A 57,671-nucleotide genomic window follows, 5' to 3' on the forward strand; every position below is an offset into this window, starting at 1 on the left:
GAAACCGGTACCGTCGAGACGGATAAAGAGCTGCTGCGTAACCTGGTCGCCTACTACTGCGTCCTGGAAGGCATCTTCTTCTATTGCGGCTTCACCCAGATCCTGTCCATGGGCCGTCGCAACAAAATGACCGGCGTGGCCGAGCAGTTCCAGTACATCCTACGTGACGAGTCGATGCACCTGAACTTCGGTATCGATGTGATCAACCAGATCAAAATCGAAAACCCGCATTTGTGGGATGCCGAGATGAAGGAAGAAGCGACCCAGATGATTCTGCAAGGGACGCAGCTGGAGATTGAATATGCGCGCGATACCATGCCGCGCGGCGTGTTGGGGATGAATGCGGCGATGATGGAAGATTACTTGAAGTTCATCGCTAACCGTCGCCTGTCGCAGATTGGCTTGAAGGAAGAGTATCCAGGCACCACCAACCCGTTCCCGTGGATGAGCGAGATCATGGACTTGAAGAAAGAGAAAAACTTCTTCGAGACCCGCGTGATCGAATACCAGACCGGCGGCGCGTTGAGCTGGGACTGATCCACGGACGAGGCCCCAAAATGCGGGAGGGGGGTTGCCCCCGATGATGTTCGTTCAGTTCAAGCTTCAGTGACTGATGCACCGCGATCGGGGGCAAGCCCCATCCCACAGGGGTTGCGGTGCACTATAGATCTTTGCAAATTGCCTCTTATGCCCAATCAAACCATCAAGACACCTTGCGTCGGCCTGTGCTCCACCGTTTACGGGGACCTGGTCTGCCGGGGCTGCAAGCGTTATCACCATGAAGTGATCCAGTGGAATGGCTACAACGCCGAGGAAAAACAAGCGGTGTGGCTGCGCCTGGAGCAATTGCTGGTGCAGGTGATGGCCAGCAAACTCGAGGTGTTTGATGCGCACCTGCTGCGCCAGCAACTGGAAAATCGCAAGATCCGTTTTGTGCCGCACCAATCGCCGTATTGCTGGGCGTACCAACTGATTGCCCGGGGTGCGCGGGTGATTTCCAAGCTGGATGCGTATGGGCTGGCGTTGCTGCCGGAATTTCGTGAGCGCAGCCTGGCGGATTTGCGCGATGCGATTGACCGGGAATTTTTCCTGCTGTCCGAAGCGCATTACGAGCGGTATATCGCGCCGGGCTTTCTCAAGGAAGCGTTTGGGCCGGCCCTGATCGCCACGTTCTAGACAACACCCCATTTGGAGTTGCATCGCTCAGCAGGTCAAGGACCTGCCGCGCCCGCGCGGGGCCGGCGTTGGCCACCAGCGAAGCCAGGGCATCGCGCCATTCATCCAGCCCCCTCGCACCGGCAATTGTGTTTAAAATGCCGCCCGCTCAACGAACGACGTTTAACGATGAACCCAGACGCACTCGCCACCCTGCACGCCCACTTGCTCACAGCCCTGGCCACCCCACCGGCGGAAACCCGGCGCCTGTTCCACGGCCGTGGCCGCTGCTGGCCGGGCCTGGAGCAATTGACCGTAGACTGGTTGCAAGGCGTGCTGCTGGTGGCGTTGTTCAAGGCGCCGGAAGCTGCGCAGTTGCAAGCCTTGAAGCAACTGCTGCAAACCCGATTCGGCACTTACACCGTCGCCCTGCAACACCGCTACCTGCCGCAAAGCACCACCGAATGGCTGGTGGGCGGCCCCGTCGACGAGCTGACCATCACCGAAGGCGGGCTGCGCTACCTGATCGACCTGGGTAAAAAACAGAACAGCGGGCTGTTCCTCGACATGCGCTACGGGCGCAATTGGGTGCGCGAACAGGCCAAAGGCCAGCGGGTGCTCAACCTGTTCGCCTACACGTGCGGGTTTTCGGTGGCGGCCATCGAAGGTGGCGCCGACCACGTAGTGAACCTGGACATGGCCCGTGGCGCCCTGAGCCGTGGCCGCGACAACCATCGCCTCAATGGTCATGACCTGAGCAAGGTCAGCTTCCTGGGCCACGACCTGTTCAAGTCCTGGGCCAAGGTCACGCATGGCGGCCCCTACGACCTGGTGATCATCGACCCACCGTCGTTCCAGAAAGGCAGCTTCCTGCTGACCAAGGACTACCAGCGCGTCCTGCGTCGCCTGCCGGATCTGCTCACGCCACAGGGCACGGTACTGGCCTGCATGAACGACCCGGCCTTTGGCGAAGACTTCCTGATCGACGGCGTGACACGCGAGGCCCCTGGGCTGCGCTTTGTCGAACGGCTGCAAAACCCGCCGGAATTTCCTGATATTGACGCGCAAAGTGGCTTAAAGGCACTGGTGTTCCGCCAAGGCTGATGCCGAAACTGCCTACGCTTGCTACGCTAAGTGATACGCCGGGTGGTGAACCTTCTTACCCCCTTCCCGGTCGATACCTGCATCCCCCGGCCAGACTCGACGGCGTCACGTCGTCGGCTGCCCTGTTTCACCTTTTGGAGATCCGCCCGTGATATCGACCCTGCATGTAGCCAGACTCAAAGCCTGGGGCGCCCACGGCTTCACCGCCACCGGTGTGGTATTGGCCTTCCTGGCCACCCTGGCGCTGCTGGAAAACTCACCCAAGGCCTGCCTGCTCTGGCTGGGCCTGGCGTTGGTGGTAGACGGTGTCGACGGCTCACTGGCGCGACGGGTGAATGTCAGCACGGTACTGCCCAGTTTCGACGGCTCGGTGCTCGACCTGGTGATCGATTACCTCACCTACGTGTTTATTCCGGCACTGTTTATCTACCGCTATATCGACCTGCCGGAATTTACCCACCTGCTGACGGTGTCGGTGATCCTGGTGTCGTCGCTGTTCTGCTTCTGCAACGTGAACATGAAGAGCAAAGACAACTACTTCGTCGGCTTCCCCGCCGCGTGGAACGTGGTTGCGCTGTGCGTCTATATCATCCAGCCGGAAGCCTGGGTGACTTTGCTCACCGTGATTGGCCTGGCGCTGCTGACGGTGACGCCGATGAAGTTCCTGCACCCGTTCCGCGTCAAGCGGTTCATGCCGATCAATATCGCCGTGACCACGATCTGGTTGCTGTGCAGCTTCTTGATGGTGGTGGACTATCCCAACACCAACCCGTGGACGTTTGGGTTGTGGTCGCTGATGTCGGCGTATTTCCTCGGGATTTGTATCTGGCGCACGGCCCTGGAGTGGCTGGGAACACACAAATGACCCGGTGAACACTCTGTAAATGTGGAGGGGGCTTGCCCCCGATAGCGGTGGGCCAGCTAAAGATGAGTGAGCTGGAGCACCGCCATCGGGGGCAAGCCCCCTCCCACATTTGGATTTGCAGACTCCCCGCGAGTAAGATGGCGGCCTTTCGCTTAGCGCCCTGCCAATAATAAGCCCTGACCATGCCCTTCGAACTCAGCGTAGACCTCACCACCCTCGCCATCCTGGCGGCGGTCGCCTTTATCGCCGGTTTCATCGATGCCATCGCCGGCGGCGGGGGCTTGCTCACCACGCCCGCCCTGCTCACCGCCGGCATGCCGCCGCACTTGGTACTGGGCACCAACAAGCTCAGCTCCACCTTCGGCTCGGCCACCGCCAGCTTCACCTTTTACCGCCGCAAGCTGTTCCACCCGCGCCAGTGGGTGCACGCCATTGTCGGCACGCTGATTGGCGCCCTCGCTGGCGCGGTAGTGGCCCACTACCTGCCGGCTGAAACCCTGAACAAGATGCTGCCGGTGATCGTGTTCGGCTGTGGCCTTTACCTGTTGTTCGGCGGCACGCCCAAGGCGCCGCTGGATGCCGACGCGCCGATCAAGAAGAAGTGGCAATCCACCCAGGGCTTCGGCCTGGGCTTCTACGATGGCGTGGCGGGTCCGGGCACCGGCGCGTTCTGGACCGTCAGCACGATGCTGTTGCACCCCATCGACTTGGTGAAGGCCAGCGGCGTGGCGCGCAGCATGAACTTCGTCAGCAACGCGGCGGCACTGTCGGTGTTTATCTTCAACGGCTCGGTGGACTGGATCGTCGGCCTGGCCATGGGCGTATCGGTGATGTGTGGCGCGTTCTTTGGCGCACGCAGCGCGATCAGCGGCGGCGCCAAATTCATTCGCCCGGTGTTCATCACCGTGGTCCTCGGCCTGACGGTGCGCCTAGCCTGGCAGCACTGGTTCAGCGTGGCCTAGGCGACGGGCCAGGTAGAGGTCGATCAGGTAACGCGCAATCGAGCGTGACGCCGGCAGCGGCGGCAGGTTGTGGATGTTGAACCACTGCGCGTCCTCGATCTCGTCAGCCTGGGGCACGATGTCGCCACCGGCGTACTCGGCATGGAAGCCGAGCATCATCGAATGCGGGAACGGCCAGCACTGGCTGCCCATGTACTGGATATTCTTGACCTCCACCTGCACTTCCTCGCGTACCTCGCGGATCAGGCAGTCTTCGGCCGACTCACCCGGCTCGGCAAACCCCGCCAACGTGCTGTACACCCCCGTGACAAAGCGTGGCGAACGCGCCAGCAGGATCTCGTCGCCACGGGTCACCAGCACGATCATGCTCGGCGAAATCCGCGGGTAGCTGCGCAGGTCACAGGCCTGGCAATACATCGCACGCTCGCGCGGCACCTGGACCATGGGCTGGCCGCAACTGCCGCAAAACCGATGCTCGCGCGCCCACGTACCGATCTGCGCGGCGTAACCCAGCACTTTGTACAAGGTGTGGTCGCCTTGCAGCATGAAGCCGCGCAGGCCTTGCCAACTGCAGCCCGGCACTTCACCGGCGCTATTGAGTTCCAGCAGGTACACCGGCTCACCGTCGAGGTGGCCGATGCCGTGTTCGGCGAACACCGACAGGTCCTGGCGCTTGAGCCATTCCCGGGGGAACAAGGGGCCATTGGTGTCATGCAAAAAGCCGTCGCGGCTGCGGGCAACGGCCCAGCCGCCGGGGGTGTCGTTGTCCAGCAGCGTTGTGGTAATCCAGCCTGGGGTCATGTCAGTCAATCCACGAATTCGGGTTTCTGCTTACTCATATGGGCCGCGATGGCCACGCGCAGGTCGTTGGATTGCAACATAGCCGAGTTCCAGGTGGCAACGTATTCCAAGCCGTCATTGACCGTATGGTCACGCATGTAGCTGATCATGGCCTTGGTGCCGGTGACCGCAATCGGCGATTTGGCGGCAATTTCATGGGCGATTTCCATCACCCCGGCCAACAGGCTGTCCTGATCGGGATAAACGCGATTGACCAGGCCGATGCTGCGCGCCTCCTCGGCGCCGAACTGGCGGCCGGTATAGGCCAACTCGCGCAGCATGCCGTCACCGATGATGCGCGGCAGGCGCTGCAGGGTGCCGACGTCGGCCGCCATGCCGATGTCGATTTCCTTGATCGAGAACTGCGCGCCGTCAGCCGCGTAGCGCATGTCGCAGGCGCTGATCAGGTCAATGGCACCGCCGATGCAATAGCCCTGGATCGCCGCCAGCACCGGCTTGCGGCAGTTGTCGACGGCATTGAACGAGGCTTGCAGTTCGAGGATTTTGCGGCGCAAAAGGCGCGCGTTGCGGCCCACGTCCTTGCCGAACTCGTTGGCCACCGAGGCCAGCATCATCAGGTCGATGCCGGAGGAGAAATGCTTGCCGGCCCCGCTGAGCACCACGGCGCGTACGGCGTCGGTGTCTTCGACCCATTGGAAGATGTCGATGATTTCGGTCCAGAACGCCGCGTTCATCGCGTTGATCTTTTCCGGACGGTTGATCTGCACATGGGCAACGTTGCCGGCGAGTTCGACGACGAAAGCTTGGTATTCGGACATGGCAGTGATCCCTGACTGGCGAGTGATGAGGCCCGAACTATAACAAGGGTGCACCACGACGCATCAGCCAAAAACAGGACGGGCAAACGTAATGAAATGTTGTGGGCGCACCGTTATCAACCTGGCCAATGGCGCACTGCTGGCGATCATCCTCGCTGTGGTCGGTTCGGTCTGCGTGAGCAAGCTGTGCCAGCCGCGCAGGTAAAACACTGCAAAGCGCTGGATAAAACCCTGCACACACGCCATCCTTCGCGCTTTAAGCCGCCTCACCTGCGGCGCTCGACGTTTAAAGGATATGCCCATGCACGCCCACCCCCTCACCGCCGCCGACTTCGAATTCATCGAAGACACCCTGCTCAAGTACGGCGACGACCATTCGGTCCTGAACCTGGCCGAACTCCACGGCTACTTCACCGCGCTGGTCTCCAGCCCGGTCCAAGTGGATGTGGCAGAGTGGTTCCCGGCGATCTGGGGCGGGCAAAACCCCGACTGGAACAACATGGACGAAGCGCAAAGCTTCCTCGAACTGTGCGTGCGCCACATCAACACCCTGGCCAGCCAACTGGCCACCGACGCGCAAGGCTTCAAGGCCCGCTTCGACGAAACCGAACACCAGGGCCAGAACGTCACCCTCGCCGAAGAATGGTGCTTTGGCTACATCCGCGGCGCCGCCATCGGCAACTGGCCGGAACTGCCGGCAGAACAGGCCGCCCTGCTGGAAAAAATCTCCTGGTGCGCCGAACAAGACAACTTCGAACTGCCCGCCGACCTGGACGTACAAGCACACCAGCAACGCGTCAGCGAAATCGAACCGGCAGCGCGGGCGTTGCATGATTATTGGTTGGCAAAGCGATACGTGCTGTAGATCTTGATCTCAAGCGCCCCGTCAAACACGCTGGCCGGGATTCGACAGGGATTTGGGGGCGGCCCCCCCAAATAACGGATAGGCACACCGCACCACCGCCATCGCAAGCTCGACAAGCACCACACCTATACCCGATCATTCAAATCCGCCCGTCGGCCACTCCATCCCACCTTGCCTTGAATCAGGAGCCTTGTACCTTGAGTTCGCAGAAAACCGTGACCGTTACACCGCCCAACGCCCCCCTCAACGGCAAGGTCGCCCCCCCCGGCTCCAAATCCATCACCAACCGCGCCCTGCTGCTGGCCGCCCTGGCCAAGGGCACCAGCCGCCTCAGCGGCACCCTCAAGAGCGACGACACCCGCCACATGTCAGTGGCCCTGCGCCAAATGGGCGTCACCATCGACGAACCCGACGACACCACCTTCGTCGTCACCGGCCAAGGCAAACTGCAACTGCCGCCGCAGCCACTGTTCCTCGGCAACGCCGGCACCGCCATGCGCTTCCTCACCGCCGCCGTGGCCACCGTTGAAGGCACCGTGGTGCTCGACGGCGATGACTACATGCAAAAACGCCCAATCGGCCCGCTGCTGGAGACCCTCGGCCAGAACGGTATCCAGGTCGACAGCCCCACCGGTTGCCCACCGGTCACCGTGCACGGCGTGGGCAAGATCAAAGCCAAGCGCTTCGAGATCGACGGCGGTCTGTCCAGCCAATACGTATCGGCCCTGCTGATGCTCGCAGCCTGCGGCGAAGCGCCGATTGAAGTGGCACTGACCGGCAAGGACATCGGCGCCCGTGGCTACGTGGACCTGACCCTGGACTGCATGCGTGCCTTCGGTGCCCAGGTTGAAGCCGTCAACGACACCACCTGGCGCGTCGCCCCTGGCGGCTACACCGCTCATGATTACCTGATCGAACCTGACGCCTCCGCCGCCACTTACCTGTGGGCCGCAGAAGTGCTGACCGGTGGCCGTATCGACATCGGCGTGGCCGCGCAGGATTTCACCCAGCCGGACGCCAAGGCCCAGGCCGTGATCGCGCAGTTCCCGAACATGCAAGCCACGGTGGTTGGCTCGCAGATGCAGGACGCTATCCCGACCCTGGCGGTGCTGGCTGCGTTCAACAACACCCCGGTGCGCTTCACTGAGCTGGCCAACTTGCGCGTCAAGGAATGTGACCGCGTCCAGGCGCTGCATGATGGCCTGAACGAAATCCGTCCGGGCCTGGCAACCATCGAGGGCGATGACCTGCTGGTGGCCAGCGACCCGGCCCTGGCCGGCACTTCCTGCAACGCGCTGATCGACACCCACGCCGACCACCGCATCGCCATGTGCTTTGCGCTGGCGGGCTTGAAAGTGTCAGGAATCAAGATCCAGGACCCCGACTGCGTGGGCAAGACCTATCCTGAATACTGGAATGCCCTGGGTAGCCTGGGCGTTCAACTGACCTACTAAACTGTCGGCAACGGTGTGGGGAGGGAGTGATCATGACAATTCGCCAACCCTGCCCACCTGCGTTATGTGACTGCGAGCGCGAACAACTGCTTGGCACCCCCTCGGCAGACCAACGCATCCTGCGACTGACCCGCCAGGAAGAGAAGAAGCTGCTGGAGCGCCTGGAAAACCTTCAAAGCCTGGAAGACCTGGAACACATGCAGCGCTTGATGTACCTGCAACTGGGTATCCGCGTACATGTCGCACCCGGCCACACTGAAGTCAAAAGCATGCGTGGGATTCAGATTGTGATCGACAAACTGCCAGGCTTGTGTCGCAAGACTCGGTTGTCGATTCCGGCCGCAATCCGTAAAGGTATGGAAAAACGGCCGGAGGTTGCTTATCGGTTGCTTGATGCACATGACCTGTTTGGACAGTAGTCAGCCCTTTAAACGCGTCAGCACCCAGTTGCCGCAGGCACAGCGTCTGTCGTAGCTAAACCCGTTACCAGACGAAACCGTTGGCAAACTCCATCCCATGCCCACCCCTCACGTCTTGATAGCTCATATCGGGATATTTGTTGAGCCTCTGCAGTTGCTCGCTGTTCAAGGTCTGCAGTTGTTCAGGCGAGACGTTCGGAAAGGGATGGTTTTTTTTCGCATCGTTTTGTTGATCTTGCCTCACTTGATCTTGCGTGGGCTTTCCGTAAGACGTATCGATGGTGGGGGGCAATGAACGCGGTTCCAGGTGCAGAAGAAATTGACGTCATTAACTTTATCTCAAGTGTTTGTGAACACCATGATTGATCGTCCAATCGTTCCAAGTTCCATGCCCGCCACAACATCTTCACCGCCCGTCTGCTGGATTCGCGAAGGTTGAATCAACCGGCGACTGTCTCGACGTCGAACAAACCCTGCCCCACGGCCCACGCCTTCTCCAAATGCGCCTGCGCCCCGCCGCTTTCCGAGTCGAGCAACAGCGCCGAGGTCAGCACCTGCGCGCCACAGTAATCGAAGATCCCGTAGTCGATCTGCGTGCGCATCGCCTGGGCATAGCCGTGTCGATCAAACGCATCGTCATCCGCTGCGCCCAAGGCCAGCAAATGCACGTTCAGGTGCCGCAGCTTTTTCACCACCGGCGTATCGGGGCCGTATTCGATGGCCCAGCCGTTGATGAATACGCGGTCGATCCAGCCTTTGAGCAGTCCCGGCAATGACCACCAGTAAATCGGGAACGCCAGCACCAGGGCGTCGGCACGGTCGATGCGGGCCTGTTCGGCCCGCACATCGGCGGGTGGCGTGGCCCGGGTTCGGTGAACCGCATGGTCGGCGGCGGTGTAGCGCGGGTCAAAACCTTCGGCGGCAAGGTCGGCGATTTCAACAGTGTGGCCAGCGGCAGTGAGCCCGGCGGCTACCTGCGCAGCCACGCTGTGGGTGAGGGATTGTGGGTCGTGATGTGCAACAACGATAAGTGCGTGCATGACAGGGACTCCCTTTGGGGTTACGCTGGGCTTAAGTTACGATTAGTAAGTTACTTTTGGTATATAAGCATGTCAAGCAGCGAATCCCCTGCCCCACGTCGGCGCCTGTCCCGTGAAGAACGCCTGCGTCAATTACTCGATGTGGCCTGGCAACTGGTGCGCGATGAAGGCACTGAAGCACTGACGCTCGGTCGCCTGGCGGAACTGGCGGGCGTGACCAAACCGGTGGTCTACGACCATTTCGTCACCCGTGCGGGGTTGCTGGTCGCGTTGTATGAGGATTTCGATGCGCGCCAGAACCAAGTGTTTGTCGACGCCATACAGGCCAGCAGCGCCACCCTTGAGGATCGCGCCGGGGTGATCGCCGCGTCCTATGTGGAGTGCGTGTTGTTGCAGGGCCGGGAAATCCCGGGGGTGATTGCGGCCTTGAGCAGCTCGCCGGAGCTGGAAACCCTCAAGCGCCATTACGAGGCGATCTTCCTCGATAAGTGTCGCGACGCGCTGTCGCCCTTCGGCCACGTGTCCAAGGCTGGCTTAAGGGCGATGCTGGGCGCTGCGGAAGCGCTATCCCAGGCGGCGTTCAGTGGCGAGATCAGCCGTGAAGAAGCGCAGCAGGAATTGCTGGCGACTATCCTGGCGATGGTCAATCGCGGCCGTGTTCACCACGAGCAATAAATGCCTGGACCTTACGTGCCAGTTGATCCAGGTGGCGGTCACGCTGCTTCTCGGCATCCACCATCGCGCGCTTGCCGTGCTTTTGCAGCAGGTAGGTATGAATCTGCCGCACCTCCAGCGAGCTATAGATCGCCGCCACATCCAGCACGCCCATCAGGCCGTCGGTACCGTAGTCCCGCGTGTTCATCAGCACTTGAGTCTCACGTGCGCCACGTACCCGAAAGCCCATGCTTTCAAACGCTGGCACCTTCTCTATGGAGCAGGCCAGTTCCGCATGGGGATGACGGCTCAGCACGTCGCGCATCATCCCGCGAGCCACGCCCTGGCGCCGATAGCCGACTTGCACCGCCATGAAAGCGATTCCGCAGGCCTCGGGAGCCTCCTTCACCGGCAGGTACAGCACAAAGCCCATCACCTTCTGCGGGTCTTGCGGATCGGTGGCCACGACCAACTCGACGGCAATGCCCTTTGAACCGTCCAGCGCTTCCAAGTACAGATGCACCTCAAAGCCAATCGCGTACTGGTAGATGTTGTACAGCAGGTTACTCGGCGGCAGCGCCACGCTGCTGATGTCGGTGAGGTTGTCCACCACCATCTGCAGGATCTGAGCATTGATAGGCTCCGGGCATGGTGTGGTGTAGCGGGTAAGGCTGAACATGCAGATTCCTGGGGTTAAGCATCAAGGCAACGCGGATTGTACCTGCTCGGCACATACCTCGCGCAAACACCCGCGCAACCAGCGATGGGCCAGGTCGGCATCGAGCCTGGGGTGCCACAGCATCGCGACGGTGAAGGTCGGCAGCGCCACCGGCAGCTCAAAGTGATGCAGGCCTTCCCGTTGATGGAGGGTGTAGCGTTCAGGCACGCTGGCGATCAGGTCGGTGTCGCGGGCCAGGGCAATGGCGGTGGCGAACCCGGCGACGATGGTGCTGATCTGGCGCGTCAGGCCCTGGGCCTCAAGCGCGTCGTCGATCTGGCCACGGTCCTGGCCACGGCGTGATACGTAGACGTGCTGGCCCTCGGCATAACGCCGGGCGCTGACGTCGCCCTGGCTGAGCGCATGGCCGCTGCGTACCACCCCAACCAAACGGTCACGGAACAGCGCCTGGGTCAGCACTTCGGGGCTGGCCGCAGGGTCGACCACGCCGGTTTCCAGGTCGACGCTGCCGTCACGCAGCAGCGCACTGTCCTTGTCGGTTTTATGGATAAAGCGCAGGCGCACACCGGGTGCTTCCCGTGCCGTACGTGCCAACAACGCCGCACCGACATTTTCGACGAATTCTTCGCTGGTACGCAGGGTAAAGGTGCGCTCGACCTGAGCCATGTCCAGCGTGTGCACGGGCCGCAACACGGCGCTGGCTTCCTGCACCAGGCGGCTGACCTGTTCGCGCAGTTCCACCGCCCTCGGCGTAGGCACCAGGCCGCGACCGGCGCGCACCAGCAACGGGTCGCCGGTGGTTTCGCGTAAACGCGCCAAAGCGCGGCTCATCGCCGAGGGGCTCAGGCGCAAGCGTCTGGCCGCGCCGGCCACACTGCCTTCGGCGAGCAATACATCCAGGGTGACCAGCAAATTTAAATCGGCCATCGGTGCTCCTTATCAGGCGTCAGATGCAGGTATTAACTGCAACCCATGCGTCTTCCGCCATGGTAGGCCACGCCGTAGATTTGTGACAGTTGCCTTCACTCAAGGATTACCCATGCCCCCCTCTTCTCGCGGCAGCCTCGTCAGCCTGTCCCTGTCCATGTTGCTGGCCTCCCTCGGCACCAGCATCGCCAATGTCGGCCTGCCCAGCCTGGCGCAGGCGTTTGATGCGTCGTTTCACGCGGTGCAGTGGGTGGTGCTGGCCTATCTGCTGGCAATCACGGCAGTGATCGTCAGCGCCGGGCGCCTGGGTGACCGCTGGGGCCGTCGACGCGTATTGCTCGCCGGCTTGCTGCTGTTCGCCGTGGCGTGCGGGCTGTGCGGGCTGGCCCCCTCGCTGGAGGGTCTGATTGCCGCGCGCGTCCTGCAAGGCCTCGGCGCAGCAGTGATGATGGCCATGGCCCTGGCAATGGTGGGCGATACCGTCACCCGGGAACGTACCGGCCGGGTCATGGGATGGCTGGGCACGATGTCCGCCGTCGGCACTGCCATGGGTCCCAGCCTGGGCGGGGTATTGCTGAGCCTGTGGGGTTGGCGCGCGATTTTCCTGGTCGGGGTGCCGTTGGGGCTGCTGGCCGCCGCCCTCGCTTATCGCAGTTTGCCGGTTGATCGTGCGCAGGTACCCGCCGGTGCGGCCTCTGGTGTCTGGTCTTTACTGAAGGACGCGTCATTGCGCAGCAGCCTGACCATGAGTGCCTTGGTGGCCGCAGTGATCATGGCCACCTTTGTGGTCGGGCCCTTTTATTTGTCCAGGGGCCTGGGGCTGGCCCCGGAGTGGATGGGCCTGGCCATGGCCGTCGGCCCCTGTGTGGCGGCCGTCACCGGTATCCCGGCCGGCCGCCTGACCGACCGCCTCGGCAGCCAGCGCATGACACTCGCCGGGCTGGGCGTGCTGGGGTGTGGGGCGCTGCTGCTGTCGCTGGCGTCTGGATTGATCGCCTATCTGGCCGCGCTGGTTATTCTGACGACGGGCTACAGCCTGTTCCAGGCTGCCAACAACACGGCGGTGATGAGCGATATAGAGGCGGCGCATCGCGGCACCGTGTCGGGCCTGCTGAACCTGTCACGCAATCTAGGCCTGATCCTCGGTGCTTCAGCGCTGGGGGCGGTGTTCGCGTGGGCCAGTCCGGATGTCACCCGTGCGCTCCCGCAATCCGTGACCCATGGCCTGCATGTGACCTTCAGCGTGGCGCTGGGCTTGATCCTGCTGGCCGGTGTGATGGCATTGCGCCGCGCCAGCGCCTTTAATACCGCCAAGAACACCCATTGAGGCAAAAAAACAAAAAAGGCGTTGCACCAGACCGGGTTACATCGCGCATCATGGGCACTTTCAAGCTCAAGGGTAACGTCCATGCGCGTTCTGTCATTGATGATGGGTCTCACGACGCTGGCCGCCAGTACGGTGTTCTGCGCCAGCGCGATGGCGAATGAAGAGAGTCAGTTAGTACAACAGATCAACCAATACCGCAGCCAGGTACAACGCTGCGGCGACCAGGGTTCCCAGGAACTGCCACCGCTGGCCAGCGATACGCGGCTGGTGCTGCCGGCCACCAACGTCGGCGATTTGCAGCAAGCGCTGGCCCGGGCCGCGTACCCGATGGTCAACGTTCAGGCCATCAGCCTGTCCGGGCCCAAGGATGCCCAGTCAGCCATGAAGGCCGTGCGCGAAAGCTTCTGCCGGGTGGTGCTGGACCCGCAATTTGTCGATATCGGCGTAAGCAACAGTGGCCAGGACTGGCGCATCGTGCTTGCCCGTCCACTGCTGACCAGCGGCCTGGGCGATTGGCAGACCGAAGGCAAAAAACTGCTCAACCTGATCAACACCGCGCGTGCGCAACCGCGCCAATGCGGCACCCAGGCGTTTACCGCAACCACACCCTTGTCCTGGAATGACGCCCTGGCCGACGCCGCCAACAACCACACGCGTAACATGGCCAACGGCAATTTCTTCGACCACCTCGACCACGACGGGCGCACCCCCGGTGACCGCGCCGAACTGGCCGGGTATAGCGCGAAGAATATTGGCGAAAACATCGCCGCCGGCCTGGATACGCCGAGCAAGGTGGTGGACGGTTGGCTGGCCAGTCCGGGCCATTGCGCCAACCTGATGAACCCGCAATTTCGCGAACTGGGTGCGGCGTATGCCATGGACCCGAAAAGTGATGCCGGGATTTATTGGACAGGGGTTTTCGGCGCGCAATAAACACGCTCACAGATCTATCCGAACGGAGGAGGCATCAATTCGCCATCTCATGGATAATGCCGCTGAACTTGGCAGCGGCCATGCCGGTCTGTTGATTGCTGACCTGACCCGCTCAGGCGTTCGACAGACTGTGGCAAACAAGGTGTTCTTGCGATGATGAATTGGCTGCAAAGTAGCAGCGACATGGCTGAGCGGGTCCGCCTGCATGATTGGGCGAGTACGCCGCTGGGACCGCTGGAAGAGTGGCCGGATGTGCTCAAGACCACCGCGGCGCTGTGCTTTGCGTCGAGCTTCCCCCAGGCCATCATCTGGGGGCCGAGCCTGATCACCCTTTACAACGATGCGTTTATTCCAATCCTGGGCAACAAACCTGACGCCCTGGGGCGCCCGTTCAGCGAAACCTGGCGCGAAGTCTGGGAGCAGGTGCGCCCAATCGCCGACGCGGCGTTCGACGGGCATGCGACCTTTATTGAAAACTTCCCGCTGATGATCGAGCGTGGCTCCGGGCCGGAGCAGGCGTATTTCACTTTTTGCTACAGCCCCATCCGCGACCCTCAGGGCCAGGTAGTGGGGATGTTGGATACCGTCACCGAAACCACCACCACCGTCTTCCTGAACCGCCGCCTGGCGGTGTTGGATGCCGTTGGCAGCGCCGTGGCGAATGCCACCGACGCCGAAAGCATCATGTCCACCACCACGCGTCTGCTGGCCGAGCACCTGCAGGTGTCCAACTGTGCGTATGCCGACATGGATGCCGACGAAGACGGCTTTACCATTCGCGGCAACTGGGCAGCGCCGGGCTCGCCGAGCATCCTGGGCCACTACAGCCTGGCGTCATTCGGCGCATTGGCGGTGCAGCGCCTGCGCGCGGGCGAGCCGCTGGTGGTCCAGGACAACCGATTCGAATTCGCTCCCGAAGTCGCCGCCAGCTATCAGGCCTTGGGCGCGCTCGCCACCGTGTGCTTCCCGCTGATCAAGGACGGTCGCCTGACAGCACTGATGGCCGTGCACCACAAAACGGCCCGCGCCTGGTCGCCCTACGACCTGGCACTGGTCGGCGAGGTCACCGAGCGCTCGTGGGCCCATATCGAGCGGGTGCGCGCCGACGTCGCTGTGCGCGAAGGCCTGGCAGCCTTTACCGAGCTCAACGCCACCTTGGAACAGCGGGTGCAAGAGCGCACCAACGCCCTCACCCAGGCCGAAGCCGCGCTGCGCCAATCGCAGAAACTCGAAGCCATCGGTCAATTGACCGGCGGCGTCGCCCATGACTTCAACAACCTGTTGACCATCATTCGTTCGTCGGTGGACTTCCTGCGTCAGCCCGGACTCTCCGAGGAGCGGCGCCAGCGCTACATGGGCGCGGTGTCCGACACGGTGGAGCGCGCCAGCAAGCTCACCAGCCAATTGCTCGCCTTCGCCCGGCGCCAACCGCTCAACCCGGAAGTCTTCGATGCGGGCCAACGGGTCAAGAACATCGGCGAGATGCTCGAAAGCGTTACCGGTGCGCGCATCCATGTGCAGGTGCGGTTGCCAGAGCGCCCTTGCCACGTGCGCGTCGACGCGAGCCAATTCGAGACCGCACTGATCAACATCGCCCTGAATGCCCGCGACGCGATGGACGGGCAAGGCACCCTGACTTTACGCGTGGCGAATGTGGACTCGATGCCGCGTATCCGTGGCGATGAAGAGGCACGCCAGCCCTTTGTGAGCATTTCCCTGGCGGATACCGGCACAGGTATTTCCTCTGATACCTTCGAGCGCATTTTCGAGCCTTTCTTTACCACCAAGGCTGTAGGCAAAGGCACCGGGCTGGGGCTGTCCCAGGTATTCGGGTTTGCCAAGCAGTCCGGGGGGAACGTCGACGTCGCAAGCCGCCCTGGCGAAGGCACCGTGTTCACCCTGTACCTGCCCGAAGTGGCGCAGCAGGTGGCGCAGCCCGACCCGACGCCGGAAAGCCAGTCGCCCACCCATGATACGGCGCAGTGCCATATCCTGATCGTGGAAGACAACCTCGAAGTCGGCCGCTTTGCCAACCAGATCCTTCAGGACCTCGGTTACCAGACCACCTGGGCCACCGATGCCGAGCAGGCACTCACGCTGGCCGGCGCGGATGCCCTGGCGTTCGACGGGATCTTTTCGGACGTGGTGATGCCGGGCATGACCGGCGTGGCCATGGCCAAAGTGCTGCGCCAACGGCGCCCGGACTTGCCGGTGGTGCTCACCTCCGGCTACAGCGAAGAGCTGGCCGACAGCGGCTACGAAGGGTTCGAATTCCTTGCCAAGCCCTACTCCGCCGATCAGGTTGCGCGGGCCCTGGCCAAAGCGATGCTTTGAGCCCTACTCCGCCACCGCCACCTGATTGCGGCCTTGGGCCTTGGCGCGGTACAGCGCTTTGTCGGCGGTGTTCATCAGCCCGTGCAGGTCCTGGTCCTGGGTGTGGGTAGATGCAACGCCCAGGCTGGCGCTCAGCCCATGCACCGGCTCGGAAGCCAGGCCCGAGATCGCCTTGACCAACTGCTCGGCGATAGTGCGCGCGGTGTCCAACGACGTATTGGGCAGCAGCACCGCAAACTCCTCGCCGCCCAAGCGTCCGTACACATCGGCCTGGCGGAACGACGCACTGATCACCCCACCAATCTGGCGCAGCACCTGATCACCGGCCTGGTGGCCGTAGGTATCGTTGATTTGCTTGAAGTGATCCATGTCCATCATCAGCGCGCACAGCGGTTGCCGGTTGTGGCGGCATTGCTCGTACAGCACCTGGGCATGTTCGAAAAACGCACGACGGTTCATCAGGCCGGTGAGTTCATCGGTCTGGGCCGCACGGGTGGAAATAGTGTGGGCACGTTCCATTTGCCGGGTCAGGCGGAAGGCCTTTTCCAAGGCATCCGAGAGTTTGCGCGTGGCGCTGATCACAAAGGTGGAAAACACCAGCACCGCGATGGCCACGCCGACTTGCATGGAAGACGGCTGGAACAACAGCCACAGCGTGCACGGCAGCAACACCAGGGCCAGGGAGGCCAGGGTCATGTAGCGGTAAGCCGAATAACAGGACACGGCGCTGACGGACATGCCCACGGTGAACAACATCACCAGTGCCTGGGACAGCCGGTCATCGGTGGGCATCACCGCCAGGGCGCCGGCGCCCCAGATCCCGGCAGACAGCATCAGCGTCAGCCAGTAACGGCGTTCCCAACGCTTGGGCGTGCGCTCGGCGTTGGGGCAGCGAAACCACTCCATGAACATCTTCACACGCAGCAGCGAGGACACCGCCAACGCGCCCAGCCAGACCAGGATGACCTGATGGTCAAACCGGTCCCAGCACAGCCAGCAGAGCATGAGAGCGGCCAGGTAACTGCCGAATATCGCGGCAAAGGATTGCCGGAACAGCTGGTGCAAACGGTCAGTCCGCACCTGCTCCTCTATAAAGCAATCCTGGTCCTGCCCACGCCCAAGGCCATTCATGAAATCCGCCTGATTCGACTGCCACGACAAAGGCGCCATTGTGGCACCCTGCCACCAGCGTGGACAACAGAATCCAGCAAGATAGAGCCTTTAAAGCGGTTCCGGCCGCAGAATCAGTACCCCCAATGGTGGCAGATTCAACGCCAGTGACACCGCTTGCCCATGGTTGGGTTCATCTTGGGTAAACACCTCGCCTCCGTTACCGTAATTGGAACCTGCGTACATGTCGGCGTCACTGTTGATCACTTCGCTCCAACGCCCCGCAAAGGGCACGCCGACCTTGTAACCCTCACGCGGCACCGGGGTGAAGTTGGCGACCACCAGCACCGGCTTACCGTCCTTGCTCCAGCGCAGCCAGGCATAGACGCTGTTGATTGCGTCGTCGCCGATCAGCCATTGGAAGCCCTGCGGCGCGTCGTCCTGCTCGTGCAAGGCCGGTTCTTCGCGGTACAGCCGGTTCAAGTCGCCGACCAGCTTTTGCACGCCTTTGTGTTCGGCGTACTGCAACAGGTACCAGTCCAGTTGCTGGTCGTGGTTCCACTCGCGCCACTGGCCGAATTCGCAGCCCATGAACAGCAGTTTCTTACCGGGGTGCATCCACATGAACGCCAGGTAAGCGCGCAGGTTGGCAAATTTCTGCCAGCGGTCGCCGGGCATCTTGTCGATCAGCGAGAGCTTGCCGTGCACCACTTCATCGTGGGAAATCGGCAGGATAAAGCGCTCGGACCACGCATACACCAGGCCGAAGCTCAACTCGTTGTGGTGATGGGCGCGGTACACCGGGTCCTGCTGGATGTAGTGCAGGGAATCGTGCATCCAGCCCATGTTCCACTTGTAGTTGAAGCCCAGACCGCCCTGTTGGGTCGGCTGGCTAACACCCGGCCAGGCCGTGGATTCCTCCGCGATCACCAGCGCGCCGGGCGCTTCCAGGGCCACCACGTCGTTCAAGTGGCGCAGAAAATCAATCGCCTCCAGGTTCTCGCGACCGCCATGACGGTTCGGCACCCATTCGCCGGCCTTGCGCGAGTAGTCGCGGTAGAGCATCGACGCGACGGCATCCACACGCAGCCCGTCGATATGGAAGTGCTTGAGCCAATGCAGCGCCGAGGCGAGCATGTAGCCGTGCACTTCGGTGCGGCCCAGGTTGTAGATCAGCGTGTCCCAATCCTGGTGAAAGCCTTCCAGCGGGTTGGCGTATTCATACAACGCGGTGCCGTCGAATTGCGCGAGGCCGTGGGTATCGGTGGGAAAATGCGCCGGCACCCAGTCCAGGATCACACCGATGTCGGCCTGGTGCAGGGCATCGACGAAATAGGCGAAATCTTCCGGCGAGCCGAACCGCGCCGTCGGGGCGAATTGCGACAGTGCCTGGTAGCCCCAAGAGCCGCCAAACGGGTGCTCCATGATCGGCATCAGCTCGACGTGGGTGAAGCCCAGTTGCTGTACATAGGGAACCAGGCGCTCAGCCAGCTCACGCCAGTTGTACTGGCGGGCCACTTCGCCCGCTTCATCCAACTCGCATTGCCAGGAGCCCACATGCAGTTCGTAGATCGACAGCGGCGCCGTCGGCTTTTGCTTGTCGACCCGTGACTGCATCCAGGCGTGGTCCTGCCAGTCCACTTGCAACGGTTCGGCCACCTTCGAGGCGGTGTCCGGCGGCAACTGGGTGGCCAACGCCATCGGGTCGGCCTTGAGCGGCAGGATCCCATTGGCGCCGAGAATTTCGTACTTGTAGGCCGCGCCCGGTTGCAGGCGTGGGATAAAGATCTCCCACACGCCGGACGGATGACGCAGGCGCATCGGGTGACGGCGGCCGTCCCAGATATTGAAGTCGCCCACCACCGACACCCGCCGCGCATTCGGCGCCCACACGGCAAAGCGCACACCCTGCACGCCATCGACGCTGGTCACCTGGGCACCCAGGCAACTGCTGAGGTCACGATGGTTGCCTTCGCCGAACAGGTACAGGTCCATCTCCCCCAGCAGCAGTTGCTGGAAGCTGTAAGGGTCTTCGGTGATCTGCTCACCGCCGGCCCACTGGATCTTCAACAAATAGGGTTCGCGGGTCTTGAACTGACCGACGAACAACCCCGGCACCTGGCTCGCGTCCAGGCTGCCGAGCTGTTCACCGCTGTCGCGTGCCAGAACGTGGACGCTCAGGGCCTCCGGCAGGAAGGCGCGGATAAACTGGCCACCGTGCTCATCATCGTGCGGCCCGAGAATCGAAAACGGGTCGTGATGCTCGGCGCGTACCAGCGCTTCGACGTCCTTGGACGCCGGCAATGCAGTCAACTTCGCTTGCAGCGGTTCTTTATTTGTAAAGCTCATGACGTCTCCCCACCGCGTGCAGTGTTCGATATAGGTGCAAGCCCGCTCAACAGTCCGTGCAACCCTTGCAGGGGCACCGGCAACCAAGTCGGGCGGTTTTCCGCTTCGTAAGCCACTTCATACGCGGCCTTCTCCAGGCTGAACAATGTCAGCGCTGCGTCCTGGCCTTTGGCGTCCTGCCAGTCATGCGCCAGTGTAGACGTAGCGGACTGATACACCTGGATAAAGGCCTGGCGTGCTTCTTTCAGGTAACGGTCCGTCACGCGTTTGCGCGCCTGGTCCGCTTCGGGCGAGTGATCCACCCCTTGTACATTCAGGGCCATGGCCGCCGCGTAATCGAAGGAGCGCAACACGCCGCTCACATCTTTATACGGGCTGTGCTTGCCGCGTCGTTCGTGCAGCGGTCGCGCCGGCTCACCTTCAAAGTCGATCAGGTAGGCATCGCCCTTCACCACCAGCACCTGGCCCAGGTGCAAGTCACCATGCACCCGAATACGCAACCCACCCAGGGTGGCTTTCGCCAGCGCCTGCACATGGCGGGTGATGGCTTTTTTCTGCGCCAGCAACTCAGTGACCAGCGCTTGATCCGCCGGGTTCAACTGGTTTTGATGAAGGTTGAGCAAGTGCAACGCACGGTCCAACTGCGCGCCGACATCCTTGGCCCAGGCCTGCGTGTCCTTGGCGGTGGTGACTTCAGGCTTGAAGTCCTTGTGAGTGGTTTTCGCACCGAGCACCCCGTGCATTTCGCCCAGGCGCTGACCGAGCAACCCAGCAAAATCCGCCAGCTCGCCCAGGGCGTTGTAGTGCTGTTCCTGCTCGGAGATGGCTTCGGCCAGCTCGTCGCGAATCGCCCGTTCCAAGTTGTTCTGAGTCCATCCCCAGGCGTCGCCCTGATTACTCAGGTAGCCTTGGGCAATCATCAGCAGGTTGTCCTGGCCCTCGGCGTCGTGGCGAATCATCGAGCCCAACAACGGCGAGATGTTCGGGTAGCCGGCTTCGGTCAGGTAAGCACTCATCTCCAACTCAGGGTGCACGCCGGAGGCGACTTTGCGGATCAGCTTGAGCACCAGGCTCTCGCCCACCACTACCGAACTGTTGGACTGCTCGGCCGACAAATAGCGCACCTCGGACTCATCCGTCAGTTGCAGCTTGGCCAGATGAGGCGTAGCGGTGAAGCGCAGCTCGCCTTCGCTTGAGTCCAGTACGGTACCCGCTTGCAAACCCTGGATCACGGCGCGGATAAAGTGCTCGAGGCTGAAGGCATCGGTCACCAAGCCTACCTGGCGCACCCGGCGTACACGGGCCAAGGCTAATTGCTGAGGCAAGGCGCTGGTGAACTGGTCTTCACCGAGGAAACCGAACGGCAGCTGATAGCGGCTGATTTGGCCACCCGCACTGACCTCAAGCTCGCTGAGCAATACCGGGTGCTGCGCGTCGCCAAAGCGCACGCCATAGGCGATGCGCACGCTGTCGATCGCCGTGTCCTTGCCCGCGAACCAGCGGCGTTTGGGCAGCCAGGCCGGCAGTGCTGTTTGCTCCAGCGAGGCGCGGCAGGGTTCTTCCAGCAGTTCTTCCATGCGTTTTTTCAATACCAACGTGGTGAAGTCCGGCATGCTCTGGGCCGGTTCCACATGCCAGCTGGGCATCTGGTTTTCCGGCGCCAGCACAAACCAATAGAAGCCGTAAGGCGCCAGGGTCAGCAGGAAATTGAGTTGGCCGATGGGTGGGAAGGCATTCCCGCCCAGCATCTCCACCGGCACCATGCCAGCAAACGCCGACAGGTCCAGTTCGGCCGCCTGGGCGCTGCGCGACACGTTGGCCACGCAGAGGATGATCTCGTTGCGCCCGTCTTCACCGGTGAACTCGCGGGTATAGGCGAGGATGCGCCGGTTACTCGGCGAGAGCATTTTCAGGCTGCCACGGCCAAACGCCTTGGACTGCTTACGCACCGCCAGCATTCGCCGGGTCCAGTTCAGCAACGAATGCGGGTCCTGGGCTTGGGTCTCGACGTTCACCGACTGGTAGCCGTATTGCGGGTCCATGATCGGCGGTAGCACCAGGCTGGCCGGGTCGGCGCGTGAGAAACCGCCGTTGCGGTCGATGGACCACTGCATCGGCGTACGCACACCATCGCGGTCACCCAGGTAGATGTTATCGCCCATGCCAATTTCATCGCCGTAATACAGGGTCGGTGTACCGGGCATCGACAGCAGCAGGCTGTTGAGCAGTTCGACACGACGGCGGTCACGTTCCATCAACGGCGCCAAGCGCCGGCGGATGCCGAGGTTGATGCGCGCACGGCGGTCGGCGGCGTAGTAGTTCCACAAGTAGTCGCGTTCTTTGTCGGTGACCATTTCCAGGGTCAATTCATCGTGGTTGCGCAGGAAGATCGCCCACTGGCAATTGGCGGGAATCTCCGGGGTCTGGCGCAGAATGTCGGTGATCGGGAAGCGGTCTTCTTGCGCCAACGCCATGTACATGCGCGGCATCAGCGGAAAGTGGAAGGCCATGTGGCATTCGTCGCCGTCGTCGCCCTTTTTGTCACCGAAATACAGCTGGGTGTCTTCCGGCCATTGATTGGCCTCGGCCAGCAGCATGCGGTCCGGGTAATGAGCGTCGATCTCGGCACGGATCTGCTTGAGCACATCGTGGGTTTCGGGCAGGTTTTCGTTATTGGTGCCATCGCGTTCGATCAGGTACGGGATGGCGTCCAGGCGCAGGCCATCGATGCCCATGTCCAGCCAGTAGCGCATCACCGACAACACCGCTTTCATGACCTGCGGGTTATCGAAGTTGAGATCGGGCTGGTGGGAATAAAAGCGGTGCCAGAAATACTGGCCCGCAACCGGGTCCCAAGTCCAATTGGACTTCTCGGTGTCGAGGAAGATGATGCGGGTGCCGTCGTATTTCTGGTCGTCATCCGACCACACGTAGAAGTCCCGCGCCGCCGAGCCTGGCTTGGCCTTGCGCGCACGCTGGAACCAGGGATGCTGGTCGGAGGTGTGGTTGATCACCAGCTCGGTGATGACCCGCAGCCCGCGCTTGTGCGCCTCGGCAATAAAACGCTTGGCATCGGCCATGGTGCCGTAGTCGCTGTGCACGCCACGGTACTCGGCGATGTCGTAGCCATCGTCGCGGCGTGGCGAGGGGTAGAACGGCAGCAACCAGATGGTATTCACACCCAGGTCGGCGATGTAGTCGAGCTTGGCGATCAGGCCGGGAAAGTCACCGATACCGTCGTTATTGGAATCGAAATACGATTTGACGTGGACTTGGTAGATCACCGCGTCTTTGTACCAGAGCGGGTCTTTGATAAAAGTGGCAGCGTTGGGTTTCTTCGCCATTGGAAGCTCCTGGAATACGTGAACCGCGCTGGGATTAAGGGGTGGTGATACGCCAGATCCCAAACGGCATCTGCGGCTCCAAACGCGTCCACTGGTGCTTGCCATACCAGGTCCAGCGATGGCCGTTCATCAAGTCTTCACCGTGAGTCTCGGCATCGTCCGGCAGGCCCAGCTCCCAGAGCGGCAGCTCGAAGTTGGCCTCTTGGGCGTTATAGGGATCAAGGTTCACCGCCACCAGAATGAAGTTGCTGCCATCCTCGCTGCGCTTGCCGAAATACAGGATGTTGTCATTCCAGGCGTTGTAGAGCTTCAGCCCCAGGTGCGTCTGCAACGCCGGGTTTTGCCGGCGAATGCGGTTGAGTTGAGCGATTTCGGCGATGATATTGCCGGGGGCGGTGAAGTCCCGTGGACGGATCTCGTACTTCTCCGAGTTCAGGTATTCCTCTTTGCCCGGTACCGGCGCCGCTTCGCACAGTTCGAACCCCGAATACATGCCCCACAGGCCCGAGCCCATGGTGGCCAACGCGGCACGGATCAAAAAGCCCGGGCGCCCGGATTCATGCAAGAACGGCGGGTTGATGTCCGGCGTGTTGACGAAGAAGTTCGGCCGGTAGCATTCGCGCCACGGCGACTCGTTCAGCTGGGTCAGGTATTCGCTTAACTCGGCCTTGGTATTGCGCCAGGTGAAATAGGTGTAGCTCTGGGAGTAACCGACCTTGCCCAGGCGCGCCATCATCGCCGGCGTGGTGAACGCCTCGGCGAGGAAGATCACGTCGGGGTATTTGGACCGCACATCGCTGATCAGCCATTGCCAGAACGGCAGGGGCTTGGTGTGAGGGTTATCGACGCGAAAGGTCTTCACGCCCTCTTCCACCCAACCCACCACGACGTCGCGCAGCTCGGTCCACAGGCCCGGGATGGCGTCCGCCGCATAAAAATCGACGTTGACGATGTCCTGGTACTTTTTCGGCGGGTTTTCCGCGTATTTGATCGTGCCGTCGGGGCGCCAGTTGAACCAGCCCGGATGCTCCTTGAGCCACGGATGGTCCTGGGAACACTGGATGGCGAAGTCCAGGGCGATTTCCAGGCCGTGGTCGGCGGCGGCCTGCACCAGGCGGCGGAAGTCATCGCGGCTGCCCAGCTGCGGGTGGATGGCCTCATGGCCGCCGTCCTCGCTGCCAATCGCGTAGGGGCTGCCCGGATCATCGGGGCCGGCGGTCAGTGAGTTGTTCGGGCCTTTACGGTGGCTGCGCCCGATCGGGTGGATCGGCGGGAAGTACAGAACGTCGAAGCCCATGTCATGGATCATCGACAACCGCGAGTGCACGTCATTAAACGTGCCGTGGCGCGCAGGATCGTCGGTGATCGAACGTGGAAACAACTCGTACCAGCTGGCAAACAGCGCAGCCTCACGTTCAACGTCAATCGGGTAAACGGTGCTGATGCTCAGGTAGGCGCGGTGATCGGCCTGCGTCATCAAATGTGCACTGTCTTCGTGCAGGAACTGCGCAGCCTGCTCGGTTTCCAGCAGGCCGGAGAGTTCATGGTGCAGCAGCATCAGGCGATCGCGCAGCTCGTTGTCACTGCGTTCGGCGGCTTGCAGCACCAGGCTGCGACCTTCCTGCAATTCCAGGCTGACCGGTACGCCGGCCTCGTGTTTCTTGCGCAACTCGTAGCAGAAGCTGGCGAAGGTATCGATCCAGGCTTCAATGCAATATTCATGAGGGCCCTGCTGGGTGACGGTAAACGCGCCTTCCCAGCCATTGTTGCCCACATCGGTCATCACGACGCTGTGCCAGCTTTCATCCTGCAGCGGGCGCCAGCGGATCAGCACGGCGAGCTTGTCATGGCCGTCGGCAAACACTTTGCTGGTGACGTTGACCCGTTGGCCGACCACGGCCTTGACGGCGAATTCGCCGCCGTCAATCACGGGAGTGGTGCTTTCGATGGCGATCCTGGGCAGCAACAGCGCCTGGGACAGCGGCAATATGGACGTGCCTGGAACCTGTGTTTCAGCAGTCATCGAGCATCTTCCCCTTACGCCCTGTGGACGCTCTTTGCTTGATCCGAATTCTTCAGGCGACCGAGCTCTCCCTGAGCACGGCCGTAATAGGTCCGAACCTGTGCCGTCGATAAAAGTTCAGGTGGATGTGTCGCCATTGAGCGGGGAATCAATTCGCCCGGCCCACTGTCCACCGGTAGAGCAAAGCACAAAGGAGGCCACACCGATGAATATCCCGATCCCGGCTGAAACACCCGACCCGAATATCGACAACCCCACCCTGCCGCCCACCGAGCCCGCACCGATTCCGGAAAAGGAACCGCCGGAGAATGAGCCGCCCCCGGTTGAAGAACCGCCGACAACCATGCCACCGGTGATCGTCAGTCCTTCTCAAAGCGCTTGACGATTTTTGGCATCACGCTGAACACCGCCAAGGCCAGCAACGTACTCAGTACCGCTGTCGATTCCCGGCCCAACCCGGCCGAGACCCCAATCGCAGCGGTCATCCACAAACCGGCTGCGGTGGTCAGGCCTTTGACATGGCCCTCTTCATCATCCTTGCCCTTGATGATGGTACCGGCGCCCAGGAAGCCGATCCCGGCAATCACGCCCTGCACCACCCGGCTCATGGCATCCGCCTGATTACCGGACATCTGCGGCACCATCACGAACAGTGCCGCCCCCAAGGCCACCAGCATATGCGTGCGCACCCCGGCGGCCTTGCCCTTGCTCTCGCGTTCAAACCCCAGGATGCCGCCCAGGATCGCGGCAATCAGCAGGCGCACCGTGATCTGGGTGAGCTGCTTCGCGTCGCCGATATCGGCAAATTCGGCCTGCAGGGTTTGCCACACTTCATGCCACCAGGCGTCCATGGATGCCGTCCTTTGTCATTGTTGGTAAAGGATGGACAGCAGCGACCGCCAGTCAGTTGCCTGGAACCCCTGCACATCGGTGGCCCCTAACCTACATAGCCCACGCATTACATAGCTCACGAATAAGGAGAACGGCATGCCCCTACGTATCGAAAACCAGCTGTGCTACTTCATGCTCGATGACAATGGCCAGGAACAGAGCGTGCCGGCGACCCGAGTCAATATCGTGACCGACACTGAAAAATCCATGTCCTACGTCGAATTGGCCGCCGAGCGCATCTACATCACCGAAGCTGAGGCAGACGCCTTGACGGTCGCCGGGGCGCACGATGGGCGCCAGCATGTAAAGGCCGACGAACCTGGTTCGCTGATTTAATTGATCTGTATCAGTTCCCCCCCATACACTGCTGCACCCCAGGCGCCATGGGGTGCAGCACATTGACGCAGGCCCTTGCGCCCCTGTCATCTGATCCGCTTTTTATCGCCCTACCTGAGTCTGTTATGCACACAGCCCCACGCGCATAGTTCGTCCGCCTGATGGAGGCTGATGAGCGAACGACCATGAGCGATAGAATCCCCACCGTGGACACCTTTGAGCCCTTGCACCCAAAGAAAGTGAAGGCCAAATCCAGCGACAACCTGATTCATACCCGCAGTTTCACCGGCCTGTTCCGCACCTTGCGCGTGGCCGGTGCAGGCGTTCTGTTCCTGGCGTTTTTCGGCACCGTGTGGCTGAACTGGGGCGGCCGGCAAGCGGTGCTATGGGACTTGGCTGAAAGCAAATTCCACATCTTTGGCGCGACGTTCTGGCCCCAGGACTTCATCCTGCTCTCGGCGCTGCTGATCATCTGCGCGTTCGGCCTGTTTGCGATCACGGTGTTTGCCGGCCGTGTGTGGTGCGGCTACACCTGCCCGCAAAGCGCGTTTACCTGGCTGTTCATGTGGTGCGAAAAAGTCACCGAGGGCGAGCGCAACCAGCGTATCAAGCTGCACGCCGCGCCCTGGAGCCTGAACAAACTGGCGCGGCGCTCGGCCAAACACACGTTGTGGCTGGGTATCAGCGTGCTGACAGGGCTGACGTTTGTCGGCTATTTCACGCCGATCCGCCCCCTGGCCGCCGAACTGCTGAGCTGGCAAATGGGCGGCGTCAGCCTGTTCTGGGTGCTGTTTTTCACCGGTGCCACCTACCTCAACGCCGGCTGGCTGCGTGAAGCGGTGTGCATGCACATGTGCCCGTATGCGCGGTTCCAGAGCGTCATGTTCGACAAAGACACCTTGACCATTTCTTACGACGTGGCGCGCGGCGAACACCGTGGCCCGCGCAAGCGTGAAGTCAAACCCGCCGATGTCGGCCTCGGCGATTGCATCGACTGCCAACTGTGCGTGCAGGTGTGCCCCACCGGTATCGACATCCGCGACGGCCTGCAAATGGAGTGCATCGGCTGCGCGGCGTGCATCGACGCCTGCGATTCGATCATGGACAAAATGGGCTACCCGCGTGGCCTGGTGAGCTACACCAGCGAACATCAACTGCAAGGCGGCAAGACCCACCTGCTACGGCCACGCCTGATCGGCTACAGTGCCGTGCTGCTGGTGATGATCGCGGCGTTGGTGGTGGCGCTGGTGGAACGGCCGATGGTGTCGCTGGACGTGACCAAAGACCGTGGCCTGTTCCGCGAGAACGCTCAGGGCCAGATCGAAAACATCTACAGCCTCAAGGTGATCAACAAGACCCAGCAGCGCCAGGATTACCACCTGGAGTTGATGGACGCCGATGGCTTCCAGTTGCAAGGCAAGACGGAGATCAGCCTGGCAGCGGGGGAAATCAGCGATGTGCCGGTGTCGGTGGCGTTGTTGGCGGATAAACCGGCGAGCAGTTCGCAGACCTTGCGCTTCAAGGTCTCGGATGTGGATGAGCCCGGGATCTACAGTGCTGCCGAGAGTCGCTTCGTGGCGCCGCTGAACCGCTGAGGTCTGCCAGGCGAGCCAGCTCCCCCATTTAGCCCTGCGTACCCTTTAAGAAAGTGATTAGGCCCCCATGAAACGCTACGAAAAATTCGCCGACGACATCGCAGAACTGATCCGCACCGGCGTGCTCGGCCCCGGCCAGCGGGTGCCTTCGGTGCGCTATGCCAGCCAGACTTACGGCATCAGCCCGTCCACGGTGTTCCAGGCCTACTACCTGCTGGAGCGCCGTGGCCTGATCCGCGCGCGGCCGCGCTCCGGCTACTTCGTCAACACCCATGCGCCCAGCCCGTTTTCCGAGCCCGAGGTGAGCGAACAGGTGCATGAGTCCACCGAGGTGGATGTCAGCGAGCTGGTGTTCTCGGTGCTCGACTCGATCAAAGACCCGAACACCGTGCCTTTCGGTTCGGCGTTCCCGAGCCCGATGCTATTCCCGCTGCCGCGCCTGGCCCGTTCCTTGGCCAGCGCCAGCCGTGAGATGGAACCGCGCCTGGTGGTCACCGACATGTCGCCGGGCAACCCGCAACTGCGCAGGCAAATCGCCCTGCGGTACATGGTCGGGGGCCTGATGCTGCCCATGGAGGAACTGCTGATCACCAATGGCGCGCTGGAGGCCTTGAACCTGTGCCTGCAAGCCGTCACTGAACCCGGTGACCTGGTGGCCATCGAAGCCCCGGCGTTCTATGCCTGCCTGCAAGTACTGGAACGCTTGAAACTCAAGGCGGTGGAAATTCCCGTGCACCCGCGCGATGGCATCGACCTCAACGCCCTGGCACAGACGCTGGAGCGCTATCCGATCAAGGCCTGCTGGACCATGACCAGCTTCCAGAACCCCATGGGCGCGACCCTGCCGGAAGCCAAGAAACAGGCATTGGTGGAGCTGCTGCGGGGCCATCAAGTGCCGCTGATCGAAGACGACGTGTACGCCGAGCTGTATTACGGGCAACAGGCGCCAAAACCGGCCAAGGCCTTCGACACCGAAGGCCTGGTGATGCATTGCGGCTCGTTCGCCAAAAGCCTCGCCCCCGGTTACCGGGTGGGCTGGGTCGCGGCCGGGCGCTTTGCGCAGAAGGTCGAACGGCTGAAATTGATGACCTCGTTGTGCCCGTCAATGCCGGCCCAGGCGGCGATTGCCGATTATCTGCAGCACGGTGGTTATGACCGGCACCTGCGCAAATTGCGCTATGCCCTGGAAGAACAACAAAGCGCCATGCTGGCCGCCATCGCGCGCTACTTCCCGGCGCAGACCCGCGTCAGCCAGCCGGCCGGCGGGTACTTCCTGTGGCTGGAGCTGCCGGAGCAGACGGACTCATTGAAGTTGTTCCAGATGGCGCTGGCGCAAGGCATCAGCATTGCGCCGGGGCCGATCTTCTCGGCGACCCAGCGCTTTCGCAACTGCATTCGCCTGAACTATGGCAGCCCGTGGACCGAGGCGTCGGAAAAGGCCATGGAGACATTGGGGCGGATTGTGCGGTCGTTCTGAGCCAAGGGTCGCCCGCGATGGCGTCAGTCGGTCAACGACCGCCCCCCAGGTCCAAAAACGTGCCGGTGGCATACGAGGCCTTATCCGACAGCAACCAGATAATCGCTTCCGCCACTTCATCCGGGCGCCCGCCTCGGGCCATGGGAATGCCGGACTCAAGCTTGCTGACGCGGTCCGGGTCGCCGCTCAGGGCATGGAAGTCGGTGTAGATATAGCCGGGGCGCACCGCGTTGACGCGAATGCCCTCTCCGGCGACTTCTTTCGACAACCCCAGGGTGAAGGTATCGAGCGCGCCTTTTGACGCCGCATAGTCGACATACTCGCCCGGCGAACCCAGGCGCGAGGCCACCGACGACACGTTGACGATGCTGCCACCCTGCCCGCCATGCTTGGGCGACATGCGCAGCACCGCGTGCTTGGCGCACAGGATCGGCCCGAGCACGTTGGTCTTCATGACTTTCAGGATGCGAAACTCGGACATCTCATCAACGCGGGATTTGTGCCCCACCGTGCCGGCATTGTTGACCAGCGCGGTGACCCGGCCCAGTTCGCTGTCGACGCGATTGAACAGCGCGATCACTTCATCCTCGATGCTCACATCCGCCCGCACCGCAATGGCCTGGGCGCCCAACGCACGCACTTGTTCGAGCACGCGGTGAGCCGCTTCTTCGTCGGACTGGTAGTTGATGCAGATGCGATAGCCCTGGTGAGCGGCCAGCAATGCCGTCTCGGCGCCAATCCCACGACTGCCCCCGGTGATGATGAGGACTTTGTCCATGCGTGCGGTCTCCTGATTCAACCTGGTGTTTAGGGTCGGATCCAAGAATACCCGTCACGCACGGCTTTTGTCAGGCGCTACGGCGTTTTCGGCGCGCACGATATCGGCCATGAAAACGTCAGCCGGCAGCGGGTGGCCCAACAGGTAACCTTGCAGGGAGTTACACCCCAGCCGCGTCAGGAAACTCTGCTGCACATCGGTTTCCACGCCTTCGGCAACAATCCGCAACCCCAGGGCCTGGCCAAGGGCGACGATGGCCGAAACGATGGCGGCGTCGTCGCTGTCGTGCTCCAGGTCGCGCACAAAACCGCGGTCGATCTTCAGCTCATTGGCCGGCAGGCGCTTGAGGTACATCAGGCTGGAGTAGCCGGTGCCAAAGTCATCGATGGATAAATCGACACCCATATCCGACAGCTGCTGCAACACGGTCATGCTCGCATCGGCATCGCTCATGGCCGTGGTTTCGGTGATTTCCAGGGTCAGGCTGTTGGCCGGCAACTGGTGACGTTCCAGCGCCGCGGCCACGCTTTTGACCAGCCCCACGTGGCAGAACTGCAACGCGGACAGGTTTACGGCAATGCGCCAGTGTTCGTAACCTTCTGCATACCACAGGCTCATTTGACGACAGGCTTCGTTAAGCACCCATTCGCCGATGGGAATGATCAGCCCCGTCTTTTCCGCCATTTCGATAAACATCGCCGGCAACAGCAGGCCCTGCTGCGGATGCTCCCAGCGCAGCAGCGCTTCGGCACCCACCGGGATACCGCTGAGCGCATCGAACTTGGGCTGGTAGTACAGGCGGAACTGCTGCTGCTCCACCGCGTTGCGCAAGTCCTGCAACAACTGCAATTGTTTGCGCGCATTGGTGTTCATCGACGCATCAAAGAAGCTGTAGCCGTTCTTGCCCATGCCCTTGGCGTGGTACATCGCGGCGTCGGCGTTCATCAACAGCTCCTGGGGGCTGTTGCCATTGCCGGGGAATAGGGCGATGCCGACACTGGCGGAGATCTTTAACTCATGCTCGGCCACCCGGAAGGCGCGGTTGATCAGCATCACCTGGCGTTCGGCGAGGCCGAGGGCATCGTCCGGCTGGGTCAGTTGCACCAGCAACACAAACTCATCGCCGCCGATGCGTGCCAGGGTGTCCTGGCTGCGCAGGTCTTCGCGCAGGCGCAACCCTACTTCGCTCAGCAACTGGTCACCCATATGATGGCCGAAGGCATCGTTGACCGGCTTAAAGCCATCCAGGTCAATAAACATCAGTGCGAAGCAGCCACCCTGCTCCTTCACCGCCTGCATGGCTTGCTGAATACGGTCAGCGAGCAAAGTGCGGTTGGGCAGACCGGTGAGCATGTCGTGCAGGGCCAGGTGGGTCAGCTCTTGGTTGGCTTGGGTCAGAGAGTCGGCAAGCACCGCAGTGCGGGCTTCCAGACGCGCATCGAGCAACGACGTCAGCAAAGCGATGGCCAGCACCGCCAGGGTCGTCACCAGCACCAAATTATCCAGGCCCTTGCCGCTCAGGCCGTTCAGCGCAGCACCGCAGAAACTCTCATCGGTAAACCGTGCCGCCGCCATGCCGGTGTAATGCATGCCGACGATTGCAAAACCCATCACCACCGCCGCCCCACCGCGCGCGAGGCGTACGTACGGGGTATTGCGCCGCAGGTTATAGGCAATCCACAGCGCAGCGCCGGACGCCGCGACCGCGATCAGCAGCGAAGCGCCGAATAAGGCCGGGTCGTAGTCGATACCCGGCGTCATCCGCATCGCGGCCATGCCGGTGTAGTGCATGCTGGCAATGCCGGTGCCCATGATCAGCGCGCCCAATGCCAGCTGCCAGGCCGGTAAGCGCGGCTGGCTGACCAGCCACAAGGCAAAGCCGCTGGACAACACCGCAATCAACAACGACAGCGCAGTGATGCCTACGTCGAACCCCAGGGCAAACGGCAAACGCAACGCCAGCATGCCGATGAAGTGCATCGACCACACGCCCACGCCCATCGCCATGGCGCCGCCGGTTATCCATAAATAAACACCGCGTCCCTTGGCGGTGGCGATCCGGCCGGAAAGGTCGAGCGCGGTGTAGGAAGCCAGGATCGCGACGAACAGCGAAATCACGACCAGTGAGGGTGAATAACTACCGATGAGCATGGGACTTCTCGTGCGCAACGGGCCTGAGACGCCCGTGCCAAGTGGCAAAGCGGGCGATTGTAGCGAGAATAATTCTTGCGTACTTGATTAATTATCAGAGGGCCATTAGTGGCTTTTTGACGCCAATCTACTGGCTGGAAACATCAGGCACTTCAGCAGATTTGAGGGCCCGATGTTTCTTAACAAGTACGTTGTCAAAAAAACTCAAGCGGCCCCACCCTTGGTAATGGGTCGCCGTACGATCTCCGGGAACCCGGAAAGAACTGAGCGCATCGGCCCCGACACTCGATCGGTAGAGCGTCCACCATTCGGAGTAATTAGGCTCGAATGGGGTGGCGACAAATACCGTCGTAGCCCTCACATCGCCCTGGGATAAATGTTGGGCCAACCCCAAATTAGCGACTTGGCGTGGCGTCTGGCTATTTATTTGCGCAGCCTCGGATGCCTGATGAAAAAAACCATTAACGGCACTGCCAGGTTTAAAGTCCCCCCAGGTAATCCGGCCCCATTCTGGGTTGCCGCCCACGTAATAGTTAGTAAGCGGCGAACCTCGGATGTAAAGCTTTCTGACAGTCCATGGCGCCAGTCCGTCAATATTTTTCGACGCATCCGCCGCTAATCTTTCCCCTTCAACCACACCAATTGCCGTCGCAGTGTGATTGGAATGACCGTAGTCGCCGGTAAAATTATGCACGCTGACAACCACCAGAGGACGATAACGTCGAATAGTTCGTGCAACGACCCAGGCTGCTGCCTCGCGACCCGAAGCTATCCTGTGAGTGTTGCCAAATCCAGGGGTTACTTGTGTTACCACGTTGGAGGATCCCCAACCACGGCCCTCTTTCCCCCAGGATTGTGCAGGGTCGGGACTGCAGCAGCCTGTGTCGACAAAGCCGCCATCAATCAGCAGTACATTTGCGGAGCGATAAAGACTCGGCGCATATACCCCCAACCCGCGGTTGGCCCTGCCTGCGTAAACGTCGATAGCATTACGCAGCTCCTGCATTCGGTTGAGTGACTCAGCCATTAAGGGAGCATGGCCAGTGGTGCCTCGGGTGACCATTATCAGCTCCGCAACACGCTTTTGCTGGACCTGAGTGTAAAAAGGCAGAACACCTCCGCCAAAGATGCCTTCGTCATCTGGATGTGCATGCACAACGAGCATGTCAATGGATGAACGGTGAGCCAGTTGCCAGAGTGTCCCGTTGCTGTTGTTGAGCACGACGATATTGTTTATGTCCGCAACCGAAACGCTGGTGCCTGCACCCGCAATGGACTTCCAGCTGGACTCTGTATCCAGCCAATTCCAGATGCCTGCGTTCGAGCTCAATAAAACAACAGTGCCATCACTGCCCACTGATAAGTCGGACGGGGCGGTAACACCGAGGGGCTTTGGAACCGACTGCCAACCGTTATTGACCCACCTATACAGCAGATTCGAGGCGTTATAACCCCACGCCTCTCCACCGGGCGCTGCGGCAATTTTGATTAATTTTCCTGGGAGTGCGACCCACTGCTGGTTAGCGGGTGCCCAGCGCTTGGGATTGCCCCCCGCATCTACCGCGAATAACGCGCCGTCAGGTGCGGCAGATATCTGCACCGCCTGACCATCGATTTGCTGCCAATTATTAGACACCCAACGATAAATGTTCCCGGCCGCATTCAGTGCCCAGACATCGCCGCTGGCGCTGACTGAAACCTGCCTGGCCCGACCAGGTTTGAGCAACCAACTGGAGCCGGTGAACTCATAAATATAGTCATTGACGTCGGTAGCCCACATGCGTGTGGCACTGGCTGAGACCTGTAAGGCGCGGCTGGCTGGGTTCCAGTGGACCTGGGTCCATAGCCCTTCAACACCCCACGCGGTGGATGAGACGCCAGACATCGCCAGTACGAGGACCGCCGTTTGCCCAGCTTTACGCCACCAATCGTGGGCAGAGATCAGACCTATGACCCGACGCATTTGAGCACCTCGTCCTGCCGAGCTGGATATGAACCGCCTATAAAAAGCGGCGTCATTCCAGACGCTACATGACTAGGAACCCAATCTATACTGTCAGTTCTGACAGGTAGACATTGATCCAGCTATGACACCTTGCGCTACTGACGCGTCTGCCCGTCCCAACCACCGCCCAATGCCGCGATCAGTTGCACGCTCGCCACCAGGCGTGTCTGCAGCAAGGTCAGCACCGTGCGTTCGTTGCTCAGGGCAGTGGCTTGTACGGTGACCACGTCCAGGTAGGCAATCAGGCCGGCCTTGTACTGGTTCTGGGTCAAGCGCAGCGACTCGCGTGCGGCCTCCAGCGCTTCGTTGCTGACCACCGCCTCGTCTTCCAGCACCTTGAGTTGCACCATGTAGTTTTCCACTTCACGGAAACCATCCAGTACGGTCTGGCGGTATTTGGCCACGGTCTCGTCATAGGAGGCCACGGTACGGTCGACTTCCGCCGAGCGCTGGCCACCGTCGAACAGGGTCATGGCCAACTTCGGCCCTACCGACCAGAAGCGGTTCGGCAGGCTGATCCAGTCAGCGTAGGTGCTGCTGGAGTAACCACCGGCCAGGCTCAGGCTCAGGTCCGGGTAGTAGGCGGCCTTGGCCACGCCGATATTGGCGTTGGCGGCGATCACTGAGCGTTCGGCCGAGGCGATGTCCGGGCGGCGCTCCAGCAGTTGCGAGGGCAGGCTCACTGGAATCTGCGGCAGCGCCGGTATGTCCTTGCTCACCGCCAGGTTGAAGTTGGCAGGCGCCTCGCCGATCAGCACGGCAATCGCGTTTTCCAGTTGGGCACGCTGCCAGATCAGGTCGATCAGGCTGGCCTGGGTGGTCTTCAATTGGGTTTGCGCCTGGGCCACCGCATCCTTGCCGGACACACCGGCGCGGTATTGGTTTTCGGTCATTTGCAGGGAGCGCTGGTAGGTCTCCAGGGTGGCTTGCAGCAAACGTGTCTGTTCATCCATGACGCGCAGTTGCAGGTAGCTTTGCACCAGTTCCGACTGCTGGCTCAGGCGCATCGCCGCCAGGTCTGCCGAGCTGGCTTCGGCGCTGGCCTCGTTGGCTTCCAGACCACGGCGCAGCTTGCCCCAGATGTCCGCCTCCCAGCTCACGCCCAATTGCGCGTTGAGGGTGTCACGGATGCCGCTGCTTGAACTGCTGAGGCTGGCGCTGCTACTGCCGGTGCCCTGGCTGGCACGGGTTTTCCCGACGCTCAGGTCGACGCTGGGGTAAAACGCCCCGCGGGAGCTGCGCACCAGGGCCTGGGCCTGGCGGAAACGGGCCTCGGCCTGGGCCACGGTCTGGTTGGAGGTGTTCAGGCGCAGCACCAGGTCATTGAGCTGGCGGTCGCCGTACAATTCCCACCAGGCGCCACGGGCCAGGGAGTCACTTGGGGTAGCCTGGCGCCAGCCCTGGGCTTCCTTGAATTGCGCAGGTTCGATGACGTCAGGACGCTTGTAGTCAGGGCCGATGGCGCAGGCGCTGAGCAGTGCACCGCAGAGCATCATCATCAACAGTTTGGCACCCTTATTGTGGCGAGGGAGCTTGCTCCCGCTGGAGTGCGAAGCGCTCCCCAGCATTTTGGGGGCTGCTGCGCAGCCCAACGGGAGCAAGCTCCCTCTCCACAGGATACCGGTGCCTACGGGGGCGTTGATTGGATCGGTCATAGCGCAGTGTCCAGGGCAGCATCGGTCCGTACGCCGCGCCAGGCGTTGAAGCGATGGCGCGCGCGGTCGAGATAAAGGTAAACCACCGGAGTGGTGTAAAGGGTCAGGACCTGGCTGAACACCAGGCCGCCGATAATGGTCAGGCCCAGGGGGCGACGCATTTCCGCGCCATCGCCCGTGCCCAGCAGCAAAGGCAAGGCACCGAGGATGGCCGCCAGGGTGGTCATCAGGATCGGGCGCAAACGCAACAGGCAGGCGCTGCGGATCGATTCCAGCGGGCCCAGGCCGTCCTTGCGCTCCAACTGCAACGCCAGGTCGATCATCAGGATCGCGTTCTTCTTCACCACCCCGATCAACAGGAACAGGCCCAGCAAGGAAATCAGGCTGAACTCGCCCCCTGTCAGGTAAATCGCGAGCATGGCGCCGACCCCCGCCGACGGCAGGGTCGAGAGAATCGTCAGCGGGTGAATGTAGCTTTCATACAGAATGCCCAGCACCAGGTACACCGCCACCAGCGCGCCGAGGATCATGAACGGCTGGCCCTTCTGCGTGGCCGCAAAGGCATCGGCGGTGCCGGCCATCTTGGCGATCACGTCTTCCGGCAACCCGACTTTGGCAATCGCCCGCTCGATGGCGGCCGTCCCCTGCTCCACCGTCACGCCGGGCGCCATGTCGAAGGCAATGTTTTCCGAGGCGAACTGGCCTTCGTGGCTGACGCGGTCATCGGCCAGGCTGTTCTCATAGTGGGCAATGGTCGACAACGGCACCCGTGCACCCGTGGAAGTAATCACCTGCATCTGGTTGAGGGTGATCGGGTCCTGGGCGTACTTGGGATTGACCTCCATCACCACCTGGTACTGGTTGAGGCTGTCGTAAATGGTGGAAATCTGCCGCTGGCTGTAGGCGTTGTTAAGCACCGCCGTGACCATGTCCATGTCGATGCCCAGGCGCTTCGCCTGGTCGCGGTCGACAATCAGCGTGACCTGCGCCGCACCCCGGCCTTCGCGGGCGTCGATGGCGGTGAGCTCCGGCAGCTCACGCAAGGCAGCGACCACTTTCGGGTACCACAGGCGCAGTGCCGCGAGGTCGCCGCTTTGCAGGATGTAGGAATACTGCGCGCTGGTTTGGTCGCGGCTGCCACCGAATTGCAGGTCCTGGTCGGCCATCAGGAACAGACGCCCGCCCGGCACCAGCGGCACGTCCTTGCGCAGGCGCTCGATCACCGCCTGGGCGGAAATCTTGCGTTCGCTGATGGGCTTCAGGCGTACCAGCATCACCGCGTTGTTGGTGCCGTTGTTGCCACCGATGAAGCCGGCCACGCTGAGCACCGCCGGGTCCTTGAGCACCGCCTGGCGAAAGGTCTCCATCTTCGGCTGCATCACGCTGAACGACAGCCCGTCATCACCGCGCACAAAACCGATCAACTGGCCGGTGTCCTGCTGGGGCATGAAGGTTTTCGGCACCACCACGTACAACGCCACGTTCATACCAATGGTCAGCAACAGGCTGAGCAGGGTCAGGCGACGATGGCGCAGCACCCAGTCCAGGCTGGTGGCGTAGCCGGCGACCATGCGGTCGTTGATCTTCTGGCTCCAGCGCTGCAAACCGGTCATCCGGTCTTTGACATGCGGCTTGAGCCAGCGCGCGCAGAGCATCGGCGTGAGGGTCAACGAGACGATCAGCGAGACAATGATCGCCGCCGACAAGGTGATGGAAAACTCGCGAAACAGGTTGGTGACAATCCCGCCCATGAACAGGATGGACAGGAACACCGCCACCAGCGACACGTTCATCGACAACAGGGTAAAGCCGACTTCCTCGGCCCCCAGGTACGCCGCTTTCATCGGCGGCACGCCTTCGTCGATGTGCCGGGAAATGTTCTCCAGCACCACGATGGCATCGTCCACCACCAGGCCGGTGGCCAGGATCAGCGCCATCAGCGAGAAGTTGTTCAGCGAGAAACCGTAGAGGTACATGATCGCGAACGTGCCCACCAGCGACACCGGCACCGCCAGTGTCGGGATCAACGAAGCGCGGAAGTTGCCCAGGAACAGGTACACCACCAGGATCACCAGCCCCACCGCGATCAACAGGGTCATTTCGGCTTCGTGCAAGGTGGCGGTGATCACCGGCGAGCGGTCCATGGCCAGGCTGAGCTTGACGCTGGACGGCAGCACCGCCTGCAACGCCGGCAGTTGTGCCTTGATCTGGCGGACGGTCTCGATGATGTTGGCACCGGACTGGCGGTTGATCACCAGCAGCACCGCCGAGTCATTGTTGAAGAAGCCGCTGTTGTAGCGGTCTTCCACGCCGTCGCTGATCTTGGCGACATCCCCCAGGCGCAGGGCTGCGCCGTTCTGGTAGCGAATCAGCAGCGGCTCGTAGTCCTTGGCTTTCTCCAACTGGTCGTTGGCCTGGATCTGCCAGTTACGCTGGCTATCTTCCAGGGAGCCTTTGGGCCGCCGCTGGTTGGCGTTGGCGATGGTGTTGCGTACATCGTCGAGGGCCACGCCGTACTGATCGAGCGCCTTGGGCTCCAGCTCAATGCGCACCGCCGGCAGGGAGCTGCCGCCGATCTGCACTTCGCCTACACCCGGTACCTGGGACAGGCTTTGCGAGAGGATGGTCGAGGCCAGGTCGTACAGCTGGCCTTTCTGCAGCACGTCCGAGGTGAGCGACAGCACCATGATCGGCGCCTGGGACGGGTTGATCTTCTTGTAGGTGGGCATGCTGCGCATACCGCTGGGCAGCAGGTTGCGCGAGGCGTTGATCGCCGCTTGCACCTCCCGCGCCGCGCCGTTGATATCGCGGTCGGAATCGAACGCGAGGATCACCCGGGTGGAACCCTGGCTCGACGAACTGCTCATGGTGGTAATGCCGGCAATCGCGCCGAACGAGCGCTCCAGCGGCGTGGCCACGGTAGACGCCATTACCTCGGGGCTGGCGCCGGGCAAGCTGGCCGACACCACGATCACCGGGAAGTCGATCTGCGGCAGCGGCGACACCGGCAGCAGGTTGAAGCTGACACCGCCCAGCAACATGATCGCCAGGCTCAGCAGCATGGTCGCTACCGGCCGACGGATGAAAGGTCCGGACAGGTTCATGACTCAACCGGCTCCAGGCTTTGCGGCTCTTTGCGCCAGCGGCGGCCGAGACGGTCGAAGTACAGGTAGATCACCGGGGTGGTGAACAGCGTCAACACCTGGCTTACCAGCAAGCCGCCGACCATCACCAAACCCAGCGGTTGGCGCAATTCCGCGCCGGAACCGGTGGCCAACATCAAGGGCACCGCACCAAACAGCGCCGCCAGGGTGGTCATCAGGATCGGCCGGAAACGCAGCAGCGCCGCCTGGTAGATGGCGGTCTGCGGGTCGAGGCCCTGGTTGCGTTCGGCGTCGAGGGCGAAGTCGATCATCATGATCGCGTTCTTCTTGACGATACCGATCAGCAGAATGATGCCGATGATCGCGATCATGCCCAGGTCATTGCCACTGAGCAGCAGGGCCAGCAACGCCCCCACCGCCGCCGAAGGCAAGGTCGAGAGAATGGTGATCGGGTGGATATAGCTCTCGTAGAGCACACCCAGCACGATGTACATGGTGACCACCGCCGCCAGGATCAGCAGCAAGGTGCTCGACAGCGACGCCTCGAACGCCTGGGCCGCGCCCTGGAACTGGGTCTGCACGCCCACCGGCATGCCGATGTCTTTCTGGGTCTGGTTGATCAGCTCCACGCCTTTGCCCAGCGCAACGCCGGGGGCCAGGTTGAACGACATCATCACCGCCGGGAACTGGCCGATGTGCGCAATCGCCAACTGGGCCTGGCGCTGTTCCACATGGGCCAGGCTGGACAAGCGCACCTGGCCGCCGTCGGTGGTCTTCACATGGATCTGGTTCAACGCCTCGGGACCCAGGGTTTCGCCGGATTGGGCCTGCAATACCACGCGGTACTGGCTGGCCTGGGTGTAGATGGTGGAAATCTGCCGCTGGCCGAAGGCGTCATACAGCGCGTCGGTGATGGTCGATACGCTCACGCCCAGCCGCGAGGCGGCATCGCGGTCGATCACCAAATACACCTGCAGGCCCTTGTCCTGCAGATCGCTGGCCACGTCGGTGAGTTCGGGTAACTGGCTCAACGCGTGGACCAGCTTGTCGCTCCACAGCGCCAGTAGCTCGGCATCCGGCGAGGACATGCTGAATTGGTACTGGGTGCGGCTGACGCGGTCTTCGATGGTCAGGTCCTGCACCGGCTGCATGAACAGGCGGATGCCCACCAGCTTGTCGATTTCCGGCTGCAGGCGGGTGATCACCTGGGCTGCGCTCAGGTCACGCTGACCGTGGGCCTTGAGGTTGATCAGCAAGCGCCCGCTGTTGAGGGTGGCGTTATCGCCATCCACGCCAATATAGGACGACAGGCTTTCTACCGCCGGGTCGGCCAGGATGATCTTGGCCAACTGTTGCTGGCGCTGGCTCATGGCCGCGAACGAAATCGACTGCGGCGCTTCGGAAATGCCCTGGATCACCCCGGTGTCCTGCACCGGGAAGAAGCCCTTGGGCACCACCAGGTACAGGCATACGGTCAGGCCCAGCGTGGCAATGGCCACCAGCAGGGTCAGCGGCTGGTGCTTGAGCACCCACTGCAACATGCTCCCGTAACGCGCGATCAGCCAATCGATCCAGGCGCCGCTGGCCTTGTAGAAACGGCTCTGCTCCTCGATCTTGGGTTCACGCTTGAGCAACCGCGCGCACATCATCGGCGTGAGGGTCAGGGACACCACCAGGGAGATCAGGATCGCCACCGCCAGGGTGATGGCGAATTCGCGGAACAGCCGCCCCACGACGTCGGCCATGAACAACAGCGGGATCAGCACCGCGATCAGCGACAGTGTCAGGGAAATCAGGGTGAAGCCGATCTGCTTGGCGCCCTTGAGCGCGGCGGCCAGCGGCGTTTCGCCTTCTTCGATGTAACGGGAGATGTTCTCCAGCATCACGATGGCGTCGTCCACCACAAACCCGGTGGCGATGGTCAGGGCCATCAGCGTCAGGTTATTGATGGAGAAACCCGCCAGGTACATCACGCCAAAGGTGCCCACCAGCGACAGCGGCACGGCAATCGAGGGAATGATCGTGGCGCTGACCCGACGCAGGAACAGGAAGGTCACCATCACCACCAGGGCAATGGCGATGAGCAATTCGTGCTGCACGTCTTTTACCGAGGCGCGGATGGTCTGGGTGCGGTCGGTCAGCACCGTCACGTCGAGGCCGGCCGGCAAGTTGTCGGTAATGCTCGGCAGCAATGCCTTGATACGGTCCACCACCTCGATCACGTTGGCCCCCGGCTGGCGCTGGATATTCAGCAGCACGGCTTGGTTTTCGTTGGCCCAGGCAGCGAGGCGTTCGTTTTCGGCACCGTCGACGATCTGTGCCACGTCTTTAAGGCGCAGCGGCGCGCCATTGTTGTAGGCCAGGATCAGTTCGGCGTATTGCTGGGGCGACACCAACTGGTCGTTGGCGTCGAGCATCGACACCCGCGTCGGGCCGTCGAAGTTGCCCTTGGGCTGGTTGACGTTGGAGGCGGCAATCAGGGTGCGCACGTCCGACAGGTTCAGGCCGTTGGCCGCCAGGGCCTCGGGGTTGACCTTGATGCGCACGGCCTGGCGCTGGCCGCCGGCGATGCTGACCATGCCGACGCCGCTGATCTGCGCGATTTTCTGCGCCATGCGCGTATCGACCAGGTCATTGAGCTTGGGCAGCAGCATGGTCTTGGAGGTGATTGCCAAGGTCAGCACCGGGGTGTCCGCCGGGTTGACCTTGTTGTACACCGGCGGCGCCGGCAGGTCCTTGGGCAGCAGGTTGGTGGCGGCGTTGATCGCAGCCTGCACCTGCTGCTCGGCGACATCCATATTGATGTCGAGGTTGAAACGCAGGGTGAGCACCGACGCGCCGCCGGAGCTGGTGGACGCCATCTGCGTGAGGCCAGGCATTTGCCCGAATTGGCGTTCCAGCGGTGCGGTGACCGCACTGGTCATCACATCCGGGCTGGCGCCGGGGTACAGGGTCATCACCCGGATGGTCGGGTAATCCACCTGGGGCAAGGCCGATACCGGCAGCAAGCGGTACGAAATGATGCCGGCCAGGACAATGGCCAGCATGCTCAGCGTGGTGGCGACCGGGCGAAGGATAAACAGCCGCGACAGGTTCATGAACCGACCTTTTGCGCCTTGCCGGCGGTGCTGCCGGTCTCCCCTTTAGCCGCAGGCTTGCCTTGCAGGTGTTCGGTCGGGGTGGTCGGCACTTCGCTGCTGTCGTTGACCACTTCGATCTCGCTGCCGTCCTTGAGGCGGTCGGTGCCTTCCAGCACCACCCGATCGCCAGCCTTGAGGCCCTCTTTGATCACGGTGTTGTCGCCGTCGGTGTCTCCCACCACCAGCGGTTGCACCTTGACCTTCTTGTCACCGTCGAGCACGTAGACGAAGGTGCCGGTGTTGCCGAACTGGATCGCCGCCGAGGGTGCCAGCACCACGTCGTGCAGGGTGTCGGCCAGCAGGTGCACATTGACGAACTGGTTCGGGAACAGCGCCTGGTCCTTGTTATCGAAACGGGCTTTGAATTTCAGGGTGCCGGTGGTGACGTCGATCTGGTTGTCCAGGCTCTGCAGCACGCCAGTGGCCTGTTTTTTCACGTCGCCGCGGTCCCAGGCTTCCACGGGCAGCTTGTTGCCGGCGTGGTAGCGGGCGAGCACGGTTTCCAGGGTGTTTTCCGGCAGGGTGAAGGCCACGCTGATCGGCTGGGTCTGGGTGATCACCGCGAGGAAGGTGGTGTCGTTGGCCGCCACCAGGTTGCCCACGTCCACCTGGCGCAGGCCCACGCGGCCACTGATCGGTGCGCGGATCTTGGTGAATTCGAGGTTGAGCTTGGCGTCATCCACCGCGCCCTGGTTGGTCTTGACCGTGCCCTGGTATTGCAGCACCAGCGCTTCGGCGGTGTCGAGGGTCTGCTTGGCGATACTGTCCTGGGCGTACAGGTCGCGATAACGCTGGACATCGACCTGGGCGTTTTTCAGCTGGGCCTGGTTCTGCATCAATGTGCCCTGGGCCTGGAGCAGAGCATTCTGGTAGCTGCGCGGGTCGATCTCGGCGAGCAGGTCGCCGGCCTTGACCATCTGGCCTTCTTCAAAGGCGATCTTCACCAGCTCGCCGCCCACCCGGCTGCGCACATTGATGGTGTTGAGCGCGGTGACCGTGCCCAGCGCCTTGTAGTAGACCGGGAACTCCCCCAGTACCGCCGGTGCCACGCGCACCGGCACCGGGCCGGTGGAGCCGCCGAAACCCGGGCGCATCATCCCCGACTTGCCGGCATGCCCGGCAGGCTTCTGCTCGGCACCCTCCTTGTGGCTGCCGGGCCAGAATTTCCAGCACAGGCCGGCGATAACCAGCAGCACGAGCAGGCCAAACAGCCAACGGCGGGACTTACGGGGGGAGGATTGCATGGATTGATCAACCATTGGGCGCGAGAGCTTCTTCTTTGGGAGGCTGAAAGATAAGCACTGGGGCGCATTAAGAAAAGCGCCTTTACCGGCTATTTACCTTGGGCTTACAACTTTTAACTTCTGGGCTTAGTCCGTTCGCTATTTCGCTAAGCCCCTGAGGCACAAATAAAAACGGCCTGGACTAGGCCAGGCCGCAATTATGCAGCAAGCGTGTTACTGCAAAACGGCAGTAACGTACCGAAACAGTTACTTCAAAACAGCCAGGGCTGCTTCGTAGTTCGGCTCCTGGCCGATTTCGCTGACCAGTTCGCTGTGCAGCACGTTGTTGTTTTCGTCCAATACCACGACGGCACGGGCGGTCAGGCCTTGCAACGGGCCGTCGGCGAGAGACACACCGTAGTCAACGGCGAAGTCGGCGTTGCGGAAGTCCGACAGGCTCAGCACGTTGTCCAGGCCTTCGGTGCCGCAGAAACGCTTCTGGGCGAACGGCAGGTCAGACGAGATGCACAGCACGACAGTGTTGCTCACATCGTTGGCCTGGGCGTTGAACTTGCGTACCGAGGTGGCGCAGGTCGGGGTATCAACGCTTGGGAAGATGTTCAGTACTTTGCGCTTGCCGGCGAACGTTTCCAGGGAAGCTTCCGACAGGTCGACAGCGACAAGGCTGAACTCAGGGGCGGTGGAACCGGTTTTCGGCAGTTCGCCTTCAATCTGGACGGGGTTACCACGAAGGGTGACTTGGGCCATGAACAGAATCCTTATGCTGGGTTTGATAAAACGAATTCGAGAGGCGGAAGTTAACCACAAAGTGCGATGGCTACCTACCGCCAGACATAAATTGTCATGTCGCCGGTTATGGTTTAATTGCGCGCCTTCCGCCCTGCCCTTCAAGGAACCTGTTGTTGATGAATCAGCCTGCCACCAAAGTCCTGGTCATTGGTTATGTCTGGCCGGAACCGCGCTCCTCGGCCGCAGGCGGGCATATGATGCAAATTCTTGAGGGTTTTCTGACGCAAGGTTGGGACATCACCTTCAGCAGCCCCGCAACCCTCGGCGAGCATAAGGCCGATTTGCCTGCGCTGGGCATCGCCGAATGCGCCATCGCGCTCAATAACAGCAGTTTCGACGATTTTATCCGCGAACTGGCCCCGGATATCGTGCTGTTCGACCGCTTCATGATGGAAGAACAGTTCGGTTGGCGCGTCGAGAAATGTTGCCCCAACGCCCTGCGCGTACTGGAAACCTCCGACCTGCAAAGCCTGCGCGACGCACGTCACCAGCGCTTCAAGGATCACCTGAAGGCCCACCCCGACAGCGACGACTTCAGCGCGCTGTTTTCCCCGGCGTTGCAGGAGGAATTCCACTTGATGGCCGAGTCCGACCTGGCCAAGCGCGAAATCGCCGCGATTTACCGCTGCGACATCAGCCTGATGATCTCCGACGTGGAAATCCGCCTGCTCACCGAGCACTTCAAGGTCCCTGCCGCCCTGCTCCACTGGTGCCCGCTGATGCTGGAACCGCCGACCGCAGCCTTCGCGCCGTTTGAAGAGCGTGCGCACTTTCTCAGCATCGGCAACTTCCGCCACGCGCCCAACTGGGACGCGGTGCTGTGGATGAAAAACAGCCTGTGGCCGCTGATCCGCCAGCAATTGCCGGGGGCGCAGTTGCACATCTATGGCGCCTACACCCCGCCCAAGGCCACGGCCTTACACAACCCGACGCAGGGTTTTCATGTGATGAACTGGGCCGAAGACGCCTTGCAGGTAATGACTGCCGCGCGTATCTGCCTGGCGCCCCTGCGTTTCGGCGCCGGCATCAAGGGCAAGCTGGCGGATGCGATGCTCTGCGGCACACCGAATATCACCACGCCCATCGGCGCCGAGGCCATGGGTGATGAACAGCCATGGCCGGGCCTGATCGAACACAGCGCGCCGGCCCTCGCCGCCGCTGCCGTAGCGCTTTACCAGGACCGCGAGCGCTGGAACCAGGCCCAGGAAGACGGGCGCCAACTGCTGGGCCGCCGCTACGACCAGGCTGTTCACGGACCGGCGCTGGTGGCGTGCCTGGAACAGTGCCGCCGCCATCTCGCTGACCATCGCCGCGACAACTTCACCGGCAGCATGCTGCGCCACCACGCGCATAAAAGTACGCAGTACATGTCCCAGTGGATCGAGGCGAAAAACCGCCTGGTATAAACATCGACGCTGGCGAGGTCGCGCGCGAGGGGGCATTATCCTACGCAGCAACCACAATAAAGCGACGGCAGCATGACCCGAGCAACGCGCATCACCGACCCTTCCTACGAGCTGATGGACGACCACAACGGCCTGTCCATCATCTATCGCCAGCACGGTTTCCCCTGCCCGCTGGTGCGCTGGCACTTTCACAAGGAATACGAGCTGCACCTGATCGTCGCCAGTTCCGGCAAGGTGTTCATCGGCGACTATATCGGCAACTTCTACCCGGAAAGCCTGTTCCTCACCGGCCCCAACCTGCCCCACAACTGGATCAGCCAGGTGGAGGAAGACGAGGTGGTGCCCAAGCGCGACATGCTGGTGAACTTCACCGATGAATTGTTCGAGCAAGGCAGCCACATCTTCACCGAACTCAAGACCCTGGCGCCGTTGCTGGAACGGGCGCAGTACGGCATCGAGTTCCGCTGCAAAAAGACCATCGCGCAAGCCATGATCTTGATGCAACGCATCGAGGACGCCCAGGGCATGGCGCGCCTGGGGCACTTCTTTATCCTGCTGGAAGTGCTGAGTGCGTGTGAGGACTACCAGTTGCTTTCAGGGGTGACGACACCGCAGTTGGCCGACGAGCACAGCATCGACCGCACCAACCGCGCGGTGGACTACATCTTCGCCCACTACGCGCGTGAGTTGCCGCTGGAGGAAGTAGCGGATTACCTGGGGATGAAGCCGACGTATTTTTCACGGGTGTTCAAGCAGGCCACCGGCCGTACGTTTATTGAGTTCGTCAACCGCTTGCGCATCAGCAAGTCCTGCGAATTATTGGCTGACGGTGATAAGGCGGTGACGGATGTATGCTTCGAGTCGGGGTTCAACAACATTTCCAACTTCAACCGGCGCTTCCAGCAGCTCAAGGGCATGACCCCATCGCACTATCGGCGTCTCGCCGTGCAGCGGTTGACCGAACAGAACCTGGCCTGAGCTGATCACCATTCACAACCACTCGTCGCCACTGTCAATTCTGACAGCTATACGCGGTTATCCCGTGGGTATCTGATTTCCTTGCACTTGCGCGCTTCCGTCACGGGCGCGCTCATTCAGCGAGGAGTGTTTGCCCATGTCACAGCATCCGCAGGACCCCCACAGCAAAAAACCGCCGGCGCTTCCAAACGCCAAGCTTGCCTCCGGGCCGCTCAACGCCCCCCCGACACGCGCCGACGACTTGGACCTTCCGTACGCGCTCTTTGACCCTATAGACATCAGTCACTTTCCCGGCGAAAGCCACTATGCCTTTGGTCTGGGGATACGTCAGGTCGACCCGTATACAAAATGGGGGTTCGAGAAATGGACAAACTGGAGCCTGTTCGACAGCTACGCGTTGTACTTTAATGACATGACGAACCATGTCGCCCAGGCCAATGTCTTCGAAGAGAATGACCGCTATAAATTGACCGTCATTGAGGAGCGTGTGCCCGAAGGTGACGTGATTGTGAAAGGACGTGTCGAACGGGTAAGTGGCTCCCAGAGCTGGTCATTACCGCGAACGATGCTGGTCAAGAAAACACGCCCCGGCGGGAGAGATATAGACCCTGGTGACGAATACCACTCGGGCTTGCACATGGCGATCATCGGGTTTCCCGAAGGGACACCGCTGACGCCGGACAACATCATTAATGGGTTGACCGCCAAGATCGAGCTGTATGAAAACGTGCGCCGCAACGACCTGATTGAACTGTCCTACGATGGCCATATCCTGGAACACCGCGTATCCGAAGATGAAGCCCTGGGCCGCACGCCGATACATATATTTATCGACCGCAGCATCATCTTGCTAGGCAGCCTCAAGGGCAATGTGACGATCAGGTTCACCGTCACGGATGTGGTGCTGAACCCCGCGGATGAAAAATTCCCTTACTCCAAACCCTACTTGCTGCCCAGCGAACTGGACCCCAACCTGCTTCTAGCGCCGCTGTTCCTGGTTAACGACATAGAAACCTTCCATGTGGATTGGGATACCGACAATGACTCAGTATTTGAAGTGCTGACTGATATTGATCGTGTCAGCCCAAGGCCCGTCCCACCACGCCTGGTTCACGTCTTCCTAAGCGCAACGCTCGCCAACAAGACCAAAAAGGTGTTCGCGTTGCCACCCGCCACGGATACCAACATTGGGCATGTTTTCATCACCGTCGATAACGACATCATCGAGCAAATTATCGGTGGCCAATTCAGACTGTCATTCGAATGGCGCGAATCCAACGGTAACGTGGTTAAGGCATCCGGCAGCCATACCATTGTAGTGGTGGGCACGCCCATCTCCATGCCGCCTCCCACTATTACACCAAGCGAATTGGGCCAGGTGGACCCGACCCAAAATGCGATCTTCGGGGTTCCGCATTACGACCCCCATAATCCTGGATGGTTGGAAGTCGCGATTCTTGAGCATCTACTGCCTGGCGGTGGCACCATCGATTGGGAAGACTCGCTGTTGGCCGGCCCCCAAGGCGGCACTCGCACCATCCCCCCCGCAGACCTGGCACGGTTCGAGGGCAAGGGGACTACCTACGCGTACTACACGACGCACGATGGCGTGACTGGCCAGATGCGCAGGTCCAAGAAACTGCCCATTCAAGTCGGTGCGCGCACCGCCGACATGCCCCCAGCTGAATTGCAGGGCCAGATCGGCAACAACGTCGACCCTGGGGATGTTGTGGGTGACCCAAGGCTGGCATTGCCGTATACCGGCACGCGCAACAAAGACGTGGTGTCTTGGTCCATTAACGGCTCTGGCCTGGGTGGCTCGGACAACGGCTCGTTCCCTATTGATAACGGATCCGCAGGCCGGCCACTGGTGTTCACGGTGGACCGCAAGATCCTCGACCTTAACAATAACGGCAACCTGACGATTACCTACGCCCTGCTACGCCCCGGGCCGCCGGAGGTGAGACTGTTTTCAATCCCCCTGGACCTCACCGTCGGCGCAGGCGCGCGGTTGGACCGCCCGATCATCGAGCACGCCTCGCTGTACCCCGACGAACTCAACCCACGGGCGGCGTTGAATGGCACCCGGGTCATCGTGAAATTCCGTCCAATGCGGCTCACAGACAGTATCAATGTCGCCTGGCACGGCGCCAATGGGTTTGGCAGCGTTGACAGAACCGTACAGGGCAACCCGGCCACCAACGAAGTGAGCGTCGACATCGACTCACGCACCATTGCCAAAGGCCTGGTCGACGGCGGCCAGGATATCCAGGTGCAGTATTCGTTCTTTCGTGGCGCGTTCCCGTTTTTTTCGGAGATCGTTCATCTGCGGTTGCTGCCGCTGACGGGCCTGCCTACGCCGAAGATTGATGATTTTGACGGGTACATCCTGGATCTGTCGCAGCTCAAACCCACGGCACGTACACGTGTATCAAAATGGGATTTTATCTATCGCGAACAAGTCATGTGGCTGCGCTACAAAGGCACCGATGCCTATGATCGTCCGTTCACCCATGACACCTACGACGCCGCCCAAGTCGGCACGGAAGTCGAAATCAATGGCATCAACGTAGCCACGCCATACAGCGAGATCAGCACGCTGAAAGACGGCACAACGTTGACCGTGGAGTTCTGGGTGAGCTTCGCCGAAAGCCCCGCCAAAACCACAGCATTACGCTTCGGCGTACGCACCTATACCATCCAGAGCCTGCCCAGTACCCTGCCCGCGCCTAAGTTCGCCAACCTGCCTGGCGCCTCCGTGACCATCAACGCGGTGGACTACCTGCACTACGCGTTTGTGGCAGTGGAGTACATCGGGATGAACGGTACACATTGGATTGATCTGGAGTGGAGGTATCCCGACGGTACCAAGGCCAATATTCTGGGCAAGAACGGCCTCGACGGAGGGCGTGTGGACTTCCCGATCGCAGCCGACATCCTCGCAGCGAGCCTGGGTAAAACCATCGAGTTGCGCTACATCGTCACCATCAACGGCAAGCAGTCGCCTTCGTATATCCAAACCCTGATCGTCAAGGCGCTGACCTACGAGCAACTTCCGCCCCCCTTGATCAATGGCACACCTCCCAACGGTGCCCTGGACCTGAGGACGTATCCAGGCAACGCGCTGGCATCTGTGGCTCACTGGGATTTCGCGCGCAAGAATCAAAGGGTATGGATCACGTGCTACAGCGAAGGCGTAGACCCGCTGCCCGTGCTCAGTAACTATCCCATCACTGAGATAGAGGCCAGTAATGGGCTGGTCAATAAGGTCGTTTCGCGCGACTGGCTGGATCTACTGATAGTGGACAAGATCCAAGTCATCTGCGAGGTCACGTTTAACGGCAGCCAGGATCGGACTACAGCGACACGGTTTCCCGTGGTTGACTACATCGTACTCAACAAATGGATCAAGGACTTCACGCCATTCACCGATAACTTCCTGAACAACTGGGTGAGTAAATGGCCTAACACCACCCTTCATCGCGAACCGAACGGCAATGCCTTTCTGCGTGCCGCCCCCTTAACGGGCCAAGGCGTAAACATCAGTAAAATCCTCACACCCACCATTGGAGGGTACTACCGCGTCACTTTTAACTTCAGGGTTGATAGAGAGGCGGCCATTGGAGGACCCACCACAGTCCAGATCAAACTAGGTACCTCTATCGCCGTTAAAAAAATGTTCGAAATCGATAGATGGGAGATTTATGACATGATCGTTGGCCCTTTGCCAGGTGGCGCATTCACCGCCGAAATCAGCGTCAACAACCCAACAACCCGAGGCCTATACGACTTCGATAACATCAGGATTCAACAACGGCCGTTTCCAGCCTGACATGAAAAAGGGGTAAGTCCATGGACTTACCCCTTTCATATTTGCCGCTTACTTCCTTAATAATATTAGGCCACCGAGATTGCTTGAGCCGAAAATACATTAACTGGCGATTGGCACGCACTTCTTCACAGCGTCACTAAACTCCTGCCCTGACGGGCAGGTATAATTATATTTTTTCCAGCGCTGGATGCTGCTATCGTAAATACAACGATAATACCCACCTACAATCACAGTGCTTTTAAAATATCCTGCACCTGTCTGCTCGCAGGGGGGGTCTGCCATCGGTGATTCCGTCGCACACGCGCTGATAAACAGTGCAATACCCAGTCCCAGAGCAACTTTAGAAAACAGAGTTGCACTGAACTTTAGCGTAAGGTTTTTCATAAACACCTCCTGGTTAATTATGCCCAACAATTAACTCTCTAATTACTTATCCCGTCTACTGTCAGAAGTCACAGGTACCCCCCCCACCGACACCTTCCTTCCTATCCTTGGCGAGACCTCGTACAGAAAACATCCGGCCTGAACATCGAGTGCAAAAAAGTATCAGTCCCAGTGTTCCCAAGGATTTGTCACAACGCCATTTCAAGGCTGTAATCAACGCACACTCTTCCTGACGCCTCGTGGGAAGACACAACAACAATAACTGTCCTTCTGTAGCCCCCTGGGCGCGGAAATGGAGTGCGCGATGAAGTTCACAGCAAAAGCTCTGCTTGCCTCTACTTGCATAACTGCATGTATGACCCTCAGCGCCGTCAGCCTTGGCGCGCAGACCCTGACCATTGCCACCGTCAACAACAGCGACATGATCCGCATGCAGAAGCTCTCGAAAACCTTCGAGGCCGAGCACCCGGAGATCAAGCTGAACTGGGTGGTGCTCGAAGAAAACGTGCTGCGCCAGCGCCTCACCACTGACATCGCCACCCAGGGCGGGCAGTTCGATGTGTTGACCATCGGCATGTACGAAGCAGCACTCTGGGGCGCCAAAGGCTGGCTGGAGCCGATGAAGGACCTGCCTGCGTCCTACGACCTCGACGATGTATTCCCTTCGGTGCGTGACGGTTTGTCAGTCAAGGGTTCGCTGTACGCCCTGCCGTTCTACGCCGAAAGCTCGATCACCTACTACCGCACCGACCTGTTCAAGGACGCCGGGCTGACCATGCCCGAGCACCCGACCTGGACTCAGATCGGCGAATTCGCGGCCAAACTCACCGACAAGAGCAAAGAGCAATACGGCCTGTGCCTGCGCGGCAAAGCCGGTTGGGGTGAGAACATGGCGCTGATCACCACCCTGGCCAACGGCTACGGTGCGCGCTGGTTCGACGAGAAGTGGCAACCTGAATTCAACGGCCCTGAATGGAAGGACGCGCTGAACTTCTACGTCGACAACATGAAGAAATCCGGCCCGCCGGGGGCTTCCAGCAACGGCTTCAACGAAAACCTGGCGCTGTTCAATAGCGGTAAATGCGCCATCTGGGTGGATGCCAGCGTGGCCGGCTCGTTCGTCACCGACAAGACCCAGAGCAAAGTGGCTGACCATGTTGGCTTTACCTTTGCCCCTCACGAGAAGACCGACAAGGGCACGTCGTGGCTGTACTCCTGGAGCCTGGCGATCCCCACAAGCTCCAAGGCCAAGGACGCCGCGAAGGTGTTCACCAGCTGGGCCACCTCCAAGGAATATGGCGCCTTGGTCGCCAAGACCGACGGCGTTGCCAACGTACCGCCAGGCACGCGCAAGTCGACCTACAGCGACGAGTACATGAAGGCCGCGCCGTTTGCCAAGGTAACCTTGGAATCGCTGAAAGTCGCGGACCCGACCAAGCCGACGCTCAAGCCGGTGCCGTATATCGGTATCCAGTTGGTGACCATTCCTGAATTCCAGGCCATTGGTACCCAGGTCGGCAAGTTCTTCTCCGGCGCGCTGACCGGCCAGCAAACGGTGGACCAAGCCTTGGCCGCCGCGCAGACCACCACCGAGCGTGAAATGAAGCGGGCGGGCTACCCCAAATAACCCAGACCCACCCACAGTCAAATGTGGGAGGGGGCAAGCCCCCTCCCACACTGACCGCACTCCGATTCTTGCTCTGTACCGGTCGTGAATACCATGAATACACCCGCCAAAAACCGCCTGGCCAACCCCGGCTGGTTCCTCGTCAGCCCCTCGGTGGCCTTGCTGCTGCTGTGGATGATCGTGCCCCTGGGCATGACCCTGTACTTCTCGCTGATTCGCTACAACCTGCTCTACCCCGGTGAAAACCAATTCGTGGGGCTGGAGAACTTCACCTACTTCGTCACCGACTCGGGCTTCCTGCCCGGCGCCACCAATACCCTGTTGCTGGTGGGCAGCGTGCTGCTGATCAGTGTGGTGTTCGGGGTGTTGATCAGCGCCCTGCTGGAGGCCAGTGAGTTCTTCGGTCGCGGCCTGGTACGGGTGTTGTTGATCTCGCCGTTCTTCATCATGCCTACCGTCGGCGCGCTGATCTGGAAGAACCTGATTTTCCACCCGGTGTCGGGGATCCTCGCCGCCGTGTGGAAGTTCTTCGGCGCTGAGCCCGTGGACTGGCTGGCGCACTACCCGTTGCTGTCGATCATCATCATTGTGTCGTGGCAATGGCTGCCCTTTGCGATCCTGCTGTTGATGACCGCCATGCAGTCCCTCGACCAGGAACAAAAGGAAGCCGCGCGCCTGGACGGTGCCGGCGCCATCGCGATTTTCTGGCACCTGACCCTGCCCCACCTGGCCCGCCCGATTGCCGTGGTGGTGATGATCGAAACGATCTTCCTGCTTTCGGTGTTCGCCGAAATCTTCACCACCACCAACGGCGGCCCCGGTTACGCCTCGACCAACCTCGCCTACCTGATCTACAACCAGGCGCTGGTGCAGTTCGACGTGGGCATGGCCTCGGCCGGCGGCTTGATTGCCGTGGTCATCGCCAATATCGCGGCGATCATCCTGGTGCGGATGATCGGCAAAAACCTGACTGACAAGCCTTGAGGGCCGTGCCATGACGCTTCAACAATCACGCCGCCTGCAAAGCCTGTTGCTCGGCACGTTGGCATGGGCCATCGCGATCCTGATTTTCTTCCCGATCTTCTGGATGGTGCTGACCAGCTTCAAGACCGAAATCGACGCATTCGCTACGCCGCCGCAGTTCATCTTCACGCCGACGCTGGAGAACTACCTGCACATCAACGAACGCAGCAACTACTTCAGCTATGCGTGGAACTCGGTGCTGATTTCCTTCAGCGCCACTGCCCTGTGCCTGCTGATCTCGGTGCCGGCCGCCTACTCCATGGCGTTCTATGAAACCAAGCGCACCAAGGGCACGCTGCTGTGGATGCTCTCCACCAAGATGCTGCCGCCGGTGGGCGTGCTGATGCCGATCTACCTGCTGGCCAAGAGCTTTGGCCTGCTGGACACGCGCATCGCGCTGATCATCATCTACACCCTGATCAACCTGCCGATTGTGGTGTGGATGGTTTACACCTACTTCAAGGACATCCCCAAGGACATCCTCGAAGCCGCCCGCCTGGATGGCGCCACGCTGTGGCAGGAAATGGTCCGCGTGCTGCTGCCGATCGCCAAGGGCGGCCTGGCGTCCACCGTGTTGCTGTCACTGATCCTGTGCTGGAACGAGGCGTTCTGGTCGCTGAACCTGACCTCATCCACCGCTGCGCCGTTGACCGCGTTGATCGCCTCCTACTCCAGCCCCGAAGGGTTGTTCTGGGCCAAATTGTCCGCCGTTTCGACCCTGGCCTGCGCGCCGATCCTGATCTTTGGCTGGATCAGCCAGAAACAGCTGGTGCGCGGTTTGTCCTTCGGCGCCGTGAAGTAACGGTTTCTTATAAAAATTCTGTCCGTGGAGGCCCATCATGGCCAACCTGAAAATCAAGAATCTGCAAAAAGGCTTCGAAGGCTTCTCGATCATCAAAGGCATCGACCTGGAAGTGAACGACAAGGAATTCGTGGTGTTCGTCGGCCCGTCGGGCTGCGGTAAATCCACGCTGCTGCGCCTGATCGCGGGCCTGGAGGAAGTCAGCGAAGGCACCATCGAACTGGATGGCCGCGACATCACCGAAGTGACCCCGGCCAAGCGTGACCTGGCGATGGTGTTCCAGACCTATGCGCTCTACCCGCACATGAGCGTGCGCAAGAACATGTCGTTTGCCCTGGACCTGGCCGGCGTCGACAAGAAGCTAGTGGAAAGCAAGGTCAGCGAAGCGGCGCGCATCCTCGAGCTGGGCCCGCTGCTGGAGCGTAAGCCCAAGCAACTGTCCGGCGGCCAGCGTCAGCGTGTGGCGATCGGCCGCGCGATTGTGCGCAACCCGAAGATCTTCCTGTTTGACGAACCGCTGTCCAACCTCGACGCCGCCCTGCGGGTGCAGATGCGCCTGGAGCTGTCGCGCCTGCATAAAGAGTTGCAGGCGACCATGATCTACGTGACCCACGACCAAGTCGAAGCCATGACCCTGGCCGACAAAGTGGTGGTGTTGAACAGTGGCCGTATCGAGCAGGTCGGCTCGCCGCTGGAGCTGTATCACCAGCCGGCCAACCTGTTTGTGGCAGGCTTTCTCGGCACGCCGAAGATGGGCTTCCTCAAGGGCAAAGTCACCCGTGTCGAGGGCCAGGGTTGCGAAGTGCAACTGGACGCCGGCACCACCATCAGCCTGCCGTTGAGCGGCGCAACCCTGAGCGTGGGCAGTGCCGTCACGCTCGGCATTCGCCCGGAGCACCTGGAAATCGCCGACACCTCTGGCTCAATAGCTCAGAACACCCTGACCGTCACCGCCGACGTCGGTGAACGCCTGGGCAGCGACACCTTCTGCCACGTCATCACCGCCACCGGCGAACCGTTGACCCTGCGGATTCGCGGCGACATGGCCAGCCAGTATGGCGAGACGTTGCACCTGCACCTGGACCCGGCGCACTGCCATCTGTTCGACACCGACGGCGTGGCCGTGGCCCGCCCACTGCGCGCCGCCGCCTGATTTCGCGAGTATGACGTTATGAAGCTGAATAAACACACCCTCACGCAGTTGGCGCCGGAAGTAAAACTGCCGGCCTACGCCATTGCCAGCACCACCCAAGGCATCGCTCATATAGGTGTCGGCGGTTTCCATCGCGCGCACCAGGCGTATTACACAGATGCACTGATGAATACCGGCGAAGGCCTGGACTGGAGCATTTGCGGCGTCGGCCTGCGTGCTGAGGACCGCAAGGCCCGCGACGACCTGGCCGGCCAGGACTACCTGTTCACCCTGTATGAACTGGGCGATACCGACGACACCGAAGTGCGCGTGATCGGCTCGATCAGCGACATGCTGCTGGCCGAAGACGGTGCCCAGGCGTTGATCGATAAGCTCGCCAGCCCGGCCATCCGTATTGTGTCGCTGACCATCACCGAAGGCGGCTACTGCATCGACGACAGCAACGGCGAGTTCATGGCCCACCTGCCGCAGATCCAGCACGACCTGGCCCACCCGAGCGCGCCGAAAACCGTGTTCGGTTTCATCTGCGCCGCCCTGACCCAACGCCGCGCCAACGGCATCCCGGCCTTCACCGTGATGTCCTGCGATAACCTGCCGCACAACGGCGCCGTGACGCGCAAGGCACTGCTGGCCTTCGCCGCCCTGCACAACGCCGAACTGCATAACTGGATCAAGGCCAACGTGAGCTTCCCGAACGCCATGGTCGACCGCATCACACCGATGACCAGCACCGCTCATCGCTTGCAATTGCACGACGAACACGGCATCGACGATGCCTGGCCGGTGGTGTGCGAACCCTTTGTGCAATGGGTGCTGGAAGACACATTCGTCAACGGTCGCCCGGCCTGGGAAAAAGTCGGCGTGCAATTCACCCATGACGTCACGCCCTATGAAGAGATGAAGATCGGCCTGCTCAATGGCAGCCATCTGGCCCTGACCTACCTGGGCTTTCTCAAGGGCTATCGGTTCGTGCACGAGACCATGAACGATCCGGTTTTCGTGGCGTATATGCGGGCGTATATGGACCTGGATGTCACGCCGAACCTGGCGCCGGTGCCGGGTATCGACTTGACCGAGTACAAGCAGACGCTGGTGGACCGCTTCTCCAACCAGGCGATTGCCGACCAGTTGGAGCGGGTGTGCTCGGACGGTTCGTCAAAGTTTCCCAAGTTCACCGTGCCGACGATCAATCGGTTGATTGCCGATGGGCGCGAGACGGAGCGTGCGGCGCTGGTGGTGGCGGCGTGGGCGTTGTATTTGAAGGGCGTGGATGAGAACGGCGTGCGCTACACGATCCCGGATCCGCGTGCCGCGTTTTGCCAGGGGCTGGTGAGTGATGAGGCGTTGATCAGCAAGCGGCTGTTGGGGGTGGAGGAAATTTTCGGTACAGCTATTCCCAATTCGCCTGAGTTTGTGGCAGCGTTCGAGCGGTGCTATGCAAGCCTGCGCGACAAGGGCGTCACCAAAACACTGCAGCAACTCCTGAAGAAACTGGCTTAGCAATGTGGGAGGGGGCTTGCCCCCGATGGCGGTGGACCAGCTAACTGATTCATTGACTAGCACACCGCTATCGGGGGCAAGCCCCCTCCCACATTGGAATGCATTGCCAACTCGAACAATAAACTGCTGAGCACACCCTCATGACCCAGCAAAACCTTTTTCTCGGCATCGACTGCGGCACCCAAGGCACCAAGGCCATCGTCCTCGACGTCTCCAGCGGCAAAGTCCTGGGCCTCGGCGCCGCCAGCCACACCCTGATCAGCGGCGCCAATGGCCGTCGCGAACAGCACACCCAGGAATGGCTGGACGCCTTCACCGAAGCCACCCACCGTGCCCTGCAACAAGCCGGTGTGGACGGTCAGGACATCCTGGGCATCGGCGTATCCGGCCAACAACACGGCCTGGTGCTGCTGGACGAGCACGGCGCGGTATTGCGCCCGGCCAAATTGTGGTGCGACACCGAAACCGCCCCCGAGAACGACCGCCTGCTGGCCTACCTGGGCGGCGAAAGCGGCTCATTGGAACGCCTCGGCGTAGCGATTGCGCCGGGCTACACCGTGTCCAAGCTGCTTTGGACCCGCGAGCAGCACCCAGACATTTTCGCGCGCATCGCGCATATCCTGCTGCCCCACGATTAC

45 protein-coding genes (1 of these 45 running past the window's edge) are annotated in these 57,671 nt (G+C 61.2%); 25 read left to right on the forward strand and 20 right to left on the reverse strand.

The window, feature by feature from the left end; all coding sequences use genetic code 11:
• The 5 genes from AO064_RS14615 to AO064_RS14635 all read left to right on the forward strand — a co-directional run.
• Positions 1-537, forward strand: a 537-nt coding sequence (locus tag AO064_RS14615; RefSeq protein WP_156521567.1) for a ribonucleotide-diphosphate reductase subunit beta, incomplete at its 5' end; no start/stop codon positions are given.
• Positions 538-687: 150 nt separating this feature from the next.
• A complete protein-coding gene (locus tag AO064_RS14620; protein WP_012723968.1) occupies positions 688-1,176 on the forward strand; it encodes a DUF1289 domain-containing protein in 489 nt (162 codons plus the stop codon).
• 168 nt (positions 1,177-1,344) lie between these two features.
• Complete coding sequence (locus AO064_RS14625; protein WP_043205274.1) at positions 1,345-2,259, forward strand: class I SAM-dependent methyltransferase; 915 nt, start codon at positions 1,345-1,347, stop codon at positions 2,257-2,259.
• A gap of 148 nt (positions 2,260-2,407) precedes the next feature.
• On the forward strand, positions 2,408-3,124 hold the full coding sequence (gene pcsA, locus AO064_RS14630; protein ID WP_012723966.1) for a phosphatidylcholine synthase: 717 nt from the start codon (positions 2,408-2,410) through the stop codon (positions 3,122-3,124).
• A 182-nt stretch (positions 3,125-3,306) separates the two neighbouring features.
• Entirely contained in the window at positions 3,307-4,086 is a 780-nt protein-coding gene (locus AO064_RS14635) for a TSUP family transporter (RefSeq protein ID WP_012723965.1), read from the forward strand.
• Here the strand turns inward: AO064_RS14635 and nudC are convergent.
• Together nudC and AO064_RS14645 are read right to left on the reverse strand one after the other, a co-directional pair.
• Positions 4,054-4,887, reverse strand: a complete 834-nt coding sequence (gene nudC / locus AO064_RS14640) for an NAD(+) diphosphatase (RefSeq protein ID WP_046033824.1) — start codon at positions 4,885-4,887, stop codon at positions 4,054-4,056. The genes AO064_RS14635 and nudC overlap by 33 nt on opposite strands.
• 5 nt (positions 4,888-4,892) lie before the next feature.
• Positions 4,893-5,705: a crotonase/enoyl-CoA hydratase family protein gene (locus AO064_RS14645; protein WP_046033823.1), complete on the reverse strand. Its 813-nt coding sequence runs from the start codon at positions 5,703-5,705 to the stop codon at positions 4,893-4,895.
• Positions 5,706-6,006: 301 nt separating this feature from the next.
• Between AO064_RS14645 and AO064_RS14650 the strand changes: the two genes are divergently transcribed.
• The 3 genes from AO064_RS14650 (at position 6,007) to AO064_RS14660 (ending at position 8,443) form a co-directional block, all read left to right on the forward strand.
• Complete coding sequence (locus AO064_RS14650; protein WP_064053780.1) at positions 6,007-6,570, forward strand: UPF0149 family protein; 564 nt, start codon at positions 6,007-6,009, stop codon at positions 6,568-6,570.
• 197 nt (positions 6,571-6,767) lie between these two features.
• Positions 6,768-8,024, forward strand: a complete 1,257-nt coding sequence (locus AO064_RS14655; protein WP_064053781.1) for a 3-phosphoshikimate 1-carboxyvinyltransferase — start codon at positions 6,768-6,770, stop codon at positions 8,022-8,024.
• 32 nt (positions 8,025-8,056) lie between these two features.
• Positions 8,057-8,443, forward strand: coding sequence for a hypothetical protein (locus AO064_RS14660; protein WP_043205271.1), 387 nt, complete (start codon positions 8,057-8,059; stop codon positions 8,441-8,443).
• A 64-nt stretch (positions 8,444-8,507) separates the two neighbouring features.
• Here the strand turns inward: AO064_RS14660 and AO064_RS14665 are convergent, their stop codons facing one another.
• Both AO064_RS14665 and AO064_RS14670 read right to left on the reverse strand, forming a co-directional pair.
• Positions 8,508-8,735 (reverse strand): hypothetical protein, encoded by a 228-nt coding sequence (locus tag AO064_RS14665; protein ID WP_064053782.1) that lies wholly within the window; start codon positions 8,733-8,735, stop codon positions 8,508-8,510.
• Positions 8,736-8,883: 148 nt separating this feature from the next.
• Positions 8,884-9,483 carry an NAD(P)H-dependent oxidoreductase gene (locus AO064_RS14670; RefSeq protein ID WP_064053783.1) on the reverse strand — a complete coding sequence of 200 codons (600 nt, stop codon included), beginning with the start codon at positions 9,481-9,483 and terminating at the stop codon, positions 8,884-8,886.
• 69 nt (positions 9,484-9,552) lie between these two features.
• On the opposite strand from AO064_RS14670, the gene AO064_RS14675 reads away from it, so the two are divergent.
• Entirely contained in the window at positions 9,553-10,158 is a 606-nt protein-coding gene (locus AO064_RS14675; protein WP_064053784.1) for a TetR/AcrR family transcriptional regulator, read from the forward strand.
• Here AO064_RS14675 and AO064_RS14680 read toward each other — a convergent pair.
• On the reverse strand, positions 10,127-10,816 hold the full coding sequence (locus tag AO064_RS14680) for a GNAT family N-acetyltransferase (RefSeq protein ID WP_064053785.1): 690 nt from the start codon (positions 10,814-10,816) through the stop codon (positions 10,127-10,129). The two genes, AO064_RS14675 and AO064_RS14680, sit on opposite strands and share 32 nt — an antisense overlap.
• 21 nt (positions 10,817-10,837) lie before the next feature.
• On the reverse strand, positions 10,838-11,743 hold the full coding sequence (locus AO064_RS14685; protein ID WP_064053786.1) for a LysR family transcriptional regulator: 906 nt from the start codon (positions 11,741-11,743) through the stop codon (positions 10,838-10,840).
• 112 nt (positions 11,744-11,855) lie between these two features.
• Between AO064_RS14685 and AO064_RS14690 the strand changes: the two genes are divergently transcribed.
• The 3 genes from AO064_RS14690 (at position 11,856) to AO064_RS14700 (ending at position 16,337) form a co-directional block, all read left to right on the forward strand.
• On the forward strand, positions 11,856-13,070 hold the full coding sequence (locus AO064_RS14690) for an MFS transporter (protein WP_064053787.1): 1,215 nt from the start codon (positions 11,856-11,858) through the stop codon (positions 13,068-13,070).
• Positions 13,071-13,151: 81 nt separating this feature from the next.
• Positions 13,152-14,003 (forward strand): CAP domain-containing protein, encoded by an 852-nt coding sequence (locus AO064_RS14695; RefSeq protein ID WP_064053788.1) that lies wholly within the window; start codon positions 13,152-13,154, stop codon positions 14,001-14,003.
• A 153-nt stretch (positions 14,004-14,156) separates the two neighbouring features.
• The gene (locus tag AO064_RS14700) at positions 14,157-16,337 is read left to right on the forward strand and encodes a GAF domain-containing protein (RefSeq protein ID WP_064053789.1); all 2,181 of its coding nucleotides are present in this window, start codon (positions 14,157-14,159) and stop codon (positions 16,335-16,337) included.
• A gap of 3 nt (positions 16,338-16,340) precedes the next feature.
• On the opposite strand, the gene AO064_RS14705 is transcribed toward AO064_RS14700, so the two are convergent.
• From AO064_RS14705 to AO064_RS14720, 4 genes are read right to left on the reverse strand one after another with little or no spacing between them, the layout of a single operon-like run.
• Positions 16,341-17,507: a GGDEF domain-containing protein gene (locus AO064_RS14705; RefSeq protein WP_064053790.1), complete on the reverse strand. Its 1,167-nt coding sequence runs from the start codon at positions 17,505-17,507 to the stop codon at positions 16,341-16,343.
• 51 nt (positions 17,508-17,558) lie between these two features.
• The gene (gene glgB / locus AO064_RS14710; RefSeq protein WP_064053791.1) at positions 17,559-19,796 is read right to left on the reverse strand and encodes a 1,4-alpha-glucan branching protein GlgB; all 2,238 of its coding nucleotides are present in this window, start codon (positions 19,794-19,796) and stop codon (positions 17,559-17,561) included.
• Complete coding sequence (treS, locus tag AO064_RS14715; RefSeq protein ID WP_064053792.1) at positions 19,793-23,140, reverse strand: maltose alpha-D-glucosyltransferase; 3,348 nt, start codon at positions 23,138-23,140, stop codon at positions 19,793-19,795. The genes glgB and treS overlap by 4 nt, the downstream gene beginning before the upstream one ends.
• Before the next feature lie 34 nt (positions 23,141-23,174).
• The gene (locus tag AO064_RS14720) at positions 23,175-25,163 is read right to left on the reverse strand and encodes an alpha-1,4-glucan--maltose-1-phosphate maltosyltransferase (RefSeq protein ID WP_064053793.1); all 1,989 of its coding nucleotides are present in this window, start codon (positions 25,161-25,163) and stop codon (positions 23,175-23,177) included.
• Positions 25,164-25,368: 205 nt separating this feature from the next.
• On the opposite strand from AO064_RS14720, the gene AO064_RS30930 reads away from it, so the two are divergent.
• Positions 25,369-25,545, forward strand: coding sequence for a hypothetical protein (locus AO064_RS30930; RefSeq protein ID WP_163825743.1), 177 nt, complete (start codon positions 25,369-25,371; stop codon positions 25,543-25,545).
• Here the strand turns inward: AO064_RS30930 and AO064_RS14725 are convergent.
• Positions 25,523-26,014 carry an MgtC/SapB family protein gene (locus tag AO064_RS14725; protein ID WP_012723945.1) on the reverse strand — a complete coding sequence of 164 codons (492 nt, stop codon included), beginning with the start codon at positions 26,012-26,014 and terminating at the stop codon, positions 25,523-25,525. The two genes, AO064_RS30930 and AO064_RS14725, sit on opposite strands and share 23 nt — an antisense overlap.
• A 136-nt stretch (positions 26,015-26,150) precedes the next feature.
• On the opposite strand from AO064_RS14725, the gene AO064_RS14730 reads away from it, so the two are divergent.
• From AO064_RS14730 to mapR, 3 genes are all read left to right on the forward strand, one after another.
• Positions 26,151-26,390 (forward strand): DUF3203 family protein, encoded by a 240-nt coding sequence (locus AO064_RS14730; protein WP_012723944.1) that lies wholly within the window; start codon positions 26,151-26,153, stop codon positions 26,388-26,390.
• Between the two features lie 185 nt (positions 26,391-26,575).
• Positions 26,576-27,985, forward strand: coding sequence for a cytochrome c oxidase accessory protein CcoG (gene ccoG, locus AO064_RS14735; RefSeq protein WP_064053794.1), 1,410 nt, complete (start codon positions 26,576-26,578; stop codon positions 27,983-27,985).
• A gap of 67 nt (positions 27,986-28,052) precedes the next feature.
• A complete protein-coding gene (gene mapR / locus AO064_RS14740; protein ID WP_064053795.1) occupies positions 28,053-29,462 on the forward strand; it encodes a GntR family transcriptional regulator MpaR in 1,410 nt (469 codons plus the stop codon).
• Between the two features lie 31 nt (positions 29,463-29,493).
• On the opposite strand, the gene AO064_RS14745 is transcribed toward mapR, so the two are convergent.
• From AO064_RS14745 to tpx, 8 genes are all read right to left on the reverse strand, one after another.
• Positions 29,494-30,240 carry an SDR family oxidoreductase gene (locus tag AO064_RS14745; RefSeq protein WP_046033806.1) on the reverse strand — a complete coding sequence of 249 codons (747 nt, stop codon included), beginning with the start codon at positions 30,238-30,240 and terminating at the stop codon, positions 29,494-29,496.
• Positions 30,241-30,294: 54 nt separating this feature from the next.
• Positions 30,295-32,391, reverse strand: coding sequence for a putative bifunctional diguanylate cyclase/phosphodiesterase (locus AO064_RS14750; protein ID WP_064053796.1), 2,097 nt, complete (start codon positions 32,389-32,391; stop codon positions 30,295-30,297).
• 127 nt (positions 32,392-32,518) lie between these two features.
• A complete protein-coding gene (locus AO064_RS14755; RefSeq protein WP_064053797.1) occupies positions 32,519-34,354 on the reverse strand; it encodes a tectonin domain-containing protein in 1,836 nt (611 codons plus the stop codon).
• A gap of 137 nt (positions 34,355-34,491) precedes the next feature.
• Complete coding sequence (locus tag AO064_RS14760; RefSeq protein WP_244159524.1) at positions 34,492-35,895, reverse strand: efflux transporter outer membrane subunit; 1,404 nt, start codon at positions 35,893-35,895, stop codon at positions 34,492-34,494.
• Positions 35,896-36,047: 152 nt separating this feature from the next.
• The gene (locus tag AO064_RS14765; RefSeq protein ID WP_064053799.1) at positions 36,048-39,155 is read right to left on the reverse strand and encodes an efflux RND transporter permease subunit; all 3,108 of its coding nucleotides are present in this window, start codon (positions 39,153-39,155) and stop codon (positions 36,048-36,050) included.
• Positions 39,152-42,253, reverse strand: coding sequence for an MdtB/MuxB family multidrug efflux RND transporter permease subunit (locus tag AO064_RS14770; RefSeq protein WP_046033802.1), 3,102 nt, complete (start codon positions 42,251-42,253; stop codon positions 39,152-39,154). The genes AO064_RS14765 and AO064_RS14770 overlap by 4 nt, the downstream gene beginning before the upstream one ends.
• Entirely contained in the window at positions 42,250-43,554 is a 1,305-nt protein-coding gene (locus AO064_RS14775; protein WP_012723936.1) for an MdtA/MuxA family multidrug efflux RND transporter periplasmic adaptor subunit, read from the reverse strand. The genes AO064_RS14770 and AO064_RS14775 overlap by 4 nt, the downstream gene beginning before the upstream one ends.
• Positions 43,555-43,785: 231 nt before the next feature.
• Positions 43,786-44,286 (reverse strand): thiol peroxidase, encoded by a 501-nt coding sequence (gene tpx, locus AO064_RS14780; protein ID WP_064053800.1) that lies wholly within the window; start codon positions 44,284-44,286, stop codon positions 43,786-43,788.
• Positions 44,287-44,444: 158 nt separating this feature from the next.
• Here tpx and AO064_RS14785 point away from each other — a divergent pair, with 158 nt between their 5' ends.
• The 3 genes from AO064_RS14785 (at position 44,445) to AO064_RS14795 (ending at position 50,544) form a co-directional block, all read left to right on the forward strand.
• Entirely contained in the window at positions 44,445-45,734 is a 1,290-nt protein-coding gene (locus AO064_RS14785) for a glycosyltransferase (RefSeq protein WP_064053801.1), read from the forward strand.
• 72 nt (positions 45,735-45,806) lie between these two features.
• The gene (locus tag AO064_RS14790; RefSeq protein WP_064053802.1) at positions 45,807-46,712 is read left to right on the forward strand and encodes an AraC family transcriptional regulator; all 906 of its coding nucleotides are present in this window, start codon (positions 45,807-45,809) and stop codon (positions 46,710-46,712) included.
• A gap of 136 nt (positions 46,713-46,848) precedes the next feature.
• On the forward strand, positions 46,849-50,544 hold the full coding sequence (locus AO064_RS14795; protein ID WP_064053803.1) for a hypothetical protein: 3,696 nt from the start codon (positions 46,849-46,851) through the stop codon (positions 50,542-50,544).
• Positions 50,545-50,643: 99 nt separating this feature from the next.
• Here the strand turns inward: AO064_RS14795 and AO064_RS14800 are convergent, their stop codons facing one another.
• Positions 50,644-50,928, reverse strand: a complete 285-nt coding sequence (locus AO064_RS14800) for a chitin-binding domain-containing protein (RefSeq protein ID WP_064053804.1) — start codon at positions 50,926-50,928, stop codon at positions 50,644-50,646.
• Positions 50,929-51,232: 304 nt separating this feature from the next.
• Here AO064_RS14800 and AO064_RS14805 point away from each other — a divergent pair, with 304 nt between their 5' ends.
• The 6 genes from AO064_RS14805 to xylB all read left to right on the forward strand — a co-directional run.
• On the forward strand, positions 51,233-52,555 hold the full coding sequence (locus AO064_RS14805) for an ABC transporter substrate-binding protein (RefSeq protein ID WP_064053805.1): 1,323 nt from the start codon (positions 51,233-51,235) through the stop codon (positions 52,553-52,555).
• Between the two features lie 93 nt (positions 52,556-52,648).
• Positions 52,649-53,539 carry a carbohydrate ABC transporter permease gene (locus AO064_RS14810; protein WP_046033800.1) on the forward strand — a complete coding sequence of 297 codons (891 nt, stop codon included), beginning with the start codon at positions 52,649-52,651 and terminating at the stop codon, positions 53,537-53,539.
• Between the two features lie 10 nt (positions 53,540-53,549).
• The gene (locus tag AO064_RS14815) at positions 53,550-54,380 is read left to right on the forward strand and encodes a carbohydrate ABC transporter permease (RefSeq protein ID WP_064053806.1); all 831 of its coding nucleotides are present in this window, start codon (positions 53,550-53,552) and stop codon (positions 54,378-54,380) included.
• A 37-nt stretch (positions 54,381-54,417) separates the two neighbouring features.
• On the forward strand, positions 54,418-55,533 hold the full coding sequence (locus AO064_RS14820) for an ABC transporter ATP-binding protein (RefSeq protein WP_064053807.1): 1,116 nt from the start codon (positions 54,418-54,420) through the stop codon (positions 55,531-55,533).
• 18 nt (positions 55,534-55,551) lie between these two features.
• On the forward strand, positions 55,552-57,033 hold the full coding sequence (locus AO064_RS14825) for a mannitol dehydrogenase family protein (RefSeq protein WP_064053808.1): 1,482 nt from the start codon (positions 55,552-55,554) through the stop codon (positions 57,031-57,033).
• A 140-nt stretch (positions 57,034-57,173) separates the two neighbouring features.
• On the forward strand, positions 57,174-57,671 hold the start of the coding sequence (xylB, locus tag AO064_RS14830; protein ID WP_064053809.1) for a xylulokinase. 984 nt of this gene lie beyond the right edge of the window; 498 of the gene's 1,482 nt are visible here — the first part of the coding sequence; its start codon is at positions 57,174-57,176; its stop codon lies beyond the right edge, outside the window.

Origin of the sequence: Pseudomonas marginalis (assembly GCF_001645105.1) — a bacterium.
In the GTDB taxonomy this organism is placed as follows: Bacteria; Pseudomonadota; Gammaproteobacteria; order Pseudomonadales; family Pseudomonadaceae; genus Aquipseudomonas; species Aquipseudomonas petroselini.

Bases quoted from the DNA above. Each gene is read 5' to 3' on its own strand.
- AO064_RS14620 (WP_012723968.1), top strand. From the start codon at position 688: ATGCCCAATCAAACCATCAAGACACCTTGCGTCGGCCTGTGCTCCACC.
- AO064_RS14625 (WP_043205274.1), top strand. From the start codon at position 1,345: ATGAACCCAGACGCACTCGCCACCCTGCACGCCCACTTGCTCACAGCC.
- AO064_RS14635 (WP_012723965.1), top strand. From the start codon at position 3,307: ATGCCCTTCGAACTCAGCGTAGACCTCACCACCCTCGCCATCCTGGCG.
- nudC (WP_046033824.1), bottom strand. From the start codon at position 4,887: ATGACCCCAGGCTGGATTACCACAACGCTGCTGGACAACGACACCCCC.
- AO064_RS14645 (WP_046033823.1), bottom strand. From the start codon at position 5,705: ATGTCCGAATACCAAGCTTTCGTCGTCGAACTCGCCGGCAACGTTGCC.
- AO064_RS14650 (WP_064053780.1), top strand. From the start codon at position 6,007: ATGCACGCCCACCCCCTCACCGCCGCCGACTTCGAATTCATCGAAGAC.
- AO064_RS14660 (WP_043205271.1), top strand. From the start codon at position 8,057: ATGACAATTCGCCAACCCTGCCCACCTGCGTTATGTGACTGCGAGCGC.
- AO064_RS14670 (WP_064053783.1), bottom strand. From the start codon at position 9,483: ATGCACGCACTTATCGTTGTTGCACATCACGACCCACAATCCCTCACC.
- AO064_RS14675 (WP_064053784.1), top strand. From the start codon at position 9,553: ATGTCAAGCAGCGAATCCCCTGCCCCACGTCGGCGCCTGTCCCGTGAA.
- AO064_RS14680 (WP_064053785.1), bottom strand. From the start codon at position 10,816: ATGTTCAGCCTTACCCGCTACACCACACCATGCCCGGAGCCTATCAAT.
- AO064_RS14685 (WP_064053786.1), bottom strand. From the start codon at position 11,743: ATGGCCGATTTAAATTTGCTGGTCACCCTGGATGTATTGCTCGCCGAA.
- AO064_RS14690 (WP_064053787.1), top strand. From the start codon at position 11,856: ATGCCCCCCTCTTCTCGCGGCAGCCTCGTCAGCCTGTCCCTGTCCATG.
- AO064_RS14695 (WP_064053788.1), top strand. From the start codon at position 13,152: ATGCGCGTTCTGTCATTGATGATGGGTCTCACGACGCTGGCCGCCAGT.
- AO064_RS14700 (WP_064053789.1), top strand. From the start codon at position 14,157: ATGATGAATTGGCTGCAAAGTAGCAGCGACATGGCTGAGCGGGTCCGC.
- AO064_RS14705 (WP_064053790.1), bottom strand. From the start codon at position 17,507: ATGGCGCCTTTGTCGTGGCAGTCGAATCAGGCGGATTTCATGAATGGC.
- glgB (WP_064053791.1), bottom strand. From the start codon at position 19,796: ATGAGCTTTACAAATAAAGAACCGCTGCAAGCGAAGTTGACTGCATTG.
- treS (WP_064053792.1), bottom strand. From the start codon at position 23,140: ATGGCGAAGAAACCCAACGCTGCCACTTTTATCAAAGACCCGCTCTGG.
- AO064_RS14720 (WP_064053793.1), bottom strand. From the start codon at position 25,163: ATGACTGCTGAAACACAGGTTCCAGGCACGTCCATATTGCCGCTGTCC.
- AO064_RS30930 (WP_163825743.1), top strand. From the start codon at position 25,369: ATGAATATCCCGATCCCGGCTGAAACACCCGACCCGAATATCGACAAC.
- AO064_RS14725 (WP_012723945.1), bottom strand. From the start codon at position 26,014: ATGGACGCCTGGTGGCATGAAGTGTGGCAAACCCTGCAGGCCGAATTT.
- AO064_RS14730 (WP_012723944.1), top strand. From the start codon at position 26,151: ATGCCCCTACGTATCGAAAACCAGCTGTGCTACTTCATGCTCGATGAC.
- ccoG (WP_064053794.1), top strand. From the start codon at position 26,576: ATGAGCGATAGAATCCCCACCGTGGACACCTTTGAGCCCTTGCACCCA.
- mapR (WP_064053795.1), top strand. From the start codon at position 28,053: ATGAAACGCTACGAAAAATTCGCCGACGACATCGCAGAACTGATCCGC.
- AO064_RS14745 (WP_046033806.1), bottom strand. From the start codon at position 30,240: ATGGACAAAGTCCTCATCATCACCGGGGGCAGTCGTGGGATTGGCGCC.
- AO064_RS14750 (WP_064053796.1), bottom strand. From the start codon at position 32,391: ATGCTCATCGGTAGTTATTCACCCTCACTGGTCGTGATTTCGCTGTTC.
- AO064_RS14755 (WP_064053797.1), bottom strand. From the start codon at position 34,354: ATGCGTCGGGTCATAGGTCTGATCTCTGCCCACGATTGGTGGCGTAAA.
- AO064_RS14760 (WP_244159524.1), bottom strand. From the start codon at position 35,895: ATGATGATGCTCTGCGGTGCACTGCTCAGCGCCTGCGCCATCGGCCCT.
- AO064_RS14765 (WP_064053799.1), bottom strand. From the start codon at position 39,155: ATGAACCTGTCCGGACCTTTCATCCGTCGGCCGGTAGCGACCATGCTG.
- AO064_RS14770 (WP_046033802.1), bottom strand. From the start codon at position 42,253: ATGAACCTGTCGCGGCTGTTTATCCTTCGCCCGGTCGCCACCACGCTG.
- AO064_RS14775 (WP_012723936.1), bottom strand. From the start codon at position 43,554: ATGGTTGATCAATCCATGCAATCCTCCCCCCGTAAGTCCCGCCGTTGG.
- tpx (WP_064053800.1), bottom strand. From the start codon at position 44,286: ATGGCCCAAGTCACCCTTCGTGGTAACCCCGTCCAGATTGAAGGCGAA.
- AO064_RS14785 (WP_064053801.1), top strand. From the start codon at position 44,445: ATGAATCAGCCTGCCACCAAAGTCCTGGTCATTGGTTATGTCTGGCCG.
- AO064_RS14790 (WP_064053802.1), top strand. From the start codon at position 45,807: ATGACCCGAGCAACGCGCATCACCGACCCTTCCTACGAGCTGATGGAC.
- AO064_RS14795 (WP_064053803.1), top strand. From the start codon at position 46,849: ATGTCACAGCATCCGCAGGACCCCCACAGCAAAAAACCGCCGGCGCTT.
- AO064_RS14800 (WP_064053804.1), bottom strand. From the start codon at position 50,928: ATGAAAAACCTTACGCTAAAGTTCAGTGCAACTCTGTTTTCTAAAGTT.
- AO064_RS14805 (WP_064053805.1), top strand. From the start codon at position 51,233: ATGAAGTTCACAGCAAAAGCTCTGCTTGCCTCTACTTGCATAACTGCA.
- AO064_RS14810 (WP_046033800.1), top strand. From the start codon at position 52,649: ATGAATACACCCGCCAAAAACCGCCTGGCCAACCCCGGCTGGTTCCTC.
- AO064_RS14815 (WP_064053806.1), top strand. From the start codon at position 53,550: ATGACGCTTCAACAATCACGCCGCCTGCAAAGCCTGTTGCTCGGCACG.
- AO064_RS14820 (WP_064053807.1), top strand. From the start codon at position 54,418: ATGGCCAACCTGAAAATCAAGAATCTGCAAAAAGGCTTCGAAGGCTTC.
- AO064_RS14825 (WP_064053808.1), top strand. From the start codon at position 55,552: ATGAAGCTGAATAAACACACCCTCACGCAGTTGGCGCCGGAAGTAAAA.